The following is a 57,671-nucleotide window of genomic DNA, read 5'->3' as shown; positions in this document are numbered from 1 at the left end:
ACGGTATGCGGGGCGTGGATTGGACGTGCCGGACGAGTTGAAGGGCCGGCGTTTTTCGGGGACTCTCGTTTTTGCGAAGGGGCACAGTTCGGCGCAGGATCTGGCAGGGCTCATGGGGCTTGTGCTGGTCCATGGGGCTGATCGCGACCGGCTGGCCCGTCCCGACGATCGCCCATAGCGCGGATCGGCGCGAACTGGTCATTCCGGCGCAGGCCTTGCCGCGCGCTCTGGCCGAATTGGCGCGCCAGGATGGTATCGCGATCGGTGCCGAAGGAAGCCTTCCCGATCGGCAGGCGCCCGCATTGCGCGGACGGATGACGCCGGGAGAGGCGCTGGCCCGCTTGCTTGCCGGGACGGGCCTGATCGCGCGGGAAATTTCGTCGGGCGTCTGGCGGATCGAGACGCGTCCGGTGCAACCGCCTGCCCGGCGTCCCGCAGGTCCTTCGCCCGTCGTTACCGCAGGGCCGATCCTGGTCACCGCGACCAAGCAGCCGCTTGGACTGGATCGCGTGGCACAGGCGATCGCCCTTTTCGCCTTGCCCGAAGCGAGCGGCGCGACGCAGGCGGGGCAGGGGAGCGCCTTGGTTGCCGAAGGGATCGATGGTCTCGTGCTGACCGCACAAGGGCCGGGGCGGAACCGCATGTTCATCAACGGCGTCGCCGACAGCCCGTTCAACGGGGGCAGTGCGTCGCCGGTCGCGGTCTATGTGGACGACACGCGACTGACGTATTCGGCGCCCGATCCTGATTTGCGGCTGGTCGATGTGACGCGCGTTGAAGTGTTGAAGGGGCCCCAAGGTGCCTTGTTCGGAACCGGCGCGCTGGGAGGGATCTACCGTGTCGTTACCAACCGGCCCGAGCTGTCCGGCTTGTCCGGTAGTGTCAGCGCGGGTTTCAGCACGGTGATCGGCGGCGGCACCGGACCGAGCGGCGCGGCGATGGCCAATGTGCCCATCGTTGCCGATCATGCTGCTTTGCGCATCGTCGGCTACGCCAGCAGCGAACCGGGATGGATCGACACAGGCGGGCGCAGCGACAGCAACAGGACCCATGTCGAAGGAGTCCGGGGCGGGCTGGGAGTGGCGGTCGGAGACTGGCGCGCGGATGTTTCGGGCCTTGCCCAGTGGATCAACAGCGGGGACAGCCAGTACAGCTATGCGCCCGGAGCCCGCAATCGGGCCGGGCAACTGCCTGAGCCCCACGACAACGACCTGATCCACACCGCCTTGCGGGTGGAAGGGCCGGTGGGCGAGGCGCGGTTGGTGGCGACAAGCGGATATAGCTGGCACGACGTGCGCGACCAGCTCGACGCGACGCAAGGGGCCGAGGCGCTGGCGTCGGCGGCGGGGCTCTCCAATCCGGGACTTTTCGCAGATCTGCGAGAATACCGCGTCTGGGACAGCGAAGTGCGTCTGTCCGGGGCATGGCGGCGGCTGCATTGGGTGCTCGGGCTTGCCCATGTCGAAGCGCGTGAGGTTGAGGATCGCACATTGTCGGCGAATGGATCGGCGGCAAGCGATCATACGGTGCAGCTCGATCGCACGGTGCAGGTGGCGCACGACACCGGTCTTTTTGCCGACGTGGTTGCGCCGGTGACTGGGCGACTGGATGTGTCGGCAGGGTTGCGGCTATTTTACGATACGCTGACGACCGGACGCAGCGATCTCGCCACGAGCAGTGCCTTTGCCAATACCCGGACCGGCGTCAGCCCGGAAGGCGCGCTCAGCTGGCGCCCCCATCCCGGACGGCTGATCTATCTGCGGGTGGGATCGGCATTCCGGCAGGGCGGGCTCGATACGCAGGGCAATGGCCAGATCCGGACCTATCCGGGCGACAGGCTGACGACGCTGACGTTCGGCTGGCGCGAAACGGCGGGTGACGGTAAGCTGATCGAGGTGAGCCTTTTTCACACGTGGTGGACCAATGTGCAGTCCGACATGTTGCTCGCCGATGGCCTGATCGAGACGCGCACGGCAGGGGACGCGTCGATCACCGGGATCAGCATGGGACTTGCCCGTCCGCTCGGCGGTTCATGGCGGATCGAACTGGGTGGAACGGCTCAATCGGCGCGGCTGGTTCGCAGTGAGCTTGGCTTATCGCTCGACGACACGCGCCTGCCATCGGTTCCCGATTATACGGCGCGCATTGCAGTCGGACGCGATTTCACGCTTGCGCGCGGGCAGGGGCATGTGCGGCTCGCCCTCAACGAGATCGGCCCTTCACGCCTCAGCTTTCAGCCCAGTCTCGACCGCAAGATGGGGCATGTTCTCGACAGCCGACTGGAACTGGGGCTGACGCGCGGCGCCAATCGCGTGGATCTGGTCGTCACCAATCCGCTGGCGCGTAGCGGAAACCGCTTTGCCTTCGGGAACCCGTTTCGGGCGGATGTGGCGCAATATACCCCGCAACGCCCGCCCGCGATCAATCTCACGATCGGGCGGACGTTCTGAAAGGCTGAGTGCCCGGTCGTTCGGACGGACGTTCTGGAGCGAACATCGGTGTTCACCGTTTTTCGCCGATGTCGCATGCATTGCGTGAATTGTCGCATTTGCGTGCGGGCGCGGCTTCGCTGTTCGGACTGTTTTTCGGGGCGATCGTGACCGGGCCCATCGCGGACCGGCGGGGGGCGTCGTCCTATCTTCGCCTGGAACATGGTGGCCGTGGCGGCGGTCCGGTCGGTACGCTGATCTACAATGCCTTTCTTCTTGTGGGAGCGTTCGTCGGGGACGCAAAAAGATGAGCGCCGGCAAAAAGTGAGCGCCGGCAGGGGGATTGCCAGTGCTGCCTGCCGGCGCTCATGAGGTTCAGGACGCGGGTCGCAGGTTCAAGGTCGCGTCCAGGTCTTGGTTTTTCCGCTGTTTGAAGTGACGGTCGCGCTGCCCTGTCCGGCAGTGCCGGTAGCACCATAGGTCGTGCCGGAGGGCGCGGTGACCGAGCCGGTGCCGGTGGCGATGCCGGTCGATGTGTTGTAGCTGCCCGAGCCCGAGGCGGTCGCGGTATTCCCGTTGGCGCCGGTCGCGCTTCCCGAAGCGGTTCCGGTAACGGTCCCCTGACGCGGGTTGTAGGTGCCGGTGGCAGAACCCGAGGCAGTGCCGCCGCGGGCGCCGGTCGCCGACCCGGTTGCGGTCGCGGAGGTTCCCGTGCGGGTCACCGAACCCGAGGCAAAGCCGCCACGGGGGCCGGAGAAGCTGCGGGCTTGTGTCGCAAGCGGGGTCGCGACGGCGGCAATGGCGAGGATCAGGGCAATCTTGCGCATGGTGTCGGTCCTTTTGGACATCGGTGAGCTTGGGTAAGCTGATGTCTGCAAGGTACGGAGACGCCCCGATTTCCGACAGCGCAAAGGTGTTTCAAGCCATGACAGGCGCCGGATTTGCAGGGCCGTTCTGTCATTGCTTGTCGCATTCGCGAATTTTTCTTGGGCGCGCGCTCAGGGCGGCGGGATCAATCCGGCATCGGGAAGGTGGCCATGATGGCGCAACGTGCGGAACAGCGCGTTGATGACCGGGTTGGACCAGCCGCAATTGGTGGCAAAGTCGCGCTGAAGGGAGATGTGGTGCAACTCGTGCGCTTCGGGCGTCATCAGCAGGTGTGCGCGACGCAGCATGCCGATGAAGGCCGGATTGTCGCGGCGGTGCAAGGTGCCGTGGAAATACTGGGCAAAGGCGCCGCCGAGGATGAACGTGCTGCCCAGGCCGAGCAGCCAGCCGGGCGCATGCCCCCACAATGCCACCGCATTGAGCGCGAGTGAGCAAGGCAGCGCTCCGACGATCAGGGTCGAGCCGATCTGGCGCCAGAGCGACCGTCTGCCGAGCGCATCCGGACGAGGGTGGTGGTTCTTGAAGTCATAGGCGATCCGCTCGAACGCATTGAGCCGGGACATGCGCGCGCGGGCCATGGCCAGATACTCCTCGCTTTCGCGGGATCCTTCGTAAAAGAACATGTCGGCAAGGCCGCGACCGGTCGGGCATGGGTGATAGTCCATCAGCATGTGGACGAGGCCGGAAGCGAAATCGGCCAGATACCACCCGCCCAGAAGCGCCGGGACTGTCAGCCAGTCGAGGCGCATGATCATCGCGCCGAGATTGACTGCAAGGCTGGCAAGAAAAATCGGCATGACGATGCGTTTCATGCCCGAAATCCGCTCAATTGTGTCCCTGGCCCCATCATGGGCCGATACGCGTCCGGCCGGGCTATGGGAAGCACCGGCAACAAATCCCGATTGCTGAAAGCCTTGCGATCTGGGATGAAGTGAAATGCGCGTGAGGCTGGACATGCCCGGCAGGCGGAGCTTTCCGCCCGGTTCGCAATGGGGGCATTCGAACACGCGCAACGAAACAAAGCATGTCGGAGACGTTGTCGTATGCCCGAAGGATCCAATACCGGCCGCTACACTGCGGTCGCCGTGGCGCTGCACTGGCTTGTCGCCATCGGCATCATTTTCAACCTCTGGAAAGGGCTGGGGTTTGACGACCTGCCCAAGGATCAGGTTCACGCGGCGGTCGCGCTGCACAAGTCGATCGGGATCACCATCATCGGTCTCGTCGCCTTGCGCGTGCTGTGGAAAATCGGACATCCCGGCCCGGCGCCGCTCGCCAGCCTGAAGCCGTGGGAGCGCAAGCTTTCGGTCGGCGTCCATCACTTGCTCTATCTGTTGATGATCCTCGTTCCCGTCGCGGGCTGGTTCGCGGAATCGGCGTGGAAGGGCTCGGTGGGCAAGCCCCTGGTGCTGTTCGACGCGATCCCTTGGTTCCATCTGCCGTTCTTCAATGGAATGGATGATGCGGGTCGTGAATTCTGGGACGGAATTTTCGGCGAAACACATGAAATTGCCGCCAAGATCCTGATCGCGGCGCTGATCCTGCACATTGCCGGTGCGCTCAAGCACCAGTTCCTCGACCGCGAAAAGCAGTTTCAGCGGATGTGGTTCGGCAAGTGATGCCGTGACGATGCGGCGGTCACGGCCGCCGCATCAGTCCTTGCGGGTCAGTTCCGCGATGCGCTCGCGGGCCTGCAATTCCATTGTTTTCAATTCGGCGATCGTCATCTGCAAGGCGGCACGCTGACGTTCGAGCTGGCGCAGGCGAGTGCGGACCTGGGCCAGCAGATGCTGCATCTGTTCCAGTTGGGACGGATCGGCATCGTAAAGATCGAGGAAGTCCTTGATCTCGCGGATCGAGAAGCCGAGCCGCTTGCCGCGCAGGATCAATTGCATCCGGGCGACGTCGCGCCGCGAATAGATGCGGGTATTGCCCACGCGCGCAGGTTCGATCAGCCCCTTGTCCTCGTAAAAGCGCAAGGTGCGATGCGTGATGCCGAGTGCGGCTGCGACTTCGTTGATCCCTTTCAATCCGGCCAGCGCATCGTCGGCCTCGCGAGAGGTGAACGACGGGAGCGGGAGATCGGAAACGGTATCGGGATCGGTGCCGGGTTGATTTGCCAGTTCATCCATGGTGCGACGACCGCTTTCTCCCGCGCATTGATCGGGAATGGGACCAGAATCCTGACGGGAGATCAATGCGCAAAGTGCAACCCGCCCGCATTCGGTGTTGATAGATCATTGTGCCGCACGGGCGCGTTCCTCTTCCACCAGTTCCTTTTTTGAGAGCTTGCCGATCATCGTGCGCGGCAGGCGGTCGCGGATCTCGATCGCCTTGGGCAGCTCGATCTTGCTCAGCCGTTCGGACAGGAACGCGCGCAAGTCTTCGGGGGCAAGGCTGGTGCCGTCGTGCAGTTTGATGAAGAGCTTGGGGCTTTGGCCGCGATAGGGATCCGGGATGCCGATGGCGATCGCTTCCTCGATGGCAGGGTGTTCGTAGGCAGCTTCCTCGATCAGGCGCGGATAGACGTTGTAGCCACCGCACAGGATTACGTCCTTGATCCGGTCGACGAGGTAGAGGTAGCCGTCGGCGTCGAAGTACCCGACGTCGCCGGTGCGCAGTGCCCCGTCGATGAATGTTGCGGCGGTTTCGTCGGGGCGTTTCCAGTATCCGGCCATGACCTGCGGTCCGCGCGCGCAGACTTCACCGCGTTCGCCTACGCCCAGAATGCGTTCGGGATGGTCGGGGTCGCGGATTTCCAGAATGGTGCCGGGGAATGCGACGCCGCAGGAATCGTCGCGCGCTTCGCCGAAGACGGGATTGCAGGCAATGACCGGTGACGCTTCGGTCAGGCCATAGCCTTCGCAGATGCGCGCGCCGGTCCTTGCCTCGAACGTGTGGCGCACGTCGTGGGGCAGGGGGGCGCCGCCGGAAATGGAGGCGATCACTGTCGAAAGATCGGGAATGTCCTTGTCCGGCAAGGCGTTAATTGCGATGAACAGGGTCGGTACGCCGAAGAACATCGTCGGTGGCTTGCGGCGGATGGTCGCCAGCATGGCTTTCATCTCGAAGCGCGGCAGCAGCACGAGTTCCGAACCGATCAGCACCGAGAAATCGAGTACGGCAGTCAGCGCGAAGACGTGAAAGAACGGCAAGACTGCCAGCGTGCGCTGAGGCGGGGGCAGATCGACGCCGATGTGGCGCTGTTGTTGCAGGGCATTGGCCGTCAGATTGCGGTGCGTGAGCATGGCGCCCTTGGGAATGCCGGTGGTCCCGCCGGTATATTGCAGCACGGCAAGGTCATGCGGGGCCACCGCGACCGGATCGGGCGCGGCGCGGTTGGCGATCAGGTCATCAAAGCGCACATGGCGCACGCCACCGGTTTCGCGTGCCGGAATGCGGGCATGATCGCGCCGCTTCAAGAAGCGCCAGCCCAGGCCTTTGAGCCAGGGAAGAATGCCCGCCATTGGGCAGACAAGAATATGGCGAAGCGCGGTTTTCCCCGCGATTTCCAGCACTTTGCCGTGAATTTCCGCGACGTCGGGAACCGCGATGGCGCAGGCGCCGGAATCGGTCAGGAGATGGGTCAATTCCCGCTCGGTATAGAGAGGATTGAGATTGACGATGACCACCCCGATCCGCGCCGCCGCGTAATAGAGCGCAATGTAATAGGGCGTGTTGGGGAGGCAGAGCGCGAGCCGATCGCCTTTCCTGAGCCCCAGATCCTGCAAGCCGCGCGCGGCCCGGGCGACATATTCGCCGATCTGCGCCCAGGTCCATGTGCGGCCGAGAAAATCGACGCCGATGCGATCGGGATGATCGCGCACGGTGCCCTCGAGCAAGTCCCCGATCAGCATGACCGGCGGTTCCCAAGGCGTCGTGTCGGCGGGCCCGGATGCGGGAGAATGGGGCTCGACGGGCCGGATCGGTGCACTCGTCATCATCTGTGCCTCGCAATGCATGGGCGAGGCGCCGGGGCTGTGACCGGGGTGTTGCGAAACCGCGCGACGGGGTGTGATCGGCGCGCGGGAATCCCGGCAATTCCGGGCAGACCCTTCATCATGGACGCATCCTCTTGTCCCGTCGGGCGGGTACTTGCCTGCCCAATCCTGCCCGGCGTCTTTCGCCGTGACGAATCGGATCATGCACCAAAATCAGGTTGACGCATAGGGAAAGTTTGGCACCATTAGAGGAGATGGTGCGGTCGTGCTGATTCCGTTGGATGACGGGCGACGCAACAGACACCCGGATGAGGGTGCGCAAGCTGGAAGGATGTTCGATGCCTGATGTGGTTGTTGCCGGTTTTGCCCGGTCTCCGTTTCACCTCGCCGGAAAGGGTGCGCTGGCCCGCACCCGTCCCGACGACCTTGCCGGGGCAGTCGTGCGCGGGCTGGTCGAGCGGACCGGCGTCGATGTTTCCGCGATCGAGGATCTGGTCGTCGGTTGCGCTTTTCCCGAAGGCGAGCAGGGCTTCAACGTCGCGCGTCTGATCGGGATGCTGGCGGGACTGCCGCAATCGGTGGGCGGCATGACGGTCAATCGTTTCTGCGGCTCGTCGATGAGCGCGGTGCATTACGCGGCGGGGCAGATCGCGCTTGGTGCCGGCGAAGTCTTTGTTGCGGCGGGGATCGAATCGATGAGCCGGGTGCCGATGATGGGGTTCAACCCGCTGCCCAATCCCGAGCTTGCCAAGACCAGCGCCGCCTATATCGGCATGGGTGATACCGCTGAAAACCTTGCCACGCGCTACGGCATCGACCGCGCGCAGCAGGAAGCCTTTGCCGTTGCCAGCCAGCAGAAGGCCGGGGCTGCGATGGCCGCAGGTCGCTTTGCCGACGAAATCGTGCCGATCGTGACCAAGGGCGGAACGGTCGATGTCGACGGATGCCCGCGTCCGGCGACGACGGCCGAGACTCTTGCCGGATTGAAGCCCGCGTTCAGCGCGACCGGGACGGTGACGGCGGGCACGTCCTCGCCGCTGACAGACGGGGCGAGCGCGGTCCTGGTGGCGAGCGAGGCCTATGCCCGCGCCAACGGGTTGCCGATCCTTGCGCGCATCCGCGCCACGGCGATTTCGGGATGCAGCCCGGACATCATGGGCATCGGTCCGGTGGAATCGAGCCGCAAGGCGCTGGCACGCGCGGGGATCGGCGTGGGCGATCTCGACGTTATCGAACTCAACGAAGCCTTCGCCAGCCAGGCGCTGGCCTGCATCGCCGATCTCGGGCTCGATCCGACCAAGATCAATCTCGACGGCGGGGCGATCGCGCTCGGCCATCCGCTGGGCGCGACCGGTGCGCGCATCGTCGGCAAGGCGGCGGCCCTGCTCAAGCGGGAAGGCGGTCGTTTCGCGCTCGCTACCCAGTGCATCGGCGGCGGACAGGGCATCGCGACGGTTCTGGAGGCGATCTGATGAGCAGCATTGCAACTGAGCCGGTGCGCAAGGTCTGCGTCATCGGCGCCGGGGTGATGGGCGCGGGCATCGCCGCGCAAGTCGCCAACGCCGGGGTTCCGGTCCTGCTGCTCGACATCGTGCGCGATCCTGCCGATCGCAATGCGGTGGCAGCAGGGGCGCTCAAGCGTCTGCAAAAGGCAGAGCCCGCCGCATTCATGTCGAAGCGTGCGGCCAAGCTGGTCGAAGTCGGCAATATCGAGGATGATCTCGCCCGGGTCGCCGAATGCGACTGGGTGATCGAGGCGATCATCGAGCGCCTCGACCTGAAGCACGCGCTTTACGAAAAGCTGGAGGCGGTGCGCCGTCCGGGCACGGCCGTAACCTCGAATACCTCGACGATCCCGCTCGGGCATCTCGTCGCGGGACGTTCCGAAGGCTTTGCGCGCGATTTTTTCATCACCCACTTCTTCAACCCGCCGCGCTATATGCGCCTGCTCGAAGTGGTGGCAGGGCCGGCCAGCGATGCGGCACTGGTGGCGCGGATTTCCGACTTTGCCGACCGCGCACTGGGCAAGACGATCGTGGCTTGCAAGGACACGCCGGGCTTCCTGGCCAATCGTGTCGGTACGTTCTGGTTGCAGAGCGCGGTCAATGCCGCTTTCGATCTGGGCCTGACGGTCGAGGAAGCCGATGCCATTGCGGGCAAGCCGATGGGCGTGCCCAAGACCGGGATTTTCGGCCTCGTCGATCTGGTCGGGATCGATCTCATGCCGCATCTGAAAGCGAGCCTGACCAGCACGCTTCCCGCAGACGATCCCTATCATGCGATCGCGATCGACCATCCGCTGATCACGCGGATGATTGGCGAGGGCCTGACCGGGCGCAAGGGCAAGGGCGGTTTCTATCGCATCAACCGCGAGGCGGGCAAACGTCGCGAGGCGATCGACCTGGCAAGTGGCGAATACCGTCCGCAGGCCAAGCCTGCGTCGTTGCCGTCGGCCGCGCAAAAGGATCTCAAGGCCTTGCTCGCCCTGCCCGGAAAGGCGGGGGCCTATGCCTGGGCCATTCTGGGCGCGACGCTGACCTATGCGGCATCGTTGTTGCCGCAGGCAGCCGATGACGTGGTTGCCATCGATGCGGCGATGAAGCTCGGCTACAACTGGAAATACGGGCCGTTCGAACTGATCGACCGGATCGGCGGAGCCGATTTCGTCGCCCGGCTCGAAGCCGATGGCAAGGCCGTACCCGAAGTGCTGCGGATTGCGGCGGGGCGTCCGTTCTATCGGATTGAAGCGGGCAAGCGGCAGTACCTCGGGCTCGATGGGGCTTACCACGATCTGGTCCGTCCCGACGGCGTGCTTCTGCTCGAAGACATCAAGCTCGGGGCAAAGCCGATCATCCGGAACGCGTCGGCCGCCTTGTGGGACATCGGCGACGGCGTTGCTGCGCTCGAATTCACGAGCAAGATGAACGCGATCGACGGCGAGATCCTGAAATTGATCGGGCAGGCGGTTCCGCTGGTTGCGAGCAAGTTCAAGGCTCTGGTCGTCTATAACGAAGGCAGTGCCTTTTCCGCCGGGGCCAATCTCGGCCTTGCCCTGTTTGCCATCAACATCGCCGCATGGGGCGAAATCGAAAAGATGGTGAGCGGCGGGCAAATGGCGCTCAAGGCGTTGAAGTATGCGCCGTTCCCGGTCGTGGCGGCGCCTGCCGGACTGGCGCTGGGCGGCGGGTGCGAAATCGTGCTCCATGCCGACGCGGTGCAGGCCCATGCCGAAAGCTATATCGGCCTTGTCGAATGCGGGGTTGGTCTGGTTCCGGGATGGGGCGGGTGCGGCGAAATGCTGGCGCGCTGGCAGGCGGCCAAGGGATTGCCCAAGGGCCCGGTTCCGGCCGTTTCGAAAGTCTTCGAGACGATCTCGACCGCGACCGTGTCGAAATCAGCGGCCGAAGCGATGGACCTCGGGTTCCTGCGCCCGACCGACGGGATCACGATGAACCGCGATCGTCTGCTGGCCGATGCCAAGGCCCGTGCGCTCGCTCTGGCCGAAGGGTATCAACCGCCCGCGCCGCCGACCTATCGCCTGCCGGGCGCCGGGGGCAAGGCCGCGCTGGAACTGGCGGTTGCGGGCTTCCGCGCGCGCGGCATGGCGACGCCGCACGATGCGGTCGTCGCGGGACATCTCGCCGATGTCCTGACCGGGGGGGAAGCCGACCTGGTCGATACCGTGGCCGAAGGGGATCTCCTCGCGCTCGAGCGCAAGGCGTTTCTCGCGCTGGTCCGCCATCCCGGCACTCAAAACCGGATCGAGCACATGCTCAAGACCGGCAAGCCCCTGCGCAACTGATACCAAGGGAGAGACGAGATGCAGGTCTATTCTGCGCCTTTGCGCGACATGCAGTTCGTGCTCAACGAACTGCACACCGATGACGGCTTTGGCGATCTGTCCGCCTTTGCCGAGATTACCCCCGAGCTTGCCGAAGCGGTCCTGACCGAAGCGGCGAAACTGTGCGAAAACGTGCTTCTGCCGCTCAACCGCAGCGGCGACGAGGAAGGCTGTCATTTCGAGAACGGCGTGGTGCGCACGCCCGCCGGGTTCAAGGATGCCTTCCGCCAGTTCGTCGAGGGCGGCTGGAACGCGCTGGTCCTGCCCGCGAAATGGGGTGGGCAGGGGCTTCCCGAGGCGCTCGGCAAGCTGGTCGAGGAAATGATCTGCGCGACCAACGTGTCGTTCAGCCTCTATCCGGGGCTGACCAATGGTGCGATCGCGGCGATCGATGCCTATGCATCCGACACGCTCAAGGAAACCTATCTGCCCAAAATGGTCGGCGGCGAATGGTCGGGGACGATGTGTCTGACCGAACCGCATTGTGGCACCGATCTCGGCCTCCTGCGCACGCGTGCCGAACCGGCAGGCGACGGCAGCTACAAGGTTTCGGGCGCGAAGATCTTCATTTCGGCGGGGGAACAGGACCTGACGGACAATATCGTCCATCTCGTCCTCGCTCGTTTGCCCGATGCCCCGCGCGGGGTGAAGGGGATCAGCCTGTTCCTCGTGCCCAAGTTCCTGCCCGATGCGGCGGGGGCCTGGTCGGTGCGCAACGGCGCGCATTGTACGATGATCGAGCACAAGATGGGCATCAAGGCATCGGCGACCTGCCAGATGCTGTTCGAGGAGGCGACCGGCTGGCTCGTCGGCGAACCCCATCGCGGGCTCGAAGCGATGTTCACGATGATGAATGCCGAACGCGTGGGCGTCGGCATTCAGGGGCTCGGGATCGGCGAGGCGGCCTATCAGTCGGCTGTCTGGTACGCCAAGGAACGCGTGCAGGGCCGTTCGCTGTCGGGGACCAAGCATCCCGACAAGCCTGCAGACCCCATCATCGTCCATCCCGACGTACGCCGCATGTTGCTCACCATCCGGGCTTGGAACGAAGGATGTCGCGGCATCGCGGGCTGGATCTCGCGCGCGCTCGACGCGGAAAAGCACGGGGAAACGCCCGAAGTCCGTCAGCGTGCGGCCGATCTGGTTGCCTTGATGACGCCGGTGGTGAAGGCGCTTTTCACCGATCTCGGCCTCGAAAGCGCGAGCCTTGCGGTGCAGTGCTACGGTGGCCACGGCTTTATTCGCGAAAGCGGCGTCGAGCAGTATATGCGCGATGCGCGGATCGCCATGCTCTATGAAGGGACCAACGGCATTCAGGCGCTCGATCTGGTCGGGCGCAAGATGCCTGCGGAAATGGGCCGCTATTTGCGCAGCTTTTTCCACCCGGTCTCGGCCTTCATCGAAGAGAACGGCGGCGAGGGGGCGATGGCGCCCTTCGTCACCGGGCTCAAGCGGGCATTCGAAGCCTTGCAGGGCGCGACCGCGATGATTGCCGAGCGCGGGATGAAGGATCCGGAGGAAGCAGGAGCGGCCTCTGCCGATTACCTGCGCCTTCTGGGTCTGGTCGCGATGGCGTACACCTTTGCCAAGTCGGTCCGGATTGCTCAAGCCAGGCTGGCAGGCGGCGAAGGCGATCTCGCATTCTACAAGGCGAAGATCGATACGGCGCGGTTCTTCTACGATCGCCTGTTGCCGCAGGCGACGGCGGCTTTCCTGGCGATCAAGGCCGGAAAGGCGTCGATCATGGCCATGGACGAAGCCGCATTCTGATCCCGATGGACCGGCCCGCGATCATCGTGGGCCGGTCTTATTTGACGGTCACATCCTCGAACCGCTGGACTTTGCGCAGTTCGGGAAAGATCCAGCCCCACAGCCCAGCGATGGCGACGGCCATGATACCGCCGAAGACCACCGAACCGGCCGGGCCCATCAGTGCGCCGACCAGCCCCGATTCCATTTCGCCCAGTTCGTTCGATGCCGTGATGAACAGGCTCGACGTCGCGCCCACGCGCCCACGCATGGCGTCGGGCGTCACCACTTGCACCAGTGTCTGGCGCACATAGACCGAGATCATGTCCGCCGCACCCGACAGCGCGAGCATGGCAAGCGAGAGCCAGAGCCACGAGGACAGGCCGAAGATGGCCGAGGCCGCCCCGAACAAGCCGACCGCGATCAGCATTTTGGGGCCAACGCCATGCGTGATCGGACGGGCCGACAGCCACAGCGCAGTGCCGACGGCCCCGACCGAGGAGGCCGAACGCAGGAGGCCGAGACCGGCTGGGCCGACATGCAGGATGTCGCGGGCAAAGGCGGGCAGCATGGCGGTCGCTCCGCCGAAGAGAACCGCGAAGAGGTCGAGGCTGATCGCGCCGAGCAACATGCGGGTGCGCACGACATAGCTCAGACCCTCGGCAATGCGTTCGAGCGGGCGTCCGGGCGGTGGTGGGGGCAGGGGCTTGCCCTTGCCGATCGCCAGTTGCGCGCCGAGCGCCGCCGCGATCAGCGCGACCGTCAGGGCATAGGCCCATGATCCGCCCACGCCATAGGCATAGCCGCCCAGAACCGGCCCCATGATCCCGCCGATCCGTCCGGCAACGGCCCCGACCGCGATGGCGCGCGGCAGCACTTCGGCCGGGACGAGCAAGGGCCCCAGGGCATTCATTGCAGGCATGTAGAAAGCGCGGCACGCGGCGAATGCGGCAGCTGCGCCATAGAAAAGCCCAAGTCCGTCATACCCGGAAAGGCTGGCGGCAAGGAGAGCTGCGACACTGAGCATTTGTCCGGCCAGCGACAGCCGTACCAGCGCGCGCCGGTCGTAACGGTCGGCGGCAAGGCCCGCGACCGGATTGAGCAGGAGCACGGGCAGGAACTGGGCAAGGCCGACCAGCCCGATGCGCAGCGACGCGGCGCGCATGTCGAGCGAGGTGCGGGCAATATCGTAGACCGCCCAGCCCAGCACCACGACGAAGTTCGATTGCGCCAGCATCGCCAGAATGCGGGCGAGCCAGAACCAGCGATAGGCCGGAATCGCAAGCGGATGAGGGGGATGAGTGGCGTCCTGTGTGGCGGACGCGCTCACGGACGCAGGGCCGGGCGCGAGTGCAGGCCGTCGGTCAACGGGCTGGCGTGGCGAATGTGGCGAATGCGAATCACGATCAGGGGCATGACGCAGACATCTGTGCCTGCCAAGTCGCAGAATGTATTGGCATATCTTGATCGGTCATGATCCGGGGTCAATCGGTCTCGGTCACGGCAACGCCATGGGTGGCAAGCGCGGCGCGAAGCGGCTCGCTGGTGATCCGGTCGGTGACGAAGTGGTCGATGACGTCGATACCGGCAATCCGGATCGGGGCCGGGCGACCGATCTTGCTGCTGTCGGCAACCAGGATGACTTTGCGGGCCTGTCGGATGATGCGGCGGGCGACGAGGACTTCGTCGGCGTCGAAATCGAGAAGGTCGCCGTCCTCGCTGATCCCCGAGGTGCCGATGAGAGCAAGGTCCACGCGGAAATTGTCGATGAACTGGTCGGCAAGGGCGCCGATCACGGCTCGGTCGCCCGCTCGGACATGGCCTCCGACGGCCACGACATCGATTTCCTTGCGTCCGGCAAGGCAGTCGACGACGTTGAGATTGTTGCTGACCACCATCAGCTTGTCATGATGGACGAGATGCCGGGCGACGGCTTCAGTGGTGGTGCCGATGTTGATGAAAAGCGAGGCGCCCTCGGGGACGAGTGCGGCGGCGGCGGCTCCGATCCGCGTCTTGGCAGCGGCAGCCATGCCGCGCCGTTCCTCGTAACGCGCATTGGCGATGCCCGACCCCAGCGACGCCCCGCCGTGCACCCGTGCAATCAGGCCCCGGTCGGCAAGGTGGTTGAGATCGCGCCGGATCGTCTGGGGCGTCACCTCGAGTTCGGCGGCAAGCGCGGCCACGTCGACTTCGCCGTCCCGCCTTACGCAGGCAAGGATTTCCGATCGCCGGGAGGATGCTCCGCGCCGGTCAGCCATGGTGAAGCCCGGCGAGGAAAGCATCGATGAGCGGCGCTGCCTGGGGCAGGGTGTGCAGGCCAAGCTTGCTGCGCCGCCACAGGACGTCTTCGGCCGTTCGCGCCCATTCGTTGCGGTAGAGATAGACGAGTTCGGCTTCGGTCAGGCCGCCACCGAAATCCCGGCCGAGATCACCCGGAACGCGGGCCCCTTCCAGAATCTGTTCCGCGCGCGAGCCATAGGCACGGGCAAGGCGGCGGATGAGGTAATGCGGAAACGCGGGGCGTTCTGAGGCCAGTTCGGCAACGAAGGCATCGAAATCGCCGCCCGGGAGATCGCCGCCGGGCAGAACCGCACCTGCGGTCCAGGCCGGGCCCGCCATCGGGAAATGGGCGCTGAGCTTTTCCATCGCATGTTCGGCCAGCTTGCGGAACGTGGTGATCTTCCCGCCGAAAACGCTGAGCAGGGGCGCGCCGCCGTCGGTGTCGAGATCGAGCACGTAGTCGCGGGTCACCGCCGAAGCACTGGAGGCATGATCGTCGTAAAGGGGGCGAATGCCCGCATAGGACCAGCACACGTCATCAGTGCCGACGTCCGCCGAGAAATAGCGGTTGACCGTCTCGATCAGATAGGCAGTTTCGGCCTCAGAGATCGTCGCCTTGGCGGGTGGTCCTTGCCAGGCTTCGTCGGTGGTCCCGACAAGAGTGAATTCGCGTTCGTAGGGAATGGCAAAGACGACGCGGCGATCCGGGTTCTGCAACAGGAACGCATGGTCGCCGTGATAGAGCCGGGGCACGACGATGTGGCTGCCCTTGACGAGGCGGACGCCGCGCTTGCGGGCCTGGCCCCCTTGTGCTGCGCCCCCTTGTGCCGGATCCTGCGTACGCTGGAGTACGTCTTCGACCCAGGGGCCGGCGGCATTGACGATGGCGCGGGCCGAAACCGTTCGCTCGCCGGTGCTGTCGGCAAGGACGGCTTCCCACAGCGCCCCCCGGCGCCGCGCGGAGACAAGGCGTGTGCGGGTCAGCACGGTCGCTCCCCGGCTGGCGGCATCCATGGCATTGAGCACGACGAGACGGCTGTCTTCGACCCAGCAGTCGGAATAGATGAAGGCCTTGCCCGCGCCCGGCTTCAACCCGGCGCCCAGTGGCGAGCGGGCCAGATTGACGGTTTCGGTCGCGGGCAGTCGCTTGCGCCCGCCGATGTGGTCGTAAAGGAAAAGGCCGAGCCGGACCATCCACGCCGGACGGGGCGAATTCATCTGTGGCAGGACGAAGCGCAAGGGCCAGATGATGTGCGGCGCCATGCCCCACAACGTCTCACGCTCGATCAGGGCTTCGCGCACGAGCCGGAATTCGCCGTATTCGAGATAGCGCAGGCCGCCGTGAATGAGCTTGGTCGAGGCGGACGAGGTGTGCTGCGCAAGATCTTCGGCCTCGACCATGAGAACCGACAGGCCGCGTCCGACTGCATCGCGAGCGATCCCGGCGCCATTGATGCCGCCGCCGACGACCAGCAGGTCCCATGCCGGTTCGGCCATCGCTTGCCTGTCGGTGATCATCGTGGAAAGCTCCGGAAGTGACGATTGGAGGCGGTTTTGTGGGCCTGCCTCGCAAAACGAATTTGAAACGAACGCTGAAAGCCTATAACGAACATAAAACGAAAATGCGAGAGGGTTGATCATGAGCGTCGGCGAACACATTCTGGCGATTGACCAGGGCACCACATCGACCCGAGCGATCGTGTTCGACCGCAGTGCGCGGCCGGTCGCCACGGCCCAGCGCGAATTTGCGCAGCACTATCCCGAAGCCGGTTGGGTCGAGCATGATCCCGAGGACATCTGGGGCGACGTCCTGGCAACCGCGCGCGAGGCGATTGCCGCAGCCGGGCTGACCGCGGGGGCGATTGCCGCCATCGGTATCACCAACCAGCGCGAGACGACCGTGGTCTGGGACCGGGCGAGCGGAGAGCCGATCTATCGCGCCATCGTCTGGCAGGACCGTCGCACGGCCGCGACCTGTCACAAGCTGAAAGCCGATGGCATCGGGGACATGGTGGCGAGCCGTACCGGGCTTGTCGTCGATCCCTATTTCTCGGGAACCAAGATCGCGTGGATTCTCGATGCCGTGCCCGGCGCACGGGCGCGGGCCGAACGCGGAGAGCTTGCTTTCGGGACGATCGATTGTTTCCTGCTCTGGCGCCTGACCGGTGGCATGGTCCACGCGACCGACGTCACCAATGCCTCGCGCACGATGCTTTACGATATTCATCGTCAGCAGTGGGACGAGGATCTGTGCCGCCTCATCGGCGTGCCTTCGGCCATCCTGCCGCAAGTCCATGACAACAGCCGCCTGTTCGGCACCACCGCGCCGGGACTGTTCGACCGGCCAATCCCGATTGCGGGCATGGCCGGCGATCAGCAGGCCGCCTTGTTCGGGCAGGCCTGTTTCAAGGCGGGCGAAGCCAAGTCGACTTATGGCACCGGTTGCTTCATGCTGCTCAACACCGGAGAGACGGCGGTGCAGTCGACCGGCGGGTTGCTGACGACGGCGGCCTATCGCCTCAATGGCAAGATGGCCTATGCCCTCGAAGGCTCGATTTTCGTGGCGGGTGCGGCGATCAAATGGCTGCGCGACGGTCTTGGCGTGATTACCCATGCCAGCCAGACACACGACATGGCAACGCGGGTCGAGGATTCCCACGGCGTCTACATGGTTCCCGCCTTTGCCGGGCTGGGCGCGCCATATTGGGACCCGGATGCGCGCGGGGCGATCTATGGCCTGACGCTCGGTACGACGCAGGCGCATCTCGCCCGCGCCGCGCTTGAAGCGGTGGGCTTCCAGACACGCGATCTGGCCGCGACCATGGCCGCCGACGGGGCGACCTGGCCTGCGGCCTTGCGTGTCGATGGTGGCATGGCGGCAAACGACTGGCTGTGCCAGTTCCTCGCCGACTTGCTCGACACGCCGGTCGAACGTCCCGATCATCTCGAGACGACCGCGCTGGGCGCGGCATTCCACGCGGGTCTTGCGGTCGGTGTCTGGAGCGGTCTCGACGCCCTCGCACAGACGTGGCGCCGGGGCGCGCGGTTCGTGCCTTCGATGGATGCCGGGCACCGTGCGGCCCTGCTCGCCGGATGGCAGGACGCGGTCTCGCGCACGCTGTCCCGGCGTTAAGATAGAGCCAAGACCCTTTCCCGATTGTGGTTTTGCGGACACGCCGGGCTCCTGAATGGGGAGTCCGGCGTTTGCCCCTCTTTATCCTGTCGCAAAGCCTCCCTATGAGCCCGGCGCATTCAACCATGCTTTTTTGTCATGGTTGGTTTGCCGGATGGAACGATCCGTCCGCCTGTCCCGGTTCTGCGGCGTTGGGACGCCAGGCGTCCGGGATGGATCACAAAGAGGGGCTTTGATGCAGTACCAGTTCACCATGTCCGCCCGCATGCTTGGCAGCATTGCGCAGGCCGCCCTCCTTGTCGGGCTGGCCGCGGTTGCCGCTCCGGCACAGGCGGAAGAAGCCGCAACGGCTCGGGGTGGGAGCCAGGACGGCGAGATTGTCGTGACCGCGACCCGAGCGGGCGCCGTGTCGGTGGAAAAGGTTCCGCTGGCAATGTCGGTGATCAATATCGAGAACGTCACGCGCGCCGGACAGGGCAACCTGTCGGATCTCGGCAAGTTCGACCCGTCGCTCTCGATCACGGAAAGCGCGCCGGGCTTCAACAAGTTTAACATGCGCGGGCTTGCAACCGGGGGTTATCGCACGTCCGACACTTCGGACCGTTCGCTGGTCGCAGTCTATCTCGACGATACGCCGATCTCGCTGCAGGGGCAGACGCCCGATCTCAAGGTCTATGACCTCGAACGCGTCGAAGTGCTGCGCGGGCCGCAGGGCACGCTGTACGGCGCCGGTTCGATGGCGGGGACGGTCCGTTTCGTCACGGCCAAGCCCAAGGCCGACGCCTTTTTCGGCAGCGCCGAGGCGGGAGCCGCGATCACCGAACATGGCGCGGGCAGCTATAACGGGCGCCTGATGATCAATCTGCCGCTGGTAAAGGACGTGCTGGCGGTGCGCGCCAACGGCTATATCGGTCGCGATGGCGGGTATATCGACAACGTCGGCGCCTATGCCGGGGTGAACCGCAATGCGAACACGACCAAGCAGGCGCGCGTCGCACTGCGCTGGACGCCTTCAACCGCATTCACGCTGGATGCTGCGTTCACCTACGAACATTCGAGCGCGCGCGGCCTCAACATCGGCATGAGCGGGTTGTCCGACTACACGACGTTCACCAACGGTCCGGAAGGCACGCGCGACAATTTCCGCCTCTACCAGATTTCGGGTGACTACGATCTGGGTGGCGTCCATCTGATCGTGAGCGGCGCGCATACCGATCGCGAGATCGGCTACGTCAACTCGACCGAAGCGACCATCGGCTATTTCTTCCAGTCCTATGGCGCGCCGGTGACCGGCAACGGGACTTATCCCTTGTACAACGCGCCGACCAGCTTCGACCCGGCGGTCAGCAAGCTCATCCCCTATGAGCAGTACACCATCAACCAGCGGGTCCGGGATTCGATGGTCGAGGCGCGGCTGGCTTCGGACAACAACGGGCCGGTGCGCTGGACGCTCGGCATGTTCTGGGAAAAGCAGGCCCGCCATCTGGTGCAGGACATTCCCGTCGCCGGGTTCGACACGCTGTCCTATCAGAACGCGTTCTACGGCCCCTATTCGCAGACGTCCGACGGTCTCTACAATTCGCAGACGGTGGATTCCGCGTTCCAGCCCAATGACATCTTTTCGGGGCTTCAGGACACCAACGAGCGCCAGATTGCGGTCTTCGGCGATGCGACCTGGCACCTGACGCATCGTCTCGACCTCTCGGCGGGGCTGCGCTGGTTCGATTTCCACCAGACCTATTACCTGTTCGAAGGCGGCACTTATGGCGTCGTCAACAACGTGCCGCTGACCCAGAACGCCTACCTCAAGTCGAGCGGGGTCAATCCGCGCTTCAACGTGTCGTGGACGACCGGGCGTGACAGCATCGTCTATGCCGAAGCGGCCAAGGGCTTCCGTTATGGCAACGCGAACCAGCCGGTTCCGATCGGCGACAGTGGCATTGCCCAGACCTGCAAGAACAATCTGGGGGCCTATGGCTATTCCAGCGCGCCGGCGACGTTCGGGCCGGACAAGCTGTGGTCCTATACGCTGGGCCAGAAGGCAAAGCTGGCTGGCGGCAAGGTCACGCTCAACACCGATGCCTTCTTCATCGACTGGCGCGATGTGCAGACCCGGCTCCTGCTCGATTGTTCGTACTTCTTCACTGACAACAAGGGTACGATCCATTCCAAGGGGATCGAGGTCGAGGCGACGGCAAAGCTGACTCACAAGTTGACGATCGGCGGCTACGTCTCGTTCACCGACGCGCGGGCGAGCGGCAACATCCCGACCGTGGGCGCGTTCGACGGCAATCAGGTGCCCTATTCGCCGCGTTGGAAGACGTCCGCGACGCTCTTTTATGACACCCCGCTGGCCGGTGGGCAGGCGCTCCACGCCCAGCTTTCCTATCGCTATCAGAGCGCGCAGTTCACCACGTTCAACCCGCAGGCGACGAGTTATTCGGACGGCGTTCTGACCGCGACCGGTGCCAGCTCGACGTATGCCCGCATCCCCCAGCAGCATGACGTGTCGGCCTCGCTTGCATGGGATTTCGGCTCGACCGAAGTCGGGATCTACGGCAACAACCTCGTCGATGGGGTCCGCATCGTGGATGTGCAGCGAGCGACTTATTACAAGGTCTATCAGCCCGGCGATCGCGTGGCGTGGGCGCGTCCGCGCACGATCGGGGTGCGGCTGCGGCAGAGCTTCTGATCGCTCCACTCTCGGGACTTCCCGTTTCCGGGCGCCCCATGCCCCTGCTTGCCTGAACCGGCAAACGGGCGCATGGGACGCCTTGGGGACAGACCGGCTGCGCATCATGGCGCCGGTCTTGGGGAGGCAGTGGAATGACATGTGCCGCAAGGGTCGCGGGGACCTCTGTGCGGTCGGTACTGGGCGGCGGCATCGTCGCTCTGGCAGGGCTGTGTGCGACACCGGCCCATGCCGCCGACGAGGAAATTCAGGTCTACATGAACGAGTTCAACGATCTCCATCAACTGGGGCTCGACGTTCATGTGAACTATGTTCCGTCAGGTGACCGGACGCCCGACTATACCGGCGCGGAAATCGGGGTGCACCGTTTGCGGGTGACGCCCGAATTTGCCTATGCGCTCGACCGGCATTTCGAGCTTGGGGCCTATCTGCCGCTGACGACGCTCGACCATACCGGGACGTTTCGGGTGGAAGGAGCCAAGCTGCGCCTGAAATGGATGGGCAGCCATACCTCGCACGGGTTCTTCTATGGCCTGAACTACGAACTCGGGCGCGTGGACCACAAACTCGACCAGAACCCCTGGAACAACGAGATCAAGCTGATCGGCGGTTGGGAAGGGGACAAATGGATCATTGCGGCCAACACCAATATCGATTTCGCCGTCTCGGGACCGGCCAAGGGGCCTGCCGACATCGAGCTTGCCACCAAGGTCGGCTACAAGTTGACCCGGGCGACCACGATCGGCTTCGAAAGCTATAACGGCATCGGCACGGTCAGGAATTTCGGTGCCGTCTCGGCCAGCGATCAGGCAAGCTATCTCGTCGTCGATACCCGTATCGGCGCGTGGGACCTCAATGCCGGGGTGGGCAAGGGCTATGGCACGAACAAGGATGACGTGATCGTCAAGTTCGTGATCGGGGTCCCGATGGGACGATAGGTTCCTGTCACGCCCCCGCTGCGACGCGCTGGCGGTCTTCGCCATTGTTTTCGCTGCGTGCGAAATGGCGGATGATCCAGTCGCGGAGCAGGAAGATTGCCGGGTCCGACAGATCCTCGGCATGGGTCTTGAGGTAATAGCCGTAGCCGTCGGCGGAAATGCAGTTGAACGGCATGACCAGATTGCCCGCCGCGATCTCGTCGGCGAACATGTCGATGTCGGCAAGCACGACGCCCGAGGCGCTCATGGCATAGCGTACCGCCGAATAGGCGGTGTCAAAGGCGAGCCCGTCGCTGGTGTCGAGCACCACGCGCTGCTGGTCGGCATAAGTGCCCCACAACAGGCCGCGCGGTTCGTTGTCGAGCTTTACGTGCAGAAGTTCGGCGTCGGAGAGAAAGCGTTCAAGCGTCTTGCCCTGATGCTCGGCCCACGTCGCGGGCGAGCAAAGCGGGGCAACCCGGACCATCCACAAAAGATCGGTCACGCGGTCGTCGACATTGGGGCGGTCGAATTCGATGGCCATGTCGACATTGCCCGGCGGGGTTCCGGTCACGTTGGACGTGGTGACGTCGATTTTGATCTCGGGGTGTTCGCGCCTGAACCCGTGCAGCAGGGGCAGCGCGGTCTGATAGAGCAGCGAGGGCGGGATGTGCAGGCGCAGCGGGCGGCTTTCGCTTTCGCGGTTGCGCACGGTGTTGATCGTCTGTTCGAGCCGGTCGAGGCACTTGGAAACCACCGGCAAGAGCACTTCGCCTGCCGGGGTCAGGCGCAATCCTCCGGCCGAGCGTTCGAACAGGGCCTTGCCGATCAGGTCTTCGAGACTGGAGACGTGGCGGCTCATCGCGCTTTGCGACACGGTGAGCGCCTGCGCCCCGGCCGTAAAACTCAGATGGCGGCCCACCGCCTCGAACGCGCGCAGGGCGTTCAAGGGGAGCCAGCGCCGGTTGATCAGGCGGTTGGGCGCTATGTCTTCGCCTCCGTTACGCTTGACACGCGACGCAGGCGTTGCTGCCCGACCCGTTTCGTCGCTGCCGTCATTGATCCTGGTCAACAGTACTCTCCGATCTTTGCGCCCAAGCCCATCCGAAAAATCGAATGCGGCCATGACATAATGGGATTCGCCGGTCTGCGCGGGCCCATGTCATCACTTTGGCATCTCAGGGTTTGGCGCGAAACAGCCTTCGCACCGAGTGGGGCGCTCGTGCGGGTTTGCCAAGCCTTCGTGCTCGAAGGGGAGATGACAGGTGGATCTGGCGGAAATCAAGCAGGCCTTTGCGACTCGTCGACCCGGCTACAGCCTGCCACAGTCGCTGTACAACGATCCGGCAGTCTTCGATTTCGATCTCCACGCCATTTATGGGCGGTCGTGGCTGATGGCCGGGTTCGCATGCGAAGTGCCGACCGCGGGCTCTTATACCTCGATCAAGGTCGGGCCGTGGCCTGTCCTCATCATCCGGGGCAAGGACGGCACGATCCGGGCTTTCCACAATTCCTGTCGCCATCGCGGGGCGGTCCTGTGCAAGGAAGGGGTGGGGCGCACGCCGCGTATCGTCTGCCCCTATCACCGCTGGACGTATGCGCTCGACGGCGAACTCCTGAACGCGCCGCGCATGCCCGACGATTTCGAGACCGCGACCCACGGGTTGCGCTCCATTGCGCTCGAAGTGGTCGCGGGGGTGATCTACATCTGCCTTGCCGACAATCCCCCCGCGTTCGATGCATTCCGCGAAGGGATGGAGGCCTTGCTCGGGCCGCACGACCTTGAAAACGCGAAAGTGGCGCGGGTCGAGACGCTCGTCGAATATGCCAACTGGAAACTGGTGCTCGAAAACGGGCGCGAATGTTATCACTGCCAGGGCTCGCATCCCGAATTGTCCAAGACCTTCCCGATCGATGCGAGTGCCTATTTCGATTACGGCGGGGCCGATCACGCCGCCCGGTTCGAGGCGCGCATGGCCGAGCTCGGGCTTCCCTGCGGTCCGGTCGGCGAAGACTGGTGGCAGGCGCTGCGCTTTCCGCTCAATCCGGGGATGACATCGATGACGATGGACGGCAGCCCCGCTTCGCGCAAGCCGATGTGCGCGGTGGGCGGCGGGGACATCGGTTCGATGCGCTGGGCACTTGAACCCCACAGCTTTGCCCATGCGACCGGCGAGCAGGTATTCTTCTTTTCGGCCATGCCGACCGGGCCCAGAGAAACGCTGGTGACGGCCAAGTGGCTGGTTCACAAGGATGCGGTCGAAGGCGTCGATTATGACAGCAATGCCATGGCGCAGTTGTGGCATGTGACCAATATCCAGGACAAGGATCTGGCCGAGAACAACCAGGCCGGGGTCGACAGTCCCGGCTATACGCCGGGACCCTATTCGCCCGAAGCCGAAGTGCTCGTGCTGCGCTTTGTCGACTGGTACTGCGCGCGGGCCGAAGAGTATCTCGCGGAAAAGCTCGGCAGTGCGAAAACCGGCGAAGGGGCGATGCCCCATGCCGCATGATCCGCGCGGGTTCCATCCCGAAACGCTGGCCATCGCGGGAGGGTATGATCCGGCAAGCGCAAGTGGCGCGGCGAAACCTCCTGTCTATCTGAGCAGCACATTCGTCTATGAAAGTGCAGGGCAGGCCAAAGACATCCACGAGGCCTATTTTCGCGGCACCGGGCCCGAGGCGGGCAAGCCGCATTACATCTATGCGCGCTTGTCCCATCCCAATCTCGCCATGCTGGAAACCCGGCTGGCCGCGATTGACGGCGCCGAACGCGCGGCGGTTTTTGCCTCGGGGATGGCGACGCACAGCGCCATTGCCCTGCAATACCTGCGCCCCGGCGACAGCGTGTTGCACAGTCGCCCGATCTATGGCGGCACCGATGCGCTCTATAACCAGATGCTGCCGCATTTCCGCATCGCCACAGTTCCCATTCTCGACGGGTGCGATGGCACTCATATCCGTGCGCAGGCACAGAAGGCTATGGCCCAAGGGCCGCTCGGCCTCATCGTCATCGAGACGCCCGCCAATCCGACCGCCGCGATTACCGATATCGCGCTGGTCGTCGCGGTCGCCGAAGAGATCGGGCGCCAGACCGGTCGTCGTCCGCTGGTCGTGTGCGACAACACTTTTCTCGCGCCGTTTGCCCAGCGACCGGTCGAATTCGGCGTCGATCTGTGCATGACTTCGCTCACGAAATATTGCGGGGGGCATAGCGACTTGCTTGCAGGCGGCGTTTCCGGGCGTGCAGAGGTGATCGATCCGCTGCTCATGCTGCGCACAATGCTGGGTAGCCATTGCGATCCGTTCACCTGTTGGCTGGTCCTGCGCTCGCTTGAAAGCGTGCATGTCCGCTCGGAGCGGGCAATGACCAATGCGGCGGCGGTCGCGGCTTTCCTGCGCGATCATCCCAAGGTTGCCGGGATCACTTATCTGGGATTCATTCCCGAGGGGACGCCCCAGCGCGCGGTGTTCGATCGGCAGTGCAAGGGAGCGGGATCGACGTTCTCGTTCCATCTCCATGGCGGCGAGGCCGAGGCGTTTCGCCTGCTCGATGCGCTGCGTCTGGTGAAGCTGGCGGTCAGTCTGGGGGGATCGGAGACGCTCGCCTGCCATTCGGCAAGCACCACCCATTACAATGTTCCCGCACCTGATCGGCTTGCCGGGGGCATCACCGAGGGAACGATCCGCATGTCGGTCGGCATCGAGCATGTCGATGACCTGATCGCTGATCTCGCCCAGGCGCTGGAGCAGGTATGACGCAACGCATTCATGATCCCCACGCGATCGACGGCAAGATCACGGCGCCCGACGAGCATTTCGACATGGTCGTTGTCGGCGCGGGTCCGGCCGGGCTTTCCGCTGCGCTGGAAGCCGCCAGGACGGGGCAACGGGTTCTGCTCGTCGACGAACATCCCGTGTCCGCGCTCGACGTCGGCAGCGACGTTCCCCTGTGGTTCGGAGGACGCGCGACGGCGGCTGTCCAGTCGCCTGCGCGCCTCGTCGAACAACTCGTCGAGAGTGAACCGATGATTGCGCAGTGTTTCGAGGCGGGCGTCGATGTCCGCCTCGGCACCAGTGCCTGGGGGCTCTATCGCAATCGGGAAAATTGCAGCGCGCTTCCTTGCCCCATGCTCGGTCTTGCTGATGCAGAGCGGGCATGGACGGTTGGTTTCGACCGTTTGGTCCTTGCCACTGGTGCGCGCGATCTGGCCCTTGCCTTTCCCGGATGGGATCAGCCGGGTGTCATGGGGGCTCTGGCCTTCCATATGCTGGTGGCGCGCTATGACGCCTTTTCCGGGCGGCGGTTGGTGGTGCTGGGGTCGGGTGATCTTGCGCTCGAAGCGGCCTTGCTCGCGCATGCACGCGGGCTCGATGTCGCGGCCCTCGTCGAAGTGCGCGATGCGCCGCAGGGCGATGCAGCGCTTGTGGCCCGGATCGTCGAGGCGGGCATTCCCGTGCTGACGGGTTGCGGGGTGACGATGGCGACGGGTGGCGCGGATGGCGTGGAAGCGATCATCGTGGCGCCGCTCGGCGATGGAGAGGCAAGAACGATCGCCTGCGACACCATCGTCATGGCGATCGACAGCGTTCCTGCAATCGAGCTTGCCGAAGTTGCCGGGGCTGTCGTCACGACCGATCCCTCGCGCGGAGGCGCCGTCGTCGGGGAAGGCGAGGTCCTGCCCGGCATCGCCGTCATCGGTGCCGCAACGGGCGGGACCGGATCGTTCGATCGCATGACCTATCGCGCCGACTGGCTGCGGGCGCTCATCGCGATGAGCCCGGCGACGACGATCGTGTGCCAGTGCGAAGAAGTGACGCGCGCCGATCTTTTGAGGGTACAGCCACCGCGTTATCTCGCGCGGCCCGAGCGGCTGGGGTGTCGCTCGCTGGCGACGCTGCTCGATGACGGGCCGCCCGATCCCGAGCAGGTCAAGCGGTTGACGCGCGCCGGGATGGGGCTGTGCCAGGGGCGACGGTGTCGCGAGCAGGTTTCCCTGCTTCTGGCTCTGGCCGCCGATCTGCCGCCAGCAAAGGCGCCGCGCGGAAACTGGCGCGCGCCGGTGCGACCGGTCCCGCTCGGCATTCTCGCCGATTGGCAGGAACGCGCGGACATGGCGCAAGGGTGGGACGTGTGGTTCGGCATTCCCACCCAATGGATACCCTATCGCGACATCGGCACCGAAGCCGAAACGCGCCATCGCGAGGCACTGGGCGGGAACATGCACCTGTGAGAACGGGATACGACGTCATCGTCATCGGCGCCGGGGTGACCGGCCTTTCCACCGCATGGTGGCTGGCGCGCGAAGGCATCAGCGTGCTCGTCCTCGACAAGGGTGTAGTGGGCGCAGAGGCTTCGAGCCGCAACGGCGGCGGGGCCAGCCATTACCAGAGCCCCCTCTTTGCCGAGGAACAGCGCCTGTGGCCGCAAATGGACGAATTGCTCGGCTATCCGACCGAATTCCGGCCGGAACGGGTGATCATGGCTGTCACCGAAAAGCAGCTCGGTCATTACCTCTATATCGGCGAGATGTGCAACGCGATGGGCTGGCGGGTCGACCCTCTCGACGCGCAGCAGGTGCGGGCGATGGTGCCGATCGCGGGCGACAATTGTCTTGGCGGCATCCATTTGCGTTTCGGCGGTCATGCCAATCCGCAACGCACGGTTCAGGCCTATGCCTGGGCCTTGCAGGATCATGGCGGGCGCATTGTGCAACATTGCCCGGTCACGGCGATCGAGGCGCCCGGGGGAAGGGCGCGTGCCGTGGTGACCCCGCAAGGGCGGTTCGAATGCGATGCCCTGGTCGTTGCGGCCGGGCCGCAGATCGCGGGCTTGCTCGCGCCGCTCGGGATCGATGTGCCCTTGGCGGCCGCGCGGGCGGAGATGATCGTGACCGAACCGCTCCCCCTGATGCAGTTGGGGGGCGTTGACGGGAACGGTCTCTATGGGCGGCAGACTTTGCGCGGTAATCTCGCCTTTGGCGGCGGACCGCACGAATGGATCGACACCCGTGCGGAGGGGCCGGGCGCGCGACCGAGCACGCCGCTTTTGCGCGGCCTTGCCCGGCGCGTTGCCGAACTCTTTCCGCGAGCGGCCCATTGTCGCGTGATCCGCTCGTGGGCGGGCATCGTCGAGAACACGCCGGATGGACGCCCGATCCTCGACCGGCTCGACAATGTGGTCATCGCCACCATGTCGGGCGTCGGGTTCGGCCTTTCGCCCGCGACCGGACACGCGCTGCGCGATCTGGTGGTCGAGGAGACCTGTACCTTCACCGATCTGTCGAAACTGGCGCTCGCGCGTTTCGACGCAGTGGCGCCGGACTGGCGGGAAATAAAGGGCTGGATCGCGGAAAGTTCGGCCGGGTAAATTAGCGATTAGGGATCAATCGGATATATTCGTTTGCAACATGGATGCTACTCCCCGCGCCGGTGATGGTAAGAGGATTGCTTCATGGTGTTGTGTGGTCAGGTTCGGAAAGCTGGCATTCTCGGGAGTATCATGCTTCTGGCCGCTTGTGCGCATTCGCGCCCGCCACTGGCCAGTCCTCTTGCCATCCCCGCCAGCCGGTTGAGTTCCTTTGATTCGAACGATCCGCAACCGACCTCCACTTTTGCAAGGAGCATGGCGGGCGCGGTCAGCTTGCGCAAAGGCAGTGATGATCCGGTCTGCGCCTTGCCCCGGTTCGCCGGGGTGGCACCACGGAAAGGCGGCGCTCCCCAATATGTCGTTCTTTCCGGGGGCAGCCTTCACGGCGCTTTTGGTGCCGGGTTCTTTCTGGGCTTGCAGGATCACGGCGCACTTCCCCCTGAACCCGATGTCGTGACCGGGGTCAGCACTGGGTCGTTGCAATCGACATTCCTGTTCCTGGCGCGCCAGCCGGCCCCGGCCGACCGGAAATACGGCTGGATCGGAGGCCTTGCTACCAAGACTTTGCCCGGAGCCGACAACAGCGCGCCTTTGAAGGGCGGGCGCTCCAACATCGAGGATCTGGCGCTCGCCTACAGCATCAGCAAGGAAGGCGACATTCTCTCCATCGTCCCGTTCGGCGGCATCGGCATGCTGATCGAAGGGTCGAAGGGCAACCTTGCCCCGTTGCGCAAGCGGCTGCTGGAGCTGATCACGCCGGGAACGATCGATGAAATCGCGGGCGAAGCCTGTCGCGGACGCAAGCTTTTCGTCGGTGTCACCGATGTCGACGATGGCCATGGTTATGCGCTGGACCTCACGGCCCTCGCGCTCAAGGCTTATGTCGGGGAAAAGCCCGACCAGCGCATGACCGAAGTGCGCCGTGCCTATGTCGAGGCGCTGTTGGCGTCCTCGTCCGTGCCTGTCGGTGCCAAGCCGGTCAGCCTGCGGACCCGCGAATTCGATCCGGCCCCGGCGGAGGTCAGCACCATCCATCTCTATATCGACGGCGGCGCCCGGTTCGGGGTGTTCCTCGATCAGATCCGCGCTTCGGAAAGCATGGCACGCGTCGGCGGGGCACCGGGGGGAGAAGGGGCCGTCACTCTGGTCGTCAACACCAGCCTTGCCATGCCGCCGTGGCAGGAGAGCGATGCAGCCGGCCACGCCCCTCGCGCGCCGAAGGACAAATGGTCGCTCGTCTCGCTCGCCTTGCGTGGGATCGATGTGATGGAAAATCAGGTCTATCAGGCTTCGGTGGCGTCGGTCATGCACGATGCCGGGCATCTCGATTACGCAACCTTGTCCAATGCGGGGATCGTCGAAAACGGCAAGCCTGCCGAGACGCCCAACGAGCATGTCTATGACGGGAAGACGTGCAAGGAATGGCACGATGCCGATACCGCCGACATGCATCCGGTGCAGTTCTATCCGCGCTACATGGCCTGTCTTCTCGACTATGGGCGGCGGCGCGGACAGCTTTCCGAATGGAACCGTTGAAGCCCAGTTTGGGGCAATGCCATTTTCGCGCGCGGGAATGACATTTTTAGACGCGACCGCCGGGCCTGCTGCACCTTACCCCTTGTTTTGTCATGGTGCGCATCGCTTCCCTAGCCTGGTCCCGCTATTCGGCTCTCTCGCTTTTGCGGGGCGCGATCGGCGGGCATCGCCACTGGGGGCGGGCATGGCGCGCGGCAGAGCCTGCGCCATCCTATGACGTCGTTGTCATCGGCGGGGGTGGGCATGGTCTGGCGACGGCCTATTATCTCGCCGCCGAACACGGCATCCGGCGTGTCGCGGTTCTGGAGCGCGGCTGGATCGGGGGCGGCAATACCGGCCGCAACACCACGATTGTGCGGTCCAATTACCGCCAGCCCGAATTGCAGCGATTGTTCGAATATTCGCTGAAACTCTGGCACGGGTTGTCCGACGAACTCAACTACAACACCATGTTCTCGCCACGCGGTGCGCTTTTCCTGGGCCACAGCGATGCCGACATGATGCGTCTTGCCGAACGCGGCGACGCGATGCGGGCGATGGGGCTGGATGCAGACCTGATGAGCCCCGACGAGGTCGCGCGGCTGGTGCCGTTACTCGACATGTCGAAAGAGGCGCGCTGGCCCATTTTCGGGGGCCTGATCCAGCGACGGGGGGGAACCGCGCGACATGACGCGGTGGCATGGGGTTTCGCGCGTGCGGCCGATGCATTGGGCGTCGACATCATCGAGAATTGTGAGGTTACAGGCTTTCTGCGCGACGCGGACCGGGTGACCGGGGTCCGCACCACTCGTGGCGACATTGTCGCGGGGCGAACGGGAATCTGTGTTGCCGGAAACAGCGGCCATGTCGCCGGGCTTGCCGGGATTCGCCTGCCGATCGAAAGCCATACGCTTCAGGCCTGGGTGACCGAAGCGGTCAAGCCGATGATTGACACGGTCGTCATGTCACAGACGCTCCACTGCTATTTCTCGCAAAGTGACAAGGGCGGGATCGTCGGTGGCGGCGATCCCGATTTCTTTCCAAGCTATGCCCAGCGTGGGGCTCCGATCCGGCTGGAAGAGTCGATTGCGCAGGCGATCGCGCTCGTGCCTGCCTTTGCGCGCCTGCGCATCCTGCGCACATGGGCGGGGGTCACCGACATGAGTTTCGACGGCTCCCCGATCATCGGTGAAATGCCTTTGCCCGGCCTCTATCTCAACGGAGGCTGGTGTTACGGCGGGTTCAAGGCAACGCCGGGTTCCGGGCGGCTCTATGCGCACCTGCTCGCGACTGGGGAGAGCCATCCGGTCGCCGCGCCCTTCGACCTTGCTCGCTTTGCCCAAGGGCGGACCATCGACGAGGCCGGGGCCGGTCCGATGCCGCAGAACCGTTGAACAGGGGGCGCTTGCGATGATGCTGATCCCATGCCCTCACTGCGGTCCGCGCGTGCAGGAGGAATTTGCCTATGAGCGCACGCTCGACAGTGTCGTTCGCCTCGATGACGGGCCCGTGACAGCGATGAGCAGGCTCTATACCCGCGCCAATCCGCGTGGGGAGGAGATCGAGATCTGGAGCCATGTCCATGGTTGCGGACAATGGCTGCGGCTGCGTCGTGACCGCGTCACTCACGCGATTTCCGACGTGGAGGCGATCTGATGCGGCACGGATCGGGCGTTCGCGCGGGGAAGGTGCCCTTCACGTTCAACGGGCAGGCCTACTGGGGGCAGGAAGGCGATACGCTGGCCGCCGCGCTTCTGGCCAACGGCGTCAAAGTGGTGGCGCGCAGTTTCAAATACCATCGTCCGCGCGGGATCATGGCTGCGGGAGTGGAGGAACCTTGCGCGCTGGTGACGGTGGGCGACGGGGGACGCCGCGAACCCAATACGCGGGCAACCGACGTCTTTCTCTATCCCGGTCTCGTGGCGACAAGCCAGAACGCGTGGCCTTCGCTCTCGTTCGACATCGGGGCAATCAACGGGCGTCTCTCGGGGCTGATCCCGGCGGGGTTCTATTACAAGACGTTCTTCGGGCCACCGTCGCGCTGGATGCTTTACGAACGCGTGATCCGTCGGGCGGCCGGGCTCGGCAAGGCGCCGGTCGAGCCCGATCCCGATGGATATTGCCACCGTGCCGCCTTTGCTGACGTGCTCATCGTGGGGGCAGGTCCCGCCGGTCTTGCCGCAGCTTGTGTGGCCGCTGAAAGTGGCGCGCGGGTGATTCTGCTCGAACAGGATGCCCTGCCGGGGGGCAGCCTTCTTGCTCATGCGGTTTCCATCGACGGCGTACCCGGTGCAGAGTGGGCGCGGGGCATGGTCGATCGCATTCGTGCAGCCGGAGGCCGGGTGCTGTTCCGCACGACCGCGACAGGGTATTGGGACGACAATTTCATCACGGCGGTCGAGCGGCTGGCAGAACCGGGGCAGGTCCCTTCGGGGCCGGTGCAATGCTTGTGGAAGCTACGCTGCGAGCGGGTCATTCTGGCGACCGGCGCGCTCGAGCGGCCATTGGTCTTTGCCGGGAACGATCTGCCCGGCGTGATGCTGGCGAGTGCAGCCCAGACTTATGCGGCGCGTTATGGCGTTGCACCGGGACAGCGGGCCGTCGTCGCGACGTCCCACGATGCCGGGTATCGCGCAGCCTTCGCGCTCGCTGATGTCGGGGTTGCGATCGTTGCCGTGCTCGACACGCGATCCGATCCGGTGGGGCCCTTGGTTCACGCTGCGCGTTCCCGCTTTCCGGTTCACACTGATGCCCGCGTCCTGTCCGCGCGCGGACGCAAGGGTGTGCTGGTCGGGCTGGAGGCTGCGATCGGCGGGGGCAGGCAGACGTTCGCGGCAGACCTTCTCGCCATGTCGGGCGGGATGAGCCCGGTTCTGCACCTGCACCGACAGGCTGGGGGCGCACTGGTACACGATCCCGTGCGCGACGCGTATCTTCCCGGAGAGGGGCGGCAGAACCATGTCTGCGTCGGGGCGGCGACCGGTGAAGGGGATCTTGCGACGATCCTGTCCGACGCGCTTTGCCGCGTCCCTGTCGAGGACCCGTTGGGAGCGGCGGGGGCGGCTTGGCCTGGGCCGGTCTGGCGACAGGAAGCACGGGGCAAGGCTTTCGTCGATTTTCAGCATGACGTGACAACGGCCGATCTGGCCCTCGCGCAACGCGAAGGGTTCGTTTCGAGCGAGCATGTCAAACGCTATACGACGCTCGGCATGGGCACCGACCAGGGCAAGACCGGAGCCATGGTTGCCCTGGCTCAGATGGCCGACTTGCGCGGTGTCGCCTTGCCCGAGGCGGGGCTGACGACATTTCGTCCGCCTTATACGCCGGTGACCATGGCCGCATTTGCAGGGACCATGCGCGGCGATCATGCGGGACCGATCCGCCGCCTTCCTCTTGCCGCGATGCACGAGGCCTTGGGTGCGCAATGGGTTCCGGCGGGTGTGTGGATGCGCCCGCGTGCCTATCCCGCACCGGGAGAGACTATCGGCGAAGCGAGTGTGCGCGAGGCGCGGATGGTGCGCAACCGGGTCGGCATCGTCGATGTTTCCAGCCTTGCCAAGTTCGAGATCGCCGGGCCTGACGCGCTTGCGCTGGTTCTGGCGGTCTGTGCAACGCCGGTTTCCAAACTCGCGGTCGGACGCGGGCGCTATACCGTGATGTTGCGCGAAGACGGCATGGTCATGGATGACGGGACCGTCTGGCGTGTGGCGCATGATCGCTGGCTGGTGACGAGTTCGACCGGAGGAGCGGCCCGTATGGCGCGTCACTGGACCTATGTGCGCGACGTGCTCCTCGACGGAGCGCGGGCGGCGGTCGTCGATGTCGGCGAACGCTGGGCGGGCATCGCTCTTGCGGGACCCAGCGCCTGCCGCGTCCTGACAGGGCTGATCAATGCGGCGGCTCCGGCGCATATGGGGCTCGTCGACGCCACGATTGCCGGTGTCCCGGTCCGGGTGCTGGCGGCAAGCTACAGTGGGGAGCGCGCGTTCGAGATCCATGTCGCCGCCCATCGCGTGGGGCCCGTTTGGCAGGCGCTCCATGCGGCGGTCGTGGAGGCTGGGGGCGGTGTCTATGGCCTTGATGCCATGGATCATCTGCGGGTGGAAAAGGGGCATGTGGTCATCGGTGCCGAAGCCGACGGGCGGACCACGCCTGCCGACCTCGGGATGGGGGGCATGCTGCGTAAGGCGGGCGGGTTCGTCGGCTGGCAGGGGCTCATGCGTCCCGCGTTGAGCGAGACAGCGGGGCGCCGCCACCTTGTCGGCATTACCGCGCTCGATGACGAACCTCTGCCCGAAGGAGCGATGCTGGTCATGCAAATCGGTGAAGAGCCGCAAGGGCATGTAACGACCGCTGCGCCGCGCATTGCTGCGGGCGAGGGGGCATGGATCGGCCTTGCCCTGCTGACCGACGGCGTCGCGCGGCACGGAGAGATCATGGTCGCCTGGTCGCCTGTGCGGGACAAGGCCGTTCGCGTGTGGGTGGGGCCGCCGATGTTCCACGATCCCGAAGGGGTGCGCTATCGTGACTGACTTGATCCCGTCCCCGGCCGATGACCTCGTCGCGCTCGACCTCTGGCGGGGAGAGGACGTGGCCCGGCTTGAGGCTGTTCTCGGCTTTGCCTTGCCGGGGCCGGGAAAGGCAGTGCCGGTCGGGTCTGGATATGTCCTTCGCGTCGGGCCGTGGCGATGGTGGCTCGACGGGGACGGCTTCGATGGCGGGGCGATCGCCTCTGCACTGGGCGAACGGGGCGTCATCACGCCGCTTGGTGGGGCATGGCGCCGCGTCCGACTGGTGGGCGATGATTGGCGCGGCCTGCTCATGCTCTCGGGGCTTTTCGATGCGGAGGTTTCGTCCTTCGGTCCGGGTTCGGTCGCCTCGACGCTGTTGTGTCACGCCCCGTGCTGCGTCCATGTCCTTCCGGACGCGGTGGCGGAAGTCTACGTGCCGTCGAGCCTTGCCGAACATTGCTTTGCCGAATGGGAAAAGGCGGGATGGAAAATACGGCTCGCTGCGCCCGCCATCTGGTCAGCGTGACGATCAAGGATTAGGCACGGCGACGAAGTGAGGCGGATCAAGGGGAGTTCTCGGGAATGACGCATGCGAAACTCCCTGCTGCACCGTCCAACGGGTTTTCCTGGGCAGGACTCGGTGCCGTCGGGTTCCGGCAATGGTATGTGCTGGCTCTGCTGTCGCTCGTCTACGCCCTCAATATCGCAGATCGCTATGTCATCACGACGGTGATGGAGTCGATCCGGCTCGATCTGCATCTCACCGACAGTGCGGTGGCCTTGCTGACCGGCGTGGCGCTGGCGATTTTCTATGTCAGCATCGGCATTCCCATTTCCGCGCTGGCCGACCGCTATAGCCGCCGCAACATCATTGCTGCCGCTTTGGTGATCTGGTCCGCGCTGACGGTCTTTACCGGTTTGTCGCGGACGTTCACGCAAATGCTGTTGGCCCGTGTCGGGGTCGGCATCGGGGAAAGCGGGGGGACGCCGCCTTCGACGTCGATGCTTGCCGATTGCTTCCGCGCGCGTCAGCGGACCATCGCGATGACGATCTGGACGCTGGGGGCATCGCTCGGGGCCTGGCTCGGAGCCGATGTGGCCGGGCGGGTCGCCGACAGCTTCGGATGGCGGGCGGCGTTCCTTGCCATGGGTGTTCCGGGGCTCGTTCTCGGGATCGTGATCTTCGTGACTGTCCGCGAACCGGTTCGCGGGGCGATGGACGGTGACGAGCGGCGGGGAACCACGGCCGCCGTGCGCCGCGCCGAACGCAAAGTGCCGCTTGCCCGCACGTTGAAAGTCATTCTCTCCCAACCCGCGACGATGCACCTGATGATGGGCGGGGCCGTGACGGCGCTGTGGGGCTGGGGCCTCATGTGGTGGACGCCGACCTTCCTTCAGCGCGCCTATCACCTGACCGCCGGACAGGCCGGGGCCATTCTGGGGCCGATGCACCTCATCGCGGGAAGTGCGGCCACGATCGGGACCGGGCTGTTGATGGCGACCGGCCCGATGGCCAATCCCCGCCGGGTCCTGTGGATGATGGCGATCACGGTGGCGGTGATGACGGTGCCGTCGTTCTTCGTTTACTGGACGCACGATCTGGCGACGGCGAAGCTGTGCCTGTGGATTTTCATCCCGGCCATGTATTTCTACATCGGCCCCTCGTTCGGGCTGCTCAACAATGTCGTTCCGCCGCAGATGCGCGCGACGGCGAGCGCGGTCACGCTGCTCATGGCCAATATCGCCAATCTGGTGGTCGCGCCGCAATTCGTCGGCTTCGTTTCCGACCATGTCGCGGGGCAAGGTGGTGCAGACGCGAACTCGCTGCGCTTTGCTCTTCTGCTGCTCGCGCCGACCGGATTGTGGGCGGCCTATCACTATTGGGCGGCAATCAGCCGGATCGAGGCCGAGGCGGAAAGGCTTGCTGCGACCGAACTTTGACGGATTTGCCTTTTCGTCATGTCGGGATAAAAACGGGTCAACCGTTCGACCTTTTCGAAAAGGAATCCGTCGCGCATGGCTTCTCCGGGGACCCCGACCTTTGATCAGCTGCGCATTTTCCTGGCCATTGTCGATACCGGCAGTTTCGCGGCGGCCGGACGCAAGCTCAACCGCGCGGTCTCGGTCATCAGCTACGGCATCGCCAATCTGGAAGCGCAACTGGGGCTTACGCTGTTCGAGCGTGAAGGCACGCGCAAGCCGCAGTTGACGGTTGCGGGACGGGCTCTTCTTGCCGAGGCGCGCACGATCTCGGCCGGACTGGATGGCCTGAGAGCCAAAGTGAAAGGGCTTCTCGACGGGCTCGAGGCTGAAGTCGATCTTGCGGTCGATGTCATGCTGCCCGCCGAACGGCTCGGGCGCGTGCTGCGCTCTTTTTCCGAGACGTTTCCGACGGTGCAGTTACGCCTTCATGTCGAGGCTCTCGGCGCTGTCGCGGCATTGGTTCTTGATGGCACAGCCTCGATTGGAATCTCGGGGCCGCTGGCGATGGGAGTCGAGGGTGTTGAGGCAGTCGCGGCGGGATCGACCCTGATGGTGCCGGTTGCGTCGCCCAACCATCCGCTGGGCCGGATGTCGTCCATTCCCCCCGGCGTTGCGCGCGATCATATTCAACTCGTGCTGTCGGACCGATCCCGCTTTACCGAGGGGCGCGATTTCGCAGTGCTCAGTCCCAAGACATGGCGGCTTGCGGACCTTTCGGCCAAGCACGCCTTGCTGCGCGAAGGGGTGGGGTGGGGTAACATGCCGCTGCCGATGGTGGCATCCGATCTCGAAACCGGCGCCCTCGTTCGGCTGAACCTGCCCGATCACACCGGCGGGCGCTATCGTCTCTCGGGGATCTGGCGGCGCGATTTGCCACCCGGTCCCGCCGCGCGCTGGTTGCTCGACCAGTTCGTCGAACTGGGACATGACGATCACCCCGATGCACTGCTCGCTGAACTGTAGATCTCGATTTCTTTCATTCAGAACAGGGCTTCGTCCAAAGCCTATAGGGTAAACACGTAATCGCCAAACCTTCCCATATTCAGCAGTTTGGAGGCACGAAGTTCCTCCAAGAGGACTGACGGGACATGTTGAGGCGGATCTCCATCGATCAGGTCGAACTGGGGATGTTCATCCACCGGCTTGAAGGGAACTGGTTCCGCCACCCGTTCTGGAAATCACGTTTCCTTCTGCTCGACGATGCAACTCTCGAAACACTTCGGGGCAGCTCGGTCCGGACTGTGCTTATCGATACCGAAAAGGGTGTCGATGTGGTGGAGGAGCCCGAGGTCGTCGTGACCGAGGCTGCAGGTGTCGCTGGAGGCGTCGCGAACCCCACGCCGGTGATGCCCCCACCGCAAAGAGCGGGCGCGATGCGGGCGCGGGCTGCCTTGTCGGACGAGATCGTCAAGGCCGAGCGGCTCGCCCGGCAGGCGGGCAAGGCGGTCAATCGCCTGTTCCTTGAAGCGCGCCTGGGCAAGCGGGTTGCCGCCGGTGATATCGAACCTGTCGTCGACGAGGTCTATGCCTCGATCCAGCGCAATATCTATGCCTTTCACGGCGTTCTGCGATGTCAGAGCGATCAGTTGCATCTCTATCGCCATGCGCTGGCGGTTTGCGCATTGATGGTTGCGCTTGCTCGGCGAATGCAGCTTTCGGCGGAAGAAACGCGGCAGGCGGGGATGGTCGGGTTGCTGATGGACATGGGTCTTGCGCATCTGACCGCCGAAGCGGGCGTTGCCGATTACCGCGATCTGCCCGACGAGATCGGCGAAGGGCATGTCCTGCACGGGCATGTCCTGCTTAAAGCGGCGGGCGACATTCCTCCTGCGGTCATCACCGGTTGCCTGCAACATCACGAACGCCTCGACGGCAGCGGCTATCCCCATGCCTTGCGGGGAGAGGAAATCGGCTCATTCGGTCGCATGGCCGCGATCTGCGACCTTTATGACAACATGGTCTGTGGCCTGTCCGGACATGCCCTGGTCGATCCGGCTCTGGCCGTGGAGCGATTGCGCGCGATGTGCGACGTTCTCGATCAGGACATGTTGTCCCGTTTCGTCGAGGCCGTGGGCGTCTATCCGATCGGATCGTTCGTGCGCCTTCGCTCCGGGCGGCTCGCCATGGTCGTGGACGAGGATCTGCACGACCCCGGATTGCCGGTAGTGCGCGTCTTCGCTGGGCCCCGGGACGCAACCGGTCATCTGCCGCAGATCCGGCCGGAACTGATCGCCCTGGCGCATTGTTATGGCGAGGATGCCATCGATGCGATTGCAGATCTCGACACGACCGATCTGCCTCCGGTCGAACACTTGCGCGAGATGCTGATGGCCGGGGCACGGCGCAGTTCGGGCGCTTGACGGCAAGACCGTCGCCACAGGACCAAAAAAATGGCCAGCCAGTTGCCCGGCCGGCCTTGGAAGTTTTGGGAGAGGATGCCTGAAAGGCCTGCTCCAAATGGTTGATCAGCGGTCCCGGTGCAAGTGAGAAGCGGGAAATTCCGGTTGCATGATTTGCAACTATATGGCCGATGTTCGCGGAATCTTGGATGCAATCCTATGAAAGTTCTGTATAATTATCGGTGAAATGGTCGTCCGCCTGTTCAAAGGGGCATAAGGCGCTCTTATCCTATGAGACCTTGTTCGCTTCTGCCGGGGCAAGGAGATCGAGAGCCAGTGCTTCGGCAACCTTGATTCCATCGACCGCAGCCGAAAGAATCCCTCCGGCATATCCGGCCCCTTCGCCTGCAGGATAAAGACCGCGCGTGTTGATGCTCTGGAAATCGGGCCCACGGCGAATCCGCACCGGTGACGAAGTCCGGGTTTCAACGCCGGTCATGATGACGTCGGGGTGATCGTATCCCGGAATCTGACGGCCAAAGACCGGAAGCGCTTCGCGGATCGAGGCGAGGACGTAGTCGGGAAGGCACTGGGCCAGATCGGTCAGGTGGACGCCCGGCTTGTACGAAGGCACGACCGTGCCGAAATCTCCCGAGGATGCACGCCCGGCAAGGAGGTCGCCGACTTTCTGTCCCGGCGCGCGATAGCTGCCGCCGCCCGCGACAAAGGCGAGGCTTTCCCATTTTCGCTGGAACTCGATGCCCGCAAGGGGGCCGCCGGGATAATCGCGCGAGGGATCGATATCGACGACAAGGCCCGAGTTCGCATTGAATTCCGCGCGGGAATACTGGCTCATGCCGTTGGTGACGACGCGATCCTTTTCACTGGTCGCGGCAACCACGCGTCCGCCCGGACACATGCAGAAGCTGTAGACCGTGCGCCTGGTCGAACATTGATGGGTCGCCGAATAGGCCGCCGCGCCGAGGATCTTGTTCCCCGCAAATGTGCCGTAGCGCGCCCGGTCGATCCAGCTTTGCGGATGTTCGATGCGCACGCCGATGGCAAAGGGTTTGGCCTCGACGTGGACGCCGCGAGCATGGAGGACGCCGAAGGTGTCGCGTGCAGAGTGACCAACCGCCATCACGACATGTCGCGCGGGCAGGAAGCTGCCGTCGGACAAGTGGAGGCCGACCAGCTGGCGTTGACCGCTTGCGTCCTCTTCGACTTCGAAATCCTCGACGCGCGTCTGGAAACGGTATTCGCCGCCCAGTTGCTCGATGGTTTCGCGCATGCTCATGACCATGGTCACGAGGCGGAACGTCCCGATATGGGGATGCGCTTCGTAAAGGATGTCGTCGGGCGCCCCCGCCTTCACGAATTCGACCAGAACCTTGCGACCGAGGTGGCGCGGGTCCTTGATCCGGCTGTAGAGCTTGCCGTCTGAAAAGGTGCCTGCGCCGCCTTCGCCGAACTGCACGTTTGATTCCGGATCGAGCACCGAGCGGCGCCACAGGCCCCAGGTGTCCTTGGTCCGCTCGCGCACGGCTTTGCCACGCTCGACGATGATCGGACGCAGCCCCATCTGCGCAAGGATCAGGCCTGCCAGCAATCCGCAAGGCCCGGCGCCGATCACGACCGGACGCGGTCCGTCCCAGCCTGCGGGAGCCATGACCGGAAAACGGTAGGCGGTGTCGGGCGTTGGCCGCACATCCTTGTCCCCGACATGACGGGCGGCAACCGCCTCTTCGTCGGAAAGCGTCACATCGATGGCGTAGACGAGCTGGATCGCGCTTTTGCGGCGGGCGTCGTTACCGCGCTTGGCAATGCTGTAGCGGACAAGGCCGGGGCGCTCGATTCCGAGCCGGTCGCAGATCGCGGCTTCGAGGTCGTCGGCGGAGTGGTCGAGCGGGAGCTTGAGTTCGGTCAGGCGAAGCATGGATGTCTCCTAGACAAGCATGCGGCCAAGGGGAAGGCGCGGTTATCCGCTTCCCCCCGCAAGGATCGTGTCGAGGATGGCCGGGTGCAACGGTTGTTCGAACCGGCAGCCCGCCTCGAAATTGTCGACCCACACGACGCTTGCCTGCCGCGGGGGTAATCCCGGTAGGGTAATCCACAAGGTTTCGCCGACACGCAGGCGTTCCGGGGTGGAGAGCCGCGCGCCATCGCACGAGAGGTCGAGCGTCGCGCCGACCATGCGCACGGTCGATCGCCGATATTGCACTTTGGCTTCGATGCGGGAACGCTCGGCCCGCCGCCGTTGCGCGAAGGGGGAAGGGTCATCGTCGGTATTGCCCATCGCACACCTCGCAGGGGGTCGAAAGTGGAGAAGCAGCCCTCTTCCTATCATGAAGTTTTCTCCAAGATGAAGAAAGAGTTGGCGTCTCGGGCAGAACTCGTTTTTCTTGAGGCAAGGCAGGATGATGGTGCTGCCGTCTCTTGCCATGTTTCTGGAGGTTCCATGCTTCGTCCCGGTCGTCTTGCCATGGGTTCGTTTTGCGGGCTCGGTCTTGTTCTTGCCGCCGGTGCGCTGACGACGGTCCCTGCCGATGCAAAGCCGAGTTCGGCGTCGGGGGGAACCGGCGTCAATGCGGCGGCGCTGGCCGTTCATCGTTCGCTGCTGACGCTCGACACCCATCTCGATACACCGGCCTCGCTTGTCATTCCGGGCTGGTCGATCATGGTTCGCCACGATCCCCGCACCGATTATACGCAAGTCGACCTGCCCCGGATGAAGCAGGGCAATCTGGGTGGCGGGTTCTGGGCCGTCTACACGCCGCAAGGGGCGCTCGATCCGGAGACGACGCGGGCAGCGCGTGATTCCGCGTTCATGCGTGCGGTTGCCATCCGTGAAATGGTGGCCGCACATCCTGCCTCTTTCGCCCTTGCCGACAAGGCGGCCGATGCCGCGCGGATTGCCGCGAGCGGACGCCGGGTGGTCTATCTGTCCATCGAGAATGCTTGGCCGCTGGGCGACGACATTACCCTGTTGCGGACCTATTACCGTCTGGGCGTGCGGATGTCGGGCTTTGCCCATTTTCGGAACAACCAGTTCGCCGACAGCGCGACGGACAAGGAAAAGTGGGGCGGACTGAGTCCGGCGGGCAAGGGCCTGTTGGCCGAAATGAACCGACTGGGCGTGGTTGCGGACCTGTCGCACAGTTCGGACAAGGCGTTGGAAGACGCGCTCACCTTGTCAAAGGCACCGATCATCCTGTCTCATTCAGGATGCCGGGCCGTGTTCGATCATCCACGCAATATCGACGATGCTCACTTGCGCGTGCTGGCAGCGAAAGGCGGCGTCATCCAGATCAACTCGGTCTATGTGAAAGCGTCGGCGCCCAATCCCGCGCGCGAGGCGGCGATGAAGGCGCTGGAGGAAAAGTACCCTGAGAGCCGCAATCTCTCCCCGGCCGAACGCGCGGCGTACCTTGCCGACCGGCGCGAGATTGACCGGCGCTATCCCGAAACCGGGCGCGCGACGTTCGACGACGTGATGGCCAACCTGCTTCACGCGATCAAGGTCGCGGGTGTCGACCATGTCGGCATCGGCGCCGACTGGGATGGTGGCGGCGGCGCGACCGGTTTCGAAGACGTGACGTATCTGCCCCGGATCACCGCAGCCTTGCTCAAGGCGGGCTACACGCGCGAGGACATTGCCAAGATCTGGTCGGGCAATGTCCTGCGCGTGTTGGCTGCGGCAGAGGAAGAGGCTGCACGCGAAGCCCGGGCAGGGTGACGCGTCAGCGGATTTCCGCTTTGAGGCCGAGATGATTGGCGAGTGCCTTGAGATCGCGTTCGGCGCCATCGTTGATGAGGGGCCGGATCGGGGGCTGTACGGTGAGGACCAGGCGGTCTTCCTCGACCGCAAGATGGCTGCCGGAAAGGGCAGGCGCGGTACAGCCGGTGAAACGGCGGCATAGCCGGGTGGCAAGGCCCCAGGCCTGAGCTTCGCGCAGGGTGCTTGCCGAAATCAACGAAGTCAGGCGCGCGGGAATCTCGAGCTTGCCGGTATGGGCGATCATGGCGACCGCCAGCATGATGCGTTCGCGGGTTCCGGCCCCGACCCAGCGTTTGCGCAAGGCCCAGTTGCGGGCGATCTCGCTGCGCAAGTTGGGCTCGACCGTGGCAGCGGCAAGGCACAACATGGTGGCCGCGAGGCGAAGGCGTTCGCGCCGCTCGCTTCCTTCGGCAAGGCGGGCCGCAACGGTCCAGCCCGCGACCATTACGCCGATGTTGGAATGGACGCCCAGTTCTTCGACGAAGGCGGACATGCCCGCGACCAGCGGGTCCTGTCCGCGCACGGCGGCAGGCATGTCTTCGTAAAGGACGCCTTCGCGCAGCCCCCAGGCGGAGAAGACGAGTTTCCCCGGTTCGAGGCATTCGATCAGCACCGCCAGCAGTGCCGCCGTGTCGGGAAGGCTGTTCATGCGGGCAGTGGAAAGGCCAGGGAGCGGTGAAAGCGTGTCGACCTTGCGTCGGGCGAGTGCCTTGGCAAACTTGATCGCCTCGGGCGCATCGAGCGCGAAGCCGTGGGGGTCGTCGATCGGCCATTTCATCTGGGCCATCGCATAGCGGGCAAAGGCCCGCAGCGAGCCGCCGACGAGATAGAGCGTGGCGCCCGGTTCCGCTGCCCAGTCCGCCTTTTTCAGGGCCTTTTCGACAGTCTGGGCAAAGATGCGGTCGCCCCCTGCGCGCAAGGCACTGAGCCGCAATGTGCCCAAGGGCATCGAGACGCCGTGGCGGCAGGAATCGCCGTCGATATCCACCAGTTCGAGACTGCCGCCGCCGAGGTCACCGACAATCCCTTTCGCACCCGGAAAGGCGCCGAGGACGCCGTGGGCGCTCGTGACCGCTTCCTCTTCGCCCGACAGCAGGCGTGGCGCAAAGCCGAGGGCTGCGACCTTTTCGAGGAATTCGCCACCATTGGCCGCGTCACGTGCCGCAGCGGTGGCAACGACGTCGATCCGTTCCACGCCCTTGAGTGTCAACAGCGTGCGATAGCGGGCGAGCGCCGCAAGCGCGGCAGCCGAGGCGCGTTCAGACAGGAGCCCGGTTTCCGCCACGCCCTTGCCAAGGCGAGCGGTCACTTTTTCATTGTGCAGCACTTCGGGAGCCCGCAGCGGCCCGCCATAAATGACAAGCCGCACGGTATTCGATCCGATGTCCACGATCGCGCGGGGAGAAACGCGGCGGGGACGGCGCTCGGGGTGGCTCATGACGTGCTCAGGCGGTTGTCGCGCCGCCACGGCGCAAGGCGAGCTTGGGCACTTTGCGTCCCTTGGTGAGCGCGGCGCCACGGCCGGAAAGCGATGGATTGGTCATGAAATAACGATGCACATTGAACGGTTGCGGTCCCGGATCGGTTCGGCGGTAGTTACCATGAGCGTCAAGCTGCCAGCTTTGTTCGGTGTCAAGAAGATTGGCGAGCATGACCTGATCGAGCACCTGATCGTGGACGGTGCCGTTGCGAAGGGGAACAAGGACTTCGACCCGGCGGTCGAGATTGCGGGTCATCCCGTCGGCAGAGGAAATGAACACCCGCGCCCGCTTGTTGGGCAGGGCCGAGCCGTTGCCGAAGGCCCAGATGCGGCTGTGTTCGAGGAAGCGGCCGATGACCGACTTGACCGAGATCGTCTCGGACAGCCCCGGAACGCCCGGTTTCAGGCAGCAGATGCCGCGCACGACCAGGCTGATCGAAACACCTGCCTGGCTGGCGGCGTAAAGCCGGTCGATCAGGCGGCTGTCGGTCAAGGCGTTGAGCTTGGCCCAGATCGTCGCGGGTTTGCCTGCCTGTGCATAGGCGATTTCGCGATCGATGCATTCATAGAGCCGGGCACGCACGCCACCGGGCGAAATCGCCAGCATCTCCATGCCCTTGGGTTCGATATAACCGGTGATGAAATTGAACAGCAGTCCGGCATCGCGACCAAAGCGCGGGTCGGCGGTGAAAAACGACAGGTCGGTATAGATGCGGGCAGTGATCGGGTGATAATTGCCGGTGCCGAAGTGGCAGTAAGTCCGGTATTCGTCCCCTTCGCGGCGCACGACCATCGACACCTTGGCATGGGTTTTCCAGTCGACGAAGCCGTAGATCACCTGAACCCCGGCGCGTTCGAGCTGGCTTGCCCAATGGAGGTTCTGCTCTTCGTCGAAACGGGCCTTGAGCTCGACGACTGCCGTCACCGACTTGCCCGCTTCGGCGGCGGCGATCAGCGCGGCGATGACCGCCGATTGCTTGCCCGCGCGATAGAGAGTCTGCTTGATCGCGACGACATCGGGATCGGACGCTGCCTGATGCAGGAAGTCGATCACCACGTCGAAGCTTTCGAACGGATGCTGGATCACGATGTCCTTTTCGCGGATCGCCGCGAAACAGTCGCCATTGTGTTCGAGAACGCGCTCGGGATAACGCGAGCTATAAGGCTCGAACTTGAGATCGGGACGCTCTTCGTCGACGAGAGCTGAAAGCCCGCTCATCGACAGGGGGCCGGGTGACTTGATCACGATGGCATAGTCGAGCCGCAGCTTTTGCCGGAGCATCTGCTCGGCTTCGGGATCGAACTGGTCTTCGAGTGTGAGCAGAATTACCCGGCCGCGTCGGCGCCGCTGGATCGCAGTGCGGAAATAGCGGACGAGATCCTCGGCATCTTCCTCGATCTCGATGTCGCTGTCGCGCAGGACGCGGAAAATGCCGTGGCCCTGAATGCGGAAGCCCGGGAACAGGCGAGAAGCCTTGCGTCGGATCAGTTCCTCGATCCCGATCCAGGTCGCGGGTTGTCCGGGCAGACGGACGAAGCGGGGAAGGGCGGGCGGGACCAGCACCATTTCATTGACTTCGGCCCCATCGGCAATGCGGACCAGCGAGAACAGGATCCCGCTGCCCTGATTGGCGATGAAGGGGAAGGGGTGCGCAGGGTCGATTGCCTGCGGCGTCAGCGCGGGCAGGACGTGGCGCTCGAAATAATCAGCGAGGAATTCGCCTTCGCTGCGGTCGAGCTTGCGCCCTTGAATGAGGCGGATACCCTCGGCTTCGAGCAGGGTGCACAGCTCGGTGAAGATGTCGTATTGCGCCTTGACCAGATCGCTGATGGCGCCGTGAATGCCCTGCAATTGCTGGCTGGGCGTCAGGCCGTCGGTCGAGACCTCATCAATCTGCCGCCGTACTTGCGCGGCAAGGCCCGCGACGCGGACCATCATGAATTCGTCGAGGTTGTTGCCCGAGATCGAGAGGAAGCGAAGCCTTTCGAGCAAGGGGTAATTCGGATTCTGCGCTTCGGCCAGCACGCGCCGGTTGAAGCTGAGCCAGCTGAGTTCGCGATTGAAGAACCGATCGGCGGGCAGCGGACGCGGAGGAGCAGCGACCGGAGGTTCGGGGCTTTCCCCAACTTGCATGGGGATATGGGCGTCCGTGTCCTCGGTGTGCATCGTGGCGACCTTTCGCGGCTGTGTCGATTTTCTTGCGGCCATGGTCAGCCTTGATGACTCCCGAATTACATCCTGTGCGACTTTTGCACACCGGCAGGGCGTGCTGGCAAGACCGATAAATGGCTCCTCAACAGATGGTTGCTCCGGGCGCGAAAGCGACGCTTTGTCCGCGCAAAGAACTCCTTCTATTTCTACTTTAAAAGTAGAGTATAAGAATGGCTGTGCGTTTCGGGGGACAGGGAGGGTCTCGCGGCGGGATCGGGTCGGGAAAACGGCGGGGAAAAGCCGTAATTCCGAAGGGTTTCGCCAGAGGATCGGGCCGTTTCCTGAAAATCGTTCGTCATAGCTATGTCGCTGCGGATCGTTGCCGTGCGGCTCAAGAGGAATGTCTGATGCCCAATTCCAAGCTGCTTCTCATCGGTGTCGCACCGCTCGCGCTGGTCGCCGCCGCGCCCGCGATGGCCGCGTCGGCGGATGCGGCGCCTCAGGCTGCGACGGCCGCCACGACCTCTGCGGCCGCTGACGAAGGGGACGGCGGCATCATCCTCGTTACGGCCCGCCATCGCGCGGAAACCTCGCAGGCGGTGCCGATCTCGCTGTCGGTTCTGAGCGGCGAACACATCGACCGCACGGGCAGTTTCAACATCGGCCGCATCCAGCAGCTGACGCCGACGCTGCAATTCTATTCGCAGAACCCGCGCAACACCTCGCTCAACATTCGCGGACTCGGATCGCCGCTGGGCCTGACCAATGACGGTATCGAGCAAGGCGTCGGCATCTATGTCGACGACGTCTATTATGCGCGCGTTGCATCGGCGACGTTTGACTTCCTCGACGTCGATCGGGTGGAAGTGCTGCGCGGGCCGCAGGGTACGCTCTATGGCAAGAACACGACGGCGGGCGCGGTGGACATCACGACCCGCGCGCCCACGTTCGACTTTTCCGCCCGTGCCGAAGCCAGCGTCGGCAATTACGGGTTCAACCAGTTCAAGGGCGCGGTCTCCGGCCCGCTGAGCGACAAGGTCGCCGTCCGTTTCGCGCTGTCGTCGACCAATCGCAACGGCACCGTCTACAATCAGGCAACCGGCCATTCGATCAATGGCCAGAACAACATCGGCGGCCGCGCGCAAGTGCTGTGGAAGCCGAGCGACAGTGTGAAATTCACGCTGTCGGGCGACTGGAGCCGTCAGAACCCGGAATGCTGCGGCCTTGTCTATGCCCGTGTCGGAACGACGCAAAGGGCGGCAAACCGTCAGTATGCACAGCTCGCCTCGACGCTCGGCTATACGGTGCCCAGCACCAATCCGTTCGACCGGATCGCCGATCTCGATACCCCGCTTCGCGCGCTCAACGAAAGCGGCGGTCTTTCGCTCAAGGCCGAAATCGACACCGGCCTCGGCAAGGTGACGTCGATCACCGGGTGGCGTTTCTGGCACTGGGATCCGTCGAGCGATCGCGATTACCTCGGCTTGCCGATCACCACGGTGTCGCAGAACCCGTCGCAGCAGCATCAGTACAGCGAGGAAGTACGCCTGGCCCATGAAGGCAAGCGGATCGATTTCACCGTCGGCGCTTTTGGCTTTTACCAGCAGGTGCGTACGCAGGGCTTGCAGGTACAGGGTTCGGCGGCCAGCAAGTGGTTGCTCAAGCCAACGACTTCGGCCAGTGCCTGCTACAACACCAATTGCCTCGACGGGCTGACTTCGACCAACAACATCGCGCTCGATAACGCCAGTGCGGCGCTTTACGGTCAGCTGACCTGGAAAGTCACCGACAAGCTGTCGATCCAGCCCGGCCTGCGTCTGAACTATGACTGGAAGAGCGGCCATTACAATTCGACCGTGACCAATGCGGCGGGTAATTCGGTTCAGTTTTCCGCGAACAACACCGCGGCTGAACTCGATCAGCTGTCGCAGCTGGCGCCCGAGCAGTTCGATGCGCGCTACAGCGCCTGGAATTTCTCGTACGACGTGACGGCGAGCTATGCCGTGACGCGCGACATCCACACTTATGGATCTTATGCGCACACGTTCAAGTCGGGCGGGGTCAATCTCAACGGGGTGCCCGCTGATTCTAGCGGGGCGCCGCTCCTGCAATACGCGACGGTCCTGCCCGAAGCGGTCGATCATTTCGAAGCCGGGGTGAAGACGCAGTTCCTCGGCCGTCGAGTGACCTTCAACCTCGACGCTTATCGCACCGAAATTCACAACTATCAGGCGAGCGTCAACAACGGGCAGCAAAGCGCGCTGCGCGGCTATGTCGCCAATGCCGGTCTGGTGCGGGTGCAAGGCTTCGAATGGGACCTGTCGGTGCGTCCGTCCTCGCGCATCAACGCCTATTTCAACGGCGCCTACAACGATGCCAAATATGTCCGGTTCACCAATGCGCCGTGCCCGCCTGAACTTTCGGGCGGCAGCAGCGGGGCGACGGCTTCTCCGGCGGGAACCGCAGGCGGCGTCAGCCCGACTTCGTGCGACATTTCCGGACAGCGCTTGCCGGGCGTGTCGAAGCTGACCTTGTCCTATGGCGCCGAAGGTAATCTTCCGGCGAGCGTTTTCGGCAAGAGCGGCGAAGTCTATGCCGGTGTCGACGGCAGCTATCGTTCGGCATTCTCGTCGAACCCGTCGCCTTCGGCCTATACCTGGGTTGACGGCTATACGCTGACCAATTTCCGTATCGGTTTCCGCACCGATCATGGCTTCGACATCTATGGCTGGGTGCGTAATGCCTTTGGCACCAATTATTTCGAACAGCTGTCGGTAGCGTCGGGCAATACCGGCCTGATCGTCGGACAGCTCGGCGATCCGCGGACTTACGGCGCGACGGTGCGCGCTTCGTTCTGATGGCGTGAAGGCGCGGGAGCACGATCGCTCCCGCGCCAACCGTTCAACTGCGTTCGATGAAATCGGTGAAGGCGCCAAAGGCTCCGCCTTCGCCGCGTCGGTCACCGCCTCCCGGAACGGCGGCGGCAAGCATCCGTCCGGCAAGGCGCGAGAAGGGCAGCGACTGGATCCAGACTTTGCCGGGGCCGGTCAGACGAGCCAGAAACACGCCTTCGCCACCAAACAGCATGGTCTTGACCCCGCCTGCGGCCTGCACGTCGAAATCGACCGAGGGCGTGAAGGCGGCAAGGCAGCCGGTGTCGACGTGGATCTGTTCGCCTGGCGCCAGTTCGCGCTCGATCAGGGTGCCGCCCATCTGAACGAAGACCCAGCCGTCGCCGTCCAGCCGCTGCATAACGAAGCCGTCACCGCCGAACAGGCCGGTCATGATCCGTTTCTGAAACGCGATGCCAATGGAAACGCCTCGCGCCGCGCAGAGGAAGCTGTCCTTCTGACAGATCAGCGTTCCGCCCAGGTCGGCAAGACGAAGGGGAAGGACAGTGCCGGGAATGGGCGCGCCGAACGCGACGCGTGCTTTGCCGGTGCCGCGATGGGTAAAGACCGTGGTGAACAGCGTCGCTCCGGTCAGCAGGCGTTTCCCCGCACCCAGCAGCTTACCCATAAAACCATTGTCGGCCGCTTCGGACCCGTCGCCGAAGACGGTCGTCATTTCGACGGAGGCGTCTTTCCACACCATCGCTCCGGCTTCACCCACAGCGCTTTCGCCGGGATCGAGCTCGATCTCGACGAATTGCAGGTCGTGGCCCTTGATCGCGAAATCGACGTCGTCGGCCAGCATGGGATTGCGGGCATTCTGCCACGGACTGTTGGGTGCCATGAAGTGGCTTCCTCCTGATAAGCGGATGCGTTGCCCCGTGTTAGGCCGGACGCATGACACTCCCAATCCGCGATCGACGAACCGCCTTCAGCCCGGCACGGACGTCGCGCGGAGCCCGGCGAAAAAGAAGCGTGAATAGGCCTGCGCCCAGCGTTCGATCTCGGATGGAGACGACGCACCCTCTGTCCCGGCAAGACGGGCATGACCGATCAGGCCTTCGAGCCAGAAACGGGCGGTCTGGGCGACGTCCGCAACGATGATGCCACTGCCGCGCAGACCGGTTTCGAGTGAACGGGTGATCGTCTCGATCGCGTTGCGATAGGCCATGCCGCGCATGTTGGGGTGATGGTCGCCCGCTTCCTGGTCGAGCCAGTCGATCAGGCGTTCGAGCAGGACGCCGTCGGGCGAGAACAGCATCTTGATGGTGTTGGCGGCCTTGATGCAAAAGGCCTCCTCGATCGTATATTCGCTACCGGGTTGTTCGATCATGTTCGCTTTGCGACCGATCCGGTGGCGCAAGAGCGCTTCCATCAGCTCGGCCTTGCCTGCAAAGCGCGAATAGATTGTCGCTTTCCCGATATGGGCATGACGGGCAACGCGGTCGAACGTGAAGTTTTCAAAGCCTGCGGTTAGCAATACTTCCCAACTGGCGTCGAGGATCTTGCCTGAAAGGGCTTCGGCTTCCGCGACTGACGGACGGCCCCGTCGCACGCCAGATGCGACATGGGGGTCGTCCGTGCTCTCGTCGGCGGGATTGTGGTCGGCCGAGAGTTCGTCGGGATGGTGCGGGGCTTTGCTTACGGTCGGTTCAATGCCGAAGCGTGCTGCCGAGTTCGCCGAGTCCGGTTTGCCGGAATTCCGATCGCAGGGATGCACGGATATTATCCTGCGGCAAGTCGATGGCAGCCGGCATGTCGTCCGGCGTGAAGCTCATGGGGCAGCTCATGGCAAGCCCCTCCGAATAGGCCTGCAAGAAACGCCGGCCCAGGTTCGAGACCCAGTTCATCCTTCCCATCCTTATGCCTTAATGGCTTATAGGAATAGAAAAGTGCCTGAAATTTCGGCGTGGTCAAGAGGCTATAAACGGAACGAAAACGGCTCATTTCTGCGCCTCCCAGCCAAGGCCCAGGGCCTTTTCGACGGCGACGAAATCGCTGGTCAAAGTGCCGCCTGCGGAAATTTCAGCCATTTTTGCACGCAGGGCCTGTCGCTCGGCCTTGAGGGCATCGGCACGCGAAAGCGTTCCGCCCTGGGCGCGCTGGACCTGGAGCCCGGCAAGGTGTTCGGCAGCCTCGCGCGACTCGGCGGCCTTCGCCAGCGCGATGCGCTGACTGCCAAAGCGGGTGAGCGAGGCTTCCGCGTCCTCGAGCGCGTCGAGGACGGTGCCGCGATATTTCGCCTCGGCCTCGACAAGGGCGCCGCGGGCATTGCGCTTGAGCGCGACCGTGCGGCCGCCGTCGAGGATGTTCCACTTGATCTGGGGCATCGCCAGCGCGACGAGGCTGCCGGGGTTGAACGCGTCGCCCACGCTGGTTCCGCCAAGGCCGAGAATGCCGGTGAACGTGACCTTGGGAAAACGGTCGGCGATGTGGGCGCCAACATCGGCATTGGCGGCAGCAACCTGCCGTTCGGCCACGCGAATGTCGGGGCGGCTGCGCAGCAGGCGCGCGGGATCGCCGATGGCGACCGTGCTCGGGACATGGAGTGGCGGGGCAGGATGGGCGACAAGGTCGTCGAGAGCTCCCGGTTCGCGCCCGATCAGCACGGCCAATTGGTCGGCCAGAACCGTGATTTGGGCACCGGTGTCGCTCGTGTCGCTTTCGCTCTGGGCGAGCGCGCTCTTTGCTTCGTCGACATCCTGGGATCCGACCGTGCCCAGCTTGAACCGCTGCGTCGCATGATCGAGCAGGCGGCGGTCGAGATCGACCTGTTTGTCCAGCAGGGTGGCATGCGCCTGCGCCACGCGCAGCTCGGCATAAGTCCGCACGACTTCGGCGGAGAGCGAGACCGCCGCGTCGGCTGCAGAGGCTTGGGCGGCGTCCATGCGGTCGCGTGCGGCTTCGGACCGACGGCGATTGGCACCGAACAAGTCGAGTTCCCACGATGCGTCGAAATTCTCGGCGTAGATCTGCTTCGACAGCCGCGATTTGTCGTTGGTGAAGGCGCCCGGCAGGGCGACTTCGGCTGCCGATGCGCCGACATTGGCCTTGGGCGTGAAGGCGGCATTGGTCGCGGCAAGATTGGCGCGGGCCTGCGTGATCCGCGCCTGGGCTGCGGCCAGCGTGGGCGATCCGCTCAACGCCTTGGCCACCAGATCGTCGAGTATGGGGTCGCCGAGGGCTTCCCACCATTGGGCCGAAGGCGCGGTGGCGGCGGTTGCGTCAGGTGCGCGCAGGAACGTGGTGCGTTGCGCCGCATTGGGCGCGACGGCGGGCACGCCATGGTAATCCGGCCCGACTGTACATCCGGCGAGAAGGAGAGCGAGAGCAGCGAGGGAAAGGCCGCTCCGAAAGCGCGGGGTAAGGGAAGCGGACATCAGTGCATCGCCATCTTCTGAGGGCCCTTGGGAAGTGGGCGCAGGAGCAGGACAAGCGGAACGACAATCACGATCGCAACGGCGAGGGCGGTGAATTCATCGCTGAAACTCATCACCATGGCCTCGCGCAGAACGGTCGAATCGATCGAGCGGATTGCGCCGTCGACAGCTTCGAACCCGGTTCCGAACTTCGCGGTCTCGCTGGCGACCCAATCCTGAATGCCGACATCGTTGGCAGGCATCGCGCTGTAGATCGTCCAGTGGTGAAATTCGACGCGGCGTTCCTGCAAGGTGGCAAGGAGAGCGAGCGCGATCGAACCGCCGAGGTTGCGTGCGGCATTGAACAGGCCCGAGGCGTCACCTGCTTCGTTGGGTTTCACGCTGGCGATCGCGGCCTGGTTGAGGAACAGCATCGACAGCGCCTGACCCAGTCCGCGCAGCAATTGCGAGATCACGAATTCCGATCCGTCCGATTGCGCGGTCAGTGTCGTGTCGAACCAGCACGAGGCCGCCATCAGCAGAAGGCCGGTCGCGACGACCGCACGCAAGTCGAATTTTGCGACCAGAATGGGAAACAGCGGCATCATCATCGCGGCCGGAATGCCCGACAGGAACACGATCCCACCCGATTGCTGTGCATTGTATCCTGCGATTGCCGCCAGAAACTGCGGAATGACATAGGACGTGCCGTAAAGCACCGAGCCGACCACCAGGCCGAGCACGAAGACGGCGGCAAAGGCCCGGTTGCGCAGCAGGGCAAGCCGGACGACCGGCCGTTTGGCAAAGACCTGTCCCAGGCCGATCATGATGAAGCCTGCGGCGGTTACCGCGCTCAGACGCCAGATCAGCGTGGATTCGAACCACTGCTCGCGATTGCCTTCCTCCAGCACGATGGTGAGGCCGCCAAGCCCTGCCGCCATGCCCAGAATGCCCAGCCAATCGGCGTGGAGCAGTTCTTCCAGCTGCATTTTCTGGTGCTTGAGGCCGACGATCAGGAAGATCATCAGCACGATGCAGACCGGAATGTTGATGAAGAAGGCGTAATGCCAGCTGTAGTTCTCGGTCAGCCAACCACCCAGCAGCGGTCCCAGCACCGGCCCCATGATCAGTGTCGATCCGAACAGCGCGGTGCCGACCGGTTGTTGCGGACGAGGCAGGCGGGTGGCGATGATGGTCATGCCGGTCGGGATCATCGCCCCGCCGGTAAAGCCTTGTCCGACGCGCCCGGCGATCATCTCGGGCAACGTCGAGGCCAGGCCGCAGGCAATCGAGAACAGGGTGAACAGGCAGGCCATGACCAGCAGGAAACGGCGCAGGCCGAACACTCGCTCAAGCCAGCCGGTCAGGGGAATGATGATGATTTCCGCGACCAGATAGGACGTCGCGATCCACGTTCCCTCGGTCGAGGATGCGCCGATTTCCCCCTGAATGGTCGGAAGTGCGGAATTGACGATCGAGATGTCGAGCGTCGCCATGAGGGCGCCGATGGCCCCGGCGATCACGGCCAGCCACGCGGTCAGATCCGCCTTGTCGGGGTTATGCGGCGGAGGAGGGGCGGCAGCCGCGCCTTTCCCGGCGCTCATTTACCGGTCCTGCTTCTGTTCGGTGCGGATCTGGCGGATCGCACCCTTGGCCGACGACGTATCGACATCGACCTTGATCGACAGGCCGGGGACCAGCACGCGGCGTGCTTCCGGTCCCGCGTCGATGTGGATGCGCACCGGCACTCGTTGCACGATCTTGGTGAAGTTGCCGGTGGCATTCTGGGGCGGCACCAACGAGAAGTTGGCGCCCGTTCCCGGCGTGATGCTGGCGACGGTGCCGTGGAACTCGACGCCGGGCAGGGCATCGACTTCCATCGTGACAGGCTGGCCCGGACGCATCAGGCCGATCTGGGTTTCCTTGTAATTGGCCTCGACATAGATCGCCTGAACCGGGACCAGCGTCATCAGCCGCTGTCCGGGCTGGACGAACTGGCCAAGCCGGACCGATGAGGATGCAACGGTGCCGCCGATGGGGGCGAGGATGCGGGTGAAGCCGAGGTCAGTCTTGGCCGAATCCTTTTGCGCGGCGGCGGCCTCGATCTGCGAGGCGGCCTGACCCAACTGGGCTTGCGCGGAGGCGAGCTTGCCCTTCGCGGCGTCGACGGCGGCTTTCTGCGCCGCGACCTGGGCTGCGGCCTTGTCCCGGTTGGAAATGTACTGGTCGAGCGTCTGTTTGGGTTCCGATCCCGAGGCGACGAGCGGGCGATAGCGCGCCACTTCGCCGCTATAGAAGGCAAGGTCGCGCTGGGCCGTGGCAAGAGCGGCCGAAGCCTGCTCGACACCGGCTTCGGCTTCGGTCACGGCCGCTTCGGACGTTGCCTGTCCGGCGCGGGCCACGTCTTCCTGCGCGTTGGTCTGGGCAAGGCGGATGCGATAATCGGTGGGGTCGACCTGAACCAGCAGGTCCCCGGCCTTGACCGCCTGGTTGTCCGCGACCTTGAGTGCCGTGACATAGCCTGACAGCTTGGAACTGATCGTGATGCCGTCGGCTTTCACATAGGCGTCATCGGTCGACTGCACGTACTGGCCGTGATTGAGGTAGCCGACATAGGCATAGATGCCCAGGCCTCCGCCTATGACCAGCGCGACGATCCCCGCGCGGGCAAGCAGGCGACGACGGGCAGTTTTCTGCTCGGCGGGCGTGTGGGACTGGTCCGGCGTGTCGGTCATCGGGAATCCTGCTGGTGCGTTTGCGACGGTTCCGAGTCCGGCATGTCGTCAAAATGCCTTAATGGAACGAAACCGTTTCGTTTTCAGAAATCGGTAATAGCCTGACGGGAGGCAAGTGCAAAGTTTGAAAAGTGCATTGCATGAAATGTAATTTGCACCTCGCTCCCGCCATGCTGCGGCCTTCCTTGCCCTTTTTGCCCGCAAAACGGGGGAATGGCGCTGTCGCAAACACGCAACCTTTGCGGCGCAATCCTGCAAAACCTCAGGAAGTCCGGGAATTTTTGCAGATTGATCGAAAAGCTCAATCAATCTGGGCGGAATCAATCATTGGAAAATGGCAGCCGCAGCGCATAACTCCCGGCTCACAGGTTCTGGCAACCGCAACACCCAACCGCAAGAGAGGGATACTCAAGACCATGTCCATCGTTGGTACCAAGCTCAAGCCGTTTGCGAACACCGCTTTCTATCAGGGCAAGTTCGTCGACCTGACCGACGCCGATATCGCGGGCAAGTGGGCCGTCTTCTTCTTCTATCCGGCCGACTTCACGTTCGTCTGCCCGACCGAACTCGAAGACCTTGCCGACAAGTACGAAGAGCTCAAGGGCCTCGGCGTCGAAGTGTTCAGCGTTTCGACCGACACCCATTTCAGCCACAAGGCATGGCACGACAGCTCGGCGGCCATTGCCAAGATCAACTACTACATGGTCGGCGACCAGAACCACGACCTGTCGAACAACTTCGGCATCCTGCGTGAAGGCGTCGGCCTTGCCGATCGCGGCACGTTCGTGGTCGATCCCGACGGCGTGATCCAGCTGGTCGAAATTACCCCCGAAGGCGTGGGCCGCAACGCGGAAGAACTCGTCCGCAAGATCAAGGCTGCGCAGTACTGGCGCAACAACCCCGGTCAGGTCTGCCCGGCCAAGTGGGAAGAAGGCGAAGCGACCCTTGCTCCGTCGATCGACCTCGTCGGCAAGATCTGATTGATTGGGGCATTCGACAGGGCGGTTCCTGTCTTCGGGCCGCTCCTTGATCGAATGCCCGCTTTTTGACCGGGGCGCCTGATCCCACGCCGAAAGCGCCCCGGATCTTTGCCGGGCGGCTGCCGATCCCACTCGGGTGGCCGTCCGGTACTTCGGCCGATATGGTCGGCATGCAAATGCTGACATTGAAACACGAGCTTCGGCTCGAACCCATTGCGATCCCAGTCGTTTTTGTCCCGCGCTGTGCGCGCCGATCCCGCGCGTCCGCTCAAGAGTGAACTGCCATGCCCATTCTCGATGCTGCCACCACTGCCCAGCTCAAGGCTTACCTGGCCAACCTGCGCCGGCCGATCGAATTGGTCGCCAGCCTGGGTGAAGATGCCAAGTCCGCCGATCTGAAGTCGCTTGTCACCGAAATCGCCGCGCTCTCCGACAAGGTCACCGCGCGGTTCGACGGAACCGATGCACGCCGCCCCAGCTTTGCCATCCGCGCCGATGAAGGACGCGCCGAGGCGGTTTTCGCCGGGCTCCCGTTGGGACACGAATTCACTTCGCTCATTCTTGCGCTGCTCCATGTCGGCGGACACCCGCCCAAGGAAGACGCCGAACTGCTCGATCAGGTGCGGGCCCTGCCGGGGCCGCTGCATTTCGAGACGTTCTTCTCGCTGTCGTGCCAGAATTGCCCCGACGTGGTGCAGGCGCTCAACATCATTGCCGCGCTCAATCCCGAAGCGACCCACGTCGCCATCGACGGCGGGCTGTTCCAGGACGAAGTCGAACGGCGCAAGATCATGGCCGTCCCGACGGTGTTCCTGAACGGCGAACCGTTCGGGCAGGGGCGCATGGATCTGGCGCAGATCGTCGCCAAGCTCGACACCGGTTCGGTCGCCCGCGCGGCCGAAAAGATCGCGGCCAAGGAACCCTTCGACGTTCTGGTCGTCGGCGGCGGTCCTGCCGGTGCGGCAGCGGCGATCTATGCCGCGCGCAAGGGGATCCGCACGGGTGTCGTTGCCGAACGGTTCGGTGGACAGGTGCTCGACACCATGGCCATCGAGAATTTCATCTCGGTGCCCCATACCGAAGGACCCAAGCTGGCCGCCGCGCTCGAGCAGCACGTCAAGGACTATGAAGTCGACGTGATGAACGTGCAGAAGGCTGTCGCTCTCAAGCCTGCGAACGGCGATGGCCTCGCCACGGTCGAACTGGAAAACGGCGCCAGCCTCAAGGCAAAGACGGTGATCCTCTCGACCGGTGCGCGCTGGCGTCAGATGGGCGTCCCCGGCGAGGACGACTATCGCAACAAGGGGGTCGCCTATTGCCCCCATTGCGACGGCCCGCTGTTCAAGGGCAAGCGCGTGGCGGTGATCGGCGGCGGCAATTCCGGCGTCGAGGCGGCGATCGACCTTGCCGGGATCGTGGCCGAAGTCACCTTGATCGAGTTCGACAGCAAGCTGCGCGCCGATGCCGTGCTGCAGGACAAGCTGCACAGCCTGCCCAATGTCACGGTCGTGACCTCGGCGCAGACGACGCAGGTCAACGGCAACGGCGAGAAGGTGACCGGCCTTGTCTATCGTGATCGTGTCAGCGGGGAAGAACACACGCTCCCGCTCGAAGGGATCTTCGTGCAGATCGGTCTGGTGCCGAACACCGAATGGCTGAAAGGTACGCTCGCGCTCAGCAATCGTGGCGAGATCGAGATCGACGCGCG

Annotated in this window: 45 protein-coding genes (2 of these 45 cut by a window edge); 27 read left to right on the top strand and 18 right to left on the bottom strand. The window is 64.1% G+C overall.

Annotated elements, in window-relative coordinates; genetic code table 11:
- The 3 genes in view from Y88_RS04970 to Y88_RS04960 are tightly spaced (at most 8 nt apart) and all read left to right on the top strand, a layout consistent with a single transcriptional unit that may run on beyond the window.
- Window positions 1-178, top strand: partial view of a FecR family protein gene (locus Y88_RS04970; protein WP_008066831.1) — the end only. 818 nt of this gene lie to the left of the window's left edge; the window shows 178 of its 996 coding nt (coding positions 819-996); its start codon lies beyond the left edge, outside the window; its stop codon occupies window positions 176-178.
- Window positions 132-2,450: a TonB-dependent receptor domain-containing protein gene (locus tag Y88_RS04965; RefSeq protein WP_008066829.1), complete on the top strand. Its 2,319-nt coding sequence runs from the start codon at window positions 132-134 to the stop codon at window positions 2,448-2,450. The genes Y88_RS04970 and Y88_RS04965 overlap by 47 nt, the downstream gene beginning before the upstream one ends.
- Window positions 2,451-2,458: 8 nt before the next feature.
- Entirely contained in the window at window positions 2,459-2,740 is a 282-nt protein-coding gene (locus Y88_RS04960) for a hypothetical protein (protein ID WP_008066827.1), read from the top strand.
- Between the two features lie 84 nt (window positions 2,741-2,824).
- Here Y88_RS04960 and Y88_RS04955 read toward each other — a convergent pair whose 3' ends face one another.
- Both Y88_RS04955 and Y88_RS04950 read right to left on the bottom strand, forming a co-directional pair.
- On the bottom strand, window positions 2,825-3,256 hold the full coding sequence (locus Y88_RS04955; RefSeq protein WP_018075347.1) for a hypothetical protein: 432 nt from the start codon (window positions 3,254-3,256) through the stop codon (window positions 2,825-2,827).
- 171 nt (window positions 3,257-3,427) lie between these two features.
- Complete coding sequence (locus Y88_RS04950) at window positions 3,428-4,129, bottom strand: fatty acid desaturase CarF family protein (RefSeq protein WP_018075348.1); 702 nt, start codon at window positions 4,127-4,129, stop codon at window positions 3,428-3,430.
- Window positions 4,130-4,360: 231 nt separating this feature from the next.
- On the opposite strand from Y88_RS04950, the gene Y88_RS04945 reads away from it, so the two are divergent.
- The gene (locus Y88_RS04945; protein WP_008066821.1) at window positions 4,361-4,936 is read left to right on the top strand and encodes a cytochrome b; all 576 of its coding nucleotides are present in this window, start codon (window positions 4,361-4,363) and stop codon (window positions 4,934-4,936) included.
- Between the two features lie 33 nt (window positions 4,937-4,969).
- On the opposite strand, the gene Y88_RS04940 is transcribed toward Y88_RS04945, so the two are convergent.
- The gene (locus Y88_RS04940) at window positions 4,970-5,449 is read right to left on the bottom strand and encodes a MerR family transcriptional regulator (RefSeq protein WP_008066820.1); all 480 of its coding nucleotides are present in this window, start codon (window positions 5,447-5,449) and stop codon (window positions 4,970-4,972) included.
- Between the two features lie 105 nt (window positions 5,450-5,554).
- Window positions 5,555-7,174, bottom strand: a complete 1,620-nt coding sequence (locus Y88_RS04935) for a long-chain-fatty-acid--CoA ligase (RefSeq protein ID WP_008066819.1) — start codon at window positions 7,172-7,174, stop codon at window positions 5,555-5,557.
- Between Y88_RS04935 and Y88_RS19700 the strand changes: the two genes are divergently transcribed.
- The 4 genes from Y88_RS19700 to Y88_RS04920 all read left to right on the top strand — a co-directional run bounded on the left by Y88_RS19700 (window position 7,173) and on the right by Y88_RS04920 (window position 12,869).
- Window positions 7,173-7,301, top strand: coding sequence for a hypothetical protein (locus tag Y88_RS19700; protein WP_008066818.1), 129 nt, complete (start codon window positions 7,173-7,175; stop codon window positions 7,299-7,301). The genes Y88_RS04935 and Y88_RS19700 overlap by 2 nt on opposite strands.
- Before the next feature lie 295 nt (window positions 7,302-7,596).
- Window positions 7,597-8,730 (top strand): thiolase family protein, encoded by a 1,134-nt coding sequence (locus tag Y88_RS04930; protein WP_026166800.1) that lies wholly within the window; start codon window positions 7,597-7,599, stop codon window positions 8,728-8,730.
- Entirely contained in the window at window positions 8,730-11,060 is a 2,331-nt protein-coding gene (locus Y88_RS04925; RefSeq protein ID WP_008066815.1) for a 3-hydroxyacyl-CoA dehydrogenase/enoyl-CoA hydratase family protein, read from the top strand. Before Y88_RS04930 ends, Y88_RS04925 begins: the two co-directional genes overlap by 1 nt.
- Window positions 11,061-11,078: 18 nt before the next feature.
- A complete protein-coding gene (locus tag Y88_RS04920; protein WP_008066814.1) occupies window positions 11,079-12,869 on the top strand; it encodes an acyl-CoA dehydrogenase C-terminal domain-containing protein in 1,791 nt (596 codons plus the stop codon).
- A 37-nt stretch (window positions 12,870-12,906) separates the two neighbouring features.
- On the opposite strand, the gene Y88_RS04915 is transcribed toward Y88_RS04920, so the two are convergent.
- From Y88_RS04915 to Y88_RS04905, 3 genes are all read right to left on the bottom strand, one after another.
- On the bottom strand, window positions 12,907-14,178 hold the full coding sequence (locus Y88_RS04915) for an MFS transporter (protein ID WP_008066813.1): 1,272 nt from the start codon (window positions 14,176-14,178) through the stop codon (window positions 12,907-12,909).
- A gap of 154 nt (window positions 14,179-14,332) precedes the next feature.
- Window positions 14,333-15,106, bottom strand: a complete 774-nt coding sequence (locus tag Y88_RS04910) for a DeoR/GlpR family DNA-binding transcription regulator (RefSeq protein ID WP_008066811.1) — start codon at window positions 15,104-15,106, stop codon at window positions 14,333-14,335.
- Window positions 15,099-16,646 carry a glycerol-3-phosphate dehydrogenase gene (locus tag Y88_RS04905; protein WP_008066810.1) on the bottom strand — a complete coding sequence of 516 codons (1,548 nt, stop codon included), beginning with the start codon at window positions 16,644-16,646 and terminating at the stop codon, window positions 15,099-15,101. The genes Y88_RS04910 and Y88_RS04905 overlap by 8 nt, the downstream gene beginning before the upstream one ends.
- Window positions 16,647-16,767: 121 nt before the next feature.
- Here Y88_RS04905 and glpK point away from each other — a divergent pair, with 121 nt between their 5' ends.
- The 3 genes from glpK (at window position 16,768) to Y88_RS04890 (ending at window position 21,891) form a co-directional block, all read left to right on the top strand.
- The gene (gene glpK / locus Y88_RS04900; protein WP_018075352.1) at window positions 16,768-18,261 is read left to right on the top strand and encodes a glycerol kinase GlpK; all 1,494 of its coding nucleotides are present in this window, start codon (window positions 16,768-16,770) and stop codon (window positions 18,259-18,261) included.
- A gap of 235 nt (window positions 18,262-18,496) precedes the next feature.
- Window positions 18,497-20,953 carry a TonB-dependent receptor gene (locus tag Y88_RS04895; protein WP_008066808.1) on the top strand — a complete coding sequence of 819 codons (2,457 nt, stop codon included), beginning with the start codon at window positions 18,497-18,499 and terminating at the stop codon, window positions 20,951-20,953.
- Between the two features lie 134 nt (window positions 20,954-21,087).
- Window positions 21,088-21,891: a hypothetical protein gene (locus Y88_RS04890; RefSeq protein WP_232280916.1), complete on the top strand. Its 804-nt coding sequence runs from the start codon at window positions 21,088-21,090 to the stop codon at window positions 21,889-21,891.
- A gap of 7 nt (window positions 21,892-21,898) precedes the next feature.
- Here the strand turns inward: Y88_RS04890 and Y88_RS04885 are convergent, their stop codons facing one another.
- Window positions 21,899-22,942, bottom strand: coding sequence for a LysR family transcriptional regulator (locus Y88_RS04885; protein ID WP_232280915.1), 1,044 nt, complete (start codon window positions 22,940-22,942; stop codon window positions 21,899-21,901).
- 193 nt (window positions 22,943-23,135) lie between these two features.
- On the opposite strand from Y88_RS04885, the gene Y88_RS04880 reads away from it, so the two are divergent.
- The 12 genes from Y88_RS04880 (at window position 23,136) to Y88_RS04825 (ending at window position 38,609) form a co-directional block, all read left to right on the top strand.
- Window positions 23,136-24,383 carry an aromatic ring-hydroxylating oxygenase subunit alpha gene (locus Y88_RS04880; protein WP_008066803.1) on the top strand — a complete coding sequence of 416 codons (1,248 nt, stop codon included), beginning with the start codon at window positions 23,136-23,138 and terminating at the stop codon, window positions 24,381-24,383.
- A complete protein-coding gene (locus Y88_RS04875) occupies window positions 24,373-25,629 on the top strand; it encodes a cystathionine gamma-synthase family protein (protein ID WP_008066802.1) in 1,257 nt (418 codons plus the stop codon). Before Y88_RS04880 ends, Y88_RS04875 begins: the two co-directional genes overlap by 11 nt.
- Window positions 25,626-27,104, top strand: coding sequence for an FAD-dependent oxidoreductase (locus Y88_RS04870; RefSeq protein WP_008066801.1), 1,479 nt, complete (start codon window positions 25,626-25,628; stop codon window positions 27,102-27,104). The genes Y88_RS04875 and Y88_RS04870 overlap by 4 nt, the downstream gene beginning before the upstream one ends.
- Entirely contained in the window at window positions 27,101-28,240 is a 1,140-nt protein-coding gene (locus tag Y88_RS04865; protein ID WP_008066800.1) for an NAD(P)/FAD-dependent oxidoreductase, read from the top strand. Before Y88_RS04870 ends, Y88_RS04865 begins: the two co-directional genes overlap by 4 nt.
- 255 nt (window positions 28,241-28,495) lie before the next feature.
- Complete coding sequence (locus Y88_RS04860; RefSeq protein ID WP_018075354.1) at window positions 28,496-29,776, top strand: patatin-like phospholipase family protein; 1,281 nt, start codon at window positions 28,496-28,498, stop codon at window positions 29,774-29,776.
- Window positions 29,777-29,868: 92 nt separating this feature from the next.
- A complete protein-coding gene (locus Y88_RS04855; protein WP_008066797.1) occupies window positions 29,869-31,149 on the top strand; it encodes a sarcosine oxidase subunit beta family protein in 1,281 nt (426 codons plus the stop codon).
- 16 nt (window positions 31,150-31,165) lie between these two features.
- Window positions 31,166-31,411 carry a sarcosine oxidase subunit delta gene (locus tag Y88_RS04850; RefSeq protein ID WP_008066796.1) on the top strand — a complete coding sequence of 82 codons (246 nt, stop codon included), beginning with the start codon at window positions 31,166-31,168 and terminating at the stop codon, window positions 31,409-31,411.
- A complete protein-coding gene (locus Y88_RS04845) occupies window positions 31,411-34,287 on the top strand; it encodes a 2Fe-2S iron-sulfur cluster-binding protein (protein ID WP_008066795.1) in 2,877 nt (958 codons plus the stop codon). Before Y88_RS04850 ends, Y88_RS04845 begins: the two co-directional genes overlap by 1 nt.
- Window positions 34,280-34,792: an aminomethyltransferase family protein gene (locus Y88_RS04840; RefSeq protein WP_018075356.1), complete on the top strand. Its 513-nt coding sequence runs from the start codon at window positions 34,280-34,282 to the stop codon at window positions 34,790-34,792. The genes Y88_RS04845 and Y88_RS04840 overlap by 8 nt, the downstream gene beginning before the upstream one ends.
- Window positions 34,793-34,848: 56 nt before the next feature.
- Window positions 34,849-36,207 carry a spinster family MFS transporter gene (locus Y88_RS04835; RefSeq protein ID WP_008066793.1) on the top strand — a complete coding sequence of 453 codons (1,359 nt, stop codon included), beginning with the start codon at window positions 34,849-34,851 and terminating at the stop codon, window positions 36,205-36,207.
- A 75-nt stretch (window positions 36,208-36,282) separates the two neighbouring features.
- Entirely contained in the window at window positions 36,283-37,212 is a 930-nt protein-coding gene (locus Y88_RS04830; protein WP_008066792.1) for a LysR family transcriptional regulator, read from the top strand.
- A gap of 125 nt (window positions 37,213-37,337) precedes the next feature.
- Window positions 37,338-38,609: an HD-GYP domain-containing protein gene (locus Y88_RS04825; RefSeq protein ID WP_008066790.1), complete on the top strand. Its 1,272-nt coding sequence runs from the start codon at window positions 37,338-37,340 to the stop codon at window positions 38,607-38,609.
- 268 nt (window positions 38,610-38,877) lie between these two features.
- Here the strand turns inward: Y88_RS04825 and Y88_RS04820 are convergent, their stop codons facing one another.
- On the bottom strand, window positions 38,878-40,524 hold the full coding sequence (locus Y88_RS04820) for an NAD(P)/FAD-dependent oxidoreductase (RefSeq protein WP_008066789.1): 1,647 nt from the start codon (window positions 40,522-40,524) through the stop codon (window positions 38,878-38,880).
- 42 nt (window positions 40,525-40,566) lie between these two features.
- On the bottom strand, window positions 40,567-40,884 hold the full coding sequence (locus Y88_RS04815) for a PilZ domain-containing protein (protein WP_008066788.1): 318 nt from the start codon (window positions 40,882-40,884) through the stop codon (window positions 40,567-40,569).
- A gap of 162 nt (window positions 40,885-41,046) precedes the next feature.
- Here Y88_RS04815 and Y88_RS04810 point away from each other — a divergent pair, with 162 nt between their 5' ends.
- The gene (locus Y88_RS04810; RefSeq protein WP_008066787.1) at window positions 41,047-42,324 is read left to right on the top strand and encodes a dipeptidase; all 1,278 of its coding nucleotides are present in this window, start codon (window positions 41,047-41,049) and stop codon (window positions 42,322-42,324) included.
- 4 nt (window positions 42,325-42,328) lie between these two features.
- Here the strand turns inward: Y88_RS04810 and Y88_RS04805 are convergent, their stop codons facing one another.
- Window positions 42,329-43,804 (bottom strand): Ppx/GppA phosphatase family protein, encoded by a 1,476-nt coding sequence (locus Y88_RS04805; protein WP_008066786.1) that lies wholly within the window; start codon window positions 43,802-43,804, stop codon window positions 42,329-42,331.
- A gap of 7 nt (window positions 43,805-43,811) precedes the next feature.
- The gene (locus Y88_RS04800) at window positions 43,812-45,980 is read right to left on the bottom strand and encodes an RNA degradosome polyphosphate kinase (RefSeq protein WP_232280914.1); all 2,169 of its coding nucleotides are present in this window, start codon (window positions 45,978-45,980) and stop codon (window positions 43,812-43,814) included.
- Between the two features lie 425 nt (window positions 45,981-46,405).
- Here Y88_RS04800 and Y88_RS04795 point away from each other — a divergent pair, with 425 nt between their 5' ends.
- On the top strand, window positions 46,406-48,856 hold the full coding sequence (locus Y88_RS04795; protein ID WP_008066782.1) for a TonB-dependent receptor: 2,451 nt from the start codon (window positions 46,406-46,408) through the stop codon (window positions 48,854-48,856).
- 43 nt (window positions 48,857-48,899) lie between these two features.
- Here Y88_RS04795 and Y88_RS04790 read toward each other — a convergent pair whose 3' ends face one another.
- The 6 genes from Y88_RS04790 to Y88_RS04765 all read right to left on the bottom strand — a co-directional run bounded on the left by Y88_RS04790 (window position 48,900) and on the right by Y88_RS04765 (window position 54,983).
- Entirely contained in the window at window positions 48,900-49,733 is an 834-nt protein-coding gene (locus Y88_RS04790; RefSeq protein WP_008066781.1) for an AIM24 family protein, read from the bottom strand.
- Between the two features lie 87 nt (window positions 49,734-49,820).
- A complete protein-coding gene (locus tag Y88_RS04785; protein ID WP_008066780.1) occupies window positions 49,821-50,444 on the bottom strand; it encodes a TetR/AcrR family transcriptional regulator in 624 nt (207 codons plus the stop codon).
- Window positions 50,445-50,541: 97 nt separating this feature from the next.
- Entirely contained in the window at window positions 50,542-50,739 is a 198-nt protein-coding gene (locus tag Y88_RS04780; RefSeq protein WP_008066779.1) for a hypothetical protein, read from the bottom strand.
- A gap of 93 nt (window positions 50,740-50,832) precedes the next feature.
- Complete coding sequence (locus Y88_RS04775) at window positions 50,833-52,269, bottom strand: efflux transporter outer membrane subunit (protein ID WP_081458630.1); 1,437 nt, start codon at window positions 52,267-52,269, stop codon at window positions 50,833-50,835.
- Window positions 52,269-53,852: an MDR family MFS transporter gene (locus Y88_RS04770; RefSeq protein WP_008066772.1), complete on the bottom strand. Its 1,584-nt coding sequence runs from the start codon at window positions 53,850-53,852 to the stop codon at window positions 52,269-52,271. The genes Y88_RS04775 and Y88_RS04770 overlap by 1 nt, the downstream gene beginning before the upstream one ends.
- Complete coding sequence (locus Y88_RS04765) at window positions 53,853-54,983, bottom strand: HlyD family secretion protein (RefSeq protein ID WP_008066771.1); 1,131 nt, start codon at window positions 54,981-54,983, stop codon at window positions 53,853-53,855. It abuts the gene before it with no gap.
- Window positions 54,984-55,399: 416 nt separating this feature from the next.
- On the opposite strand from Y88_RS04765, the gene ahpC reads away from it, so the two are divergent.
- Window positions 55,400-55,963 (top strand): alkyl hydroperoxide reductase subunit C, encoded by a 564-nt coding sequence (gene ahpC / locus Y88_RS04760; protein ID WP_008066769.1) that lies wholly within the window; start codon window positions 55,400-55,402, stop codon window positions 55,961-55,963.
- A gap of 284 nt (window positions 55,964-56,247) precedes the next feature.
- A protein-coding gene (gene ahpF, locus Y88_RS04755) for an alkyl hydroperoxide reductase subunit F (RefSeq protein ID WP_008066767.1) crosses the window boundary here: on the top strand, window positions 56,248-57,671 show its 5' portion. 133 nt of this gene lie beyond the right edge of the window; the window shows 1,424 of its 1,557 coding nt (coding positions 1-1,424); its start codon is at window positions 56,248-56,250; the stop codon falls past the right edge of the window.

Origin of the sequence: Novosphingobium nitrogenifigens DSM 19370, from assembly GCF_000192575.1 — a bacterium.
Lineage (GTDB): Bacteria > Pseudomonadota > Alphaproteobacteria > Sphingomonadales > Sphingomonadaceae > Novosphingobium > Novosphingobium nitrogenifigens.
This window is presented reverse-complemented; position numbering and strand designations above follow the sequence as displayed.

What these genes read in the sequence shown, in the direction of transcription:
- Y88_RS04965 (WP_008066829.1), top strand. Translation starts at nt 132, where the DNA reads ATGGGGCTGATCGCGACCGGCTGGCCCGTCCCGACGATCGCCCATAGC.
- Y88_RS04955 (WP_018075347.1), bottom strand. Translation starts at nt 3,256, where the DNA reads ATGCGCAAGATTGCCCTGATCCTCGCCATTGCCGCCGTCGCGACCCCG.
- Y88_RS04950 (WP_018075348.1), bottom strand. Translation starts at nt 4,129, where the DNA reads ATGAAACGCATCGTCATGCCGATTTTTCTTGCCAGCCTTGCAGTCAAT.
- Y88_RS04945 (WP_008066821.1), top strand. Translation starts at nt 4,361, where the DNA reads ATGCCCGAAGGATCCAATACCGGCCGCTACACTGCGGTCGCCGTGGCG.
- Y88_RS04940 (WP_008066820.1), bottom strand. Translation starts at nt 5,449, where the DNA reads ATGGATGAACTGGCAAATCAACCCGGCACCGATCCCGATACCGTTTCC.
- Y88_RS19700 (WP_008066818.1), top strand. Translation starts at nt 7,173, where the DNA reads ATGACCGGCGGTTCCCAAGGCGTCGTGTCGGCGGGCCCGGATGCGGGA.
- Y88_RS04935 (WP_008066819.1), bottom strand. Translation starts at nt 7,174, where the DNA reads ATGCTGATCGGGGACTTGCTCGAGGGCACCGTGCGCGATCATCCCGAT.
- Y88_RS04930 (WP_026166800.1), top strand. Translation starts at nt 7,597, where the DNA reads ATGCCTGATGTGGTTGTTGCCGGTTTTGCCCGGTCTCCGTTTCACCTC.
- Y88_RS04925 (WP_008066815.1), top strand. Translation starts at nt 8,730, where the DNA reads ATGAGCAGCATTGCAACTGAGCCGGTGCGCAAGGTCTGCGTCATCGGC.
- Y88_RS04920 (WP_008066814.1), top strand. Translation starts at nt 11,079, where the DNA reads ATGCAGGTCTATTCTGCGCCTTTGCGCGACATGCAGTTCGTGCTCAAC.
- Y88_RS04910 (WP_008066811.1), bottom strand. Translation starts at nt 15,106, where the DNA reads ATGGCTGACCGGCGCGGAGCATCCTCCCGGCGATCGGAAATCCTTGCC.
- Y88_RS04905 (WP_008066810.1), bottom strand. Translation starts at nt 16,646, where the DNA reads ATGATCACCGACAGGCAAGCGATGGCCGAACCGGCATGGGACCTGCTG.
- glpK (WP_018075352.1), top strand. Translation starts at nt 16,768, where the DNA reads ATGAGCGTCGGCGAACACATTCTGGCGATTGACCAGGGCACCACATCG.
- Y88_RS04895 (WP_008066808.1), top strand. Translation starts at nt 18,497, where the DNA reads ATGCAGTACCAGTTCACCATGTCCGCCCGCATGCTTGGCAGCATTGCG.
- Y88_RS04890 (WP_232280916.1), top strand. Translation starts at nt 21,088, where the DNA reads ATGACATGTGCCGCAAGGGTCGCGGGGACCTCTGTGCGGTCGGTACTG.
- Y88_RS04875 (WP_008066802.1), top strand. Translation starts at nt 24,373, where the DNA reads ATGCCGCATGATCCGCGCGGGTTCCATCCCGAAACGCTGGCCATCGCG.
- Y88_RS04870 (WP_008066801.1), top strand. Translation starts at nt 25,626, where the DNA reads ATGACGCAACGCATTCATGATCCCCACGCGATCGACGGCAAGATCACG.
- Y88_RS04860 (WP_018075354.1), top strand. Translation starts at nt 28,496, where the DNA reads ATGGCGGGCGCGGTCAGCTTGCGCAAAGGCAGTGATGATCCGGTCTGC.
- Y88_RS04855 (WP_008066797.1), top strand. Translation starts at nt 29,869, where the DNA reads ATGGTGCGCATCGCTTCCCTAGCCTGGTCCCGCTATTCGGCTCTCTCG.
- Y88_RS04850 (WP_008066796.1), top strand. Translation starts at nt 31,166, where the DNA reads ATGATGCTGATCCCATGCCCTCACTGCGGTCCGCGCGTGCAGGAGGAA.
- Y88_RS04845 (WP_008066795.1), top strand. Translation starts at nt 31,411, where the DNA reads ATGCGGCACGGATCGGGCGTTCGCGCGGGGAAGGTGCCCTTCACGTTC.
- Y88_RS04835 (WP_008066793.1), top strand. Translation starts at nt 34,849, where the DNA reads ATGACGCATGCGAAACTCCCTGCTGCACCGTCCAACGGGTTTTCCTGG.
- Y88_RS04830 (WP_008066792.1), top strand. Translation starts at nt 36,283, where the DNA reads ATGGCTTCTCCGGGGACCCCGACCTTTGATCAGCTGCGCATTTTCCTG.
- Y88_RS04825 (WP_008066790.1), top strand. Translation starts at nt 37,338, where the DNA reads ATGTTGAGGCGGATCTCCATCGATCAGGTCGAACTGGGGATGTTCATC.
- Y88_RS04820 (WP_008066789.1), bottom strand. Translation starts at nt 40,524, where the DNA reads ATGCTTCGCCTGACCGAACTCAAGCTCCCGCTCGACCACTCCGCCGAC.
- Y88_RS04815 (WP_008066788.1), bottom strand. Translation starts at nt 40,884, where the DNA reads ATGGGCAATACCGACGATGACCCTTCCCCCTTCGCGCAACGGCGGCGG.
- Y88_RS04810 (WP_008066787.1), top strand. Translation starts at nt 41,047, where the DNA reads ATGCTTCGTCCCGGTCGTCTTGCCATGGGTTCGTTTTGCGGGCTCGGT.
- Y88_RS04805 (WP_008066786.1), bottom strand. Translation starts at nt 43,804, where the DNA reads ATGAGCCACCCCGAGCGCCGTCCCCGCCGCGTTTCTCCCCGCGCGATC.
- Y88_RS04800 (WP_232280914.1), bottom strand. Translation starts at nt 45,980, where the DNA reads ATGCAAGTTGGGGAAAGCCCCGAACCTCCGGTCGCTGCTCCTCCGCGT.
- Y88_RS04795 (WP_008066782.1), top strand. Translation starts at nt 46,406, where the DNA reads ATGCCCAATTCCAAGCTGCTTCTCATCGGTGTCGCACCGCTCGCGCTG.
- Y88_RS04790 (WP_008066781.1), bottom strand. Translation starts at nt 49,733, where the DNA reads ATGGCACCCAACAGTCCGTGGCAGAATGCCCGCAATCCCATGCTGGCC.
- Y88_RS04780 (WP_008066779.1), bottom strand. Translation starts at nt 50,739, where the DNA reads ATGAACTGGGTCTCGAACCTGGGCCGGCGTTTCTTGCAGGCCTATTCG.
- Y88_RS04775 (WP_081458630.1), bottom strand. Translation starts at nt 52,269, where the DNA reads ATGTCCGCTTCCCTTACCCCGCGCTTTCGGAGCGGCCTTTCCCTCGCT.
- Y88_RS04770 (WP_008066772.1), bottom strand. Translation starts at nt 53,852, where the DNA reads ATGAGCGCCGGGAAAGGCGCGGCTGCCGCCCCTCCTCCGCCGCATAAC.
- Y88_RS04765 (WP_008066771.1), bottom strand. Translation starts at nt 54,983, where the DNA reads ATGACCGACACGCCGGACCAGTCCCACACGCCCGCCGAGCAGAAAACT.
- ahpC (WP_008066769.1), top strand. Translation starts at nt 55,400, where the DNA reads ATGTCCATCGTTGGTACCAAGCTCAAGCCGTTTGCGAACACCGCTTTC.